60 protein-coding genes (1 of these 60 only partly in view) are annotated in these 54,216 nt (G+C 68.1%); 43 read left to right on the forward strand and 17 right to left on the reverse strand.

Annotated features, from left to right (window positions below; translation table 11 throughout):
- Positions 1-343, forward strand: a 343-nt coding sequence (locus tag ACN0WF_RS18860) for a hypothetical protein (protein ID WP_417774313.1), incomplete at its 5' end; no start/stop codon positions are given.
- A gap of 36 nt (positions 344-379) precedes the next feature.
- Here ACN0WF_RS18860 and ACN0WF_RS18865 read toward each other — a convergent pair.
- Genes ACN0WF_RS18865 through ACN0WF_RS18875 form a run of 3 tightly spaced genes read right to left on the reverse strand, consistent with a single transcriptional unit; the run spans position 380 to position 3,905 of the window.
- Entirely contained in the window at positions 380-1,009 is a 630-nt protein-coding gene (locus ACN0WF_RS18865) for a hypothetical protein (RefSeq protein ID WP_417774314.1), read from the reverse strand.
- Complete coding sequence (locus ACN0WF_RS18870; protein WP_417774315.1) at positions 1,006-1,668, reverse strand: DUF1214 domain-containing protein; 663 nt, start codon at positions 1,666-1,668, stop codon at positions 1,006-1,008. Before ACN0WF_RS18870 ends, ACN0WF_RS18865 begins: the two co-directional genes overlap by 4 nt.
- Positions 1,665-3,905 carry a transglycosylase domain-containing protein gene (locus ACN0WF_RS18875; RefSeq protein WP_417774316.1) on the reverse strand — a complete coding sequence of 747 codons (2,241 nt, stop codon included), beginning with the start codon at positions 3,903-3,905 and terminating at the stop codon, positions 1,665-1,667. Before ACN0WF_RS18875 ends, ACN0WF_RS18870 begins: the two co-directional genes overlap by 4 nt.
- 226 nt (positions 3,906-4,131) lie before the next feature.
- On the opposite strand from ACN0WF_RS18875, the gene ACN0WF_RS18880 reads away from it, so the two are divergent.
- Positions 4,132-4,683 (forward strand): YcgN family cysteine cluster protein, encoded by a 552-nt coding sequence (locus tag ACN0WF_RS18880; protein WP_417774317.1) that lies wholly within the window; start codon positions 4,132-4,134, stop codon positions 4,681-4,683.
- Here the strand turns inward: ACN0WF_RS18880 and ACN0WF_RS18885 are convergent.
- Positions 4,667-6,163 carry a transglycosylase SLT domain-containing protein gene (locus tag ACN0WF_RS18885; RefSeq protein WP_417774318.1) on the reverse strand — a complete coding sequence of 499 codons (1,497 nt, stop codon included), beginning with the start codon at positions 6,161-6,163 and terminating at the stop codon, positions 4,667-4,669. The two genes, ACN0WF_RS18880 and ACN0WF_RS18885, sit on opposite strands and share 17 nt — an antisense overlap.
- A 433-nt stretch (positions 6,164-6,596) precedes the next feature.
- Here ACN0WF_RS18885 and ACN0WF_RS18890 point away from each other — a divergent pair, with 433 nt between their 5' ends.
- The 14 genes from ACN0WF_RS18890 to ACN0WF_RS18955 all read left to right on the forward strand — a co-directional run bounded on the left by ACN0WF_RS18890 (position 6,597) and on the right by ACN0WF_RS18955 (position 15,126).
- On the forward strand, positions 6,597-7,199 hold the full coding sequence (locus ACN0WF_RS18890) for a hypothetical protein (RefSeq protein WP_417774319.1): 603 nt from the start codon (positions 6,597-6,599) through the stop codon (positions 7,197-7,199).
- Positions 7,126-8,418: a DNA-packaging protein gene (locus tag ACN0WF_RS18895; RefSeq protein WP_417774320.1), complete on the forward strand. Its 1,293-nt coding sequence runs from the start codon at positions 7,126-7,128 to the stop codon at positions 8,416-8,418. The genes ACN0WF_RS18890 and ACN0WF_RS18895 overlap by 74 nt, the downstream gene beginning before the upstream one ends.
- Positions 8,419-8,548: 130 nt before the next feature.
- A complete protein-coding gene (locus tag ACN0WF_RS18900; protein WP_417774321.1) occupies positions 8,549-9,775 on the forward strand; it encodes a phage portal protein in 1,227 nt (408 codons plus the stop codon).
- Positions 9,772-9,981 carry a hypothetical protein gene (locus ACN0WF_RS18905; protein WP_417774322.1) on the forward strand — a complete coding sequence of 70 codons (210 nt, stop codon included), beginning with the start codon at positions 9,772-9,774 and terminating at the stop codon, positions 9,979-9,981. Before ACN0WF_RS18900 ends, ACN0WF_RS18905 begins: the two co-directional genes overlap by 4 nt.
- A 46-nt stretch (positions 9,982-10,027) precedes the next feature.
- The gene (locus ACN0WF_RS18910; RefSeq protein ID WP_417774323.1) at positions 10,028-10,186 is read left to right on the forward strand and encodes a hypothetical protein; all 159 of its coding nucleotides are present in this window, start codon (positions 10,028-10,030) and stop codon (positions 10,184-10,186) included.
- The gene (locus ACN0WF_RS18915) at positions 10,183-10,656 is read left to right on the forward strand and encodes an HK97 family phage prohead protease (protein ID WP_417774324.1); all 474 of its coding nucleotides are present in this window, start codon (positions 10,183-10,185) and stop codon (positions 10,654-10,656) included. The genes ACN0WF_RS18910 and ACN0WF_RS18915 overlap by 4 nt, the downstream gene beginning before the upstream one ends.
- Before the next feature lie 22 nt (positions 10,657-10,678).
- Positions 10,679-12,055: a phage major capsid protein gene (locus tag ACN0WF_RS18920; RefSeq protein WP_417774325.1), complete on the forward strand. Its 1,377-nt coding sequence runs from the start codon at positions 10,679-10,681 to the stop codon at positions 12,053-12,055.
- A gap of 116 nt (positions 12,056-12,171) precedes the next feature.
- Positions 12,172-12,750, forward strand: coding sequence for a head-tail connector protein (locus tag ACN0WF_RS18925; RefSeq protein ID WP_417774326.1), 579 nt, complete (start codon positions 12,172-12,174; stop codon positions 12,748-12,750).
- Positions 12,747-13,070 (forward strand): phage head closure protein, encoded by a 324-nt coding sequence (locus ACN0WF_RS18930; RefSeq protein ID WP_417774327.1) that lies wholly within the window; start codon positions 12,747-12,749, stop codon positions 13,068-13,070. The genes ACN0WF_RS18925 and ACN0WF_RS18930 overlap by 4 nt, the downstream gene beginning before the upstream one ends.
- Entirely contained in the window at positions 13,067-13,477 is a 411-nt protein-coding gene (locus tag ACN0WF_RS18935; protein ID WP_417774328.1) for a DUF3168 domain-containing protein, read from the forward strand. Before ACN0WF_RS18930 ends, ACN0WF_RS18935 begins: the two co-directional genes overlap by 4 nt.
- A 29-nt stretch (positions 13,478-13,506) precedes the next feature.
- Complete coding sequence (locus ACN0WF_RS18940; protein WP_417774329.1) at positions 13,507-13,920, forward strand: phage major tail protein, TP901-1 family; 414 nt, start codon at positions 13,507-13,509, stop codon at positions 13,918-13,920.
- Positions 13,921-13,922: 2 nt separating this feature from the next.
- Positions 13,923-14,339: a gene transfer agent family protein gene (locus ACN0WF_RS18945; RefSeq protein WP_417774330.1), complete on the forward strand. Its 417-nt coding sequence runs from the start codon at positions 13,923-13,925 to the stop codon at positions 14,337-14,339.
- Positions 14,336-14,515 carry a rcc01693 family protein gene (locus ACN0WF_RS18950; RefSeq protein WP_417774331.1) on the forward strand — a complete coding sequence of 60 codons (180 nt, stop codon included), beginning with the start codon at positions 14,336-14,338 and terminating at the stop codon, positions 14,513-14,515. The genes ACN0WF_RS18945 and ACN0WF_RS18950 overlap by 4 nt, the downstream gene beginning before the upstream one ends.
- Complete coding sequence (locus tag ACN0WF_RS18955) at positions 14,512-15,126, forward strand: phage tail tape measure protein (protein WP_417774332.1); 615 nt, start codon at positions 14,512-14,514, stop codon at positions 15,124-15,126. Before ACN0WF_RS18950 ends, ACN0WF_RS18955 begins: the two co-directional genes overlap by 4 nt.
- Positions 15,127-15,164: 38 nt before the next feature.
- On the opposite strand, the gene ACN0WF_RS18960 is transcribed toward ACN0WF_RS18955, so the two are convergent.
- Positions 15,165-15,404 carry a YdcH family protein gene (locus tag ACN0WF_RS18960; protein WP_417774333.1) on the reverse strand — a complete coding sequence of 80 codons (240 nt, stop codon included), beginning with the start codon at positions 15,402-15,404 and terminating at the stop codon, positions 15,165-15,167.
- 127 nt (positions 15,405-15,531) lie between these two features.
- Between ACN0WF_RS18960 and ACN0WF_RS18965 the strand changes: the two genes are divergently transcribed.
- The 11 genes from ACN0WF_RS18965 to ACN0WF_RS19015 all read left to right on the forward strand — a co-directional run bounded on the left by ACN0WF_RS18965 (position 15,532) and on the right by ACN0WF_RS19015 (position 26,171).
- On the forward strand, positions 15,532-16,167 hold the full coding sequence (locus ACN0WF_RS18965; protein WP_417774334.1) for a TIGR02217 family protein: 636 nt from the start codon (positions 15,532-15,534) through the stop codon (positions 16,165-16,167).
- Positions 16,168-16,180: 13 nt separating this feature from the next.
- Positions 16,181-17,074 (forward strand): DUF2163 domain-containing protein, encoded by an 894-nt coding sequence (locus ACN0WF_RS18970; protein ID WP_417774335.1) that lies wholly within the window; start codon positions 16,181-16,183, stop codon positions 17,072-17,074.
- A gap of 35 nt (positions 17,075-17,109) precedes the next feature.
- On the forward strand, positions 17,110-17,553 hold the full coding sequence (locus ACN0WF_RS18975) for an NlpC/P60 family protein (protein WP_417774336.1): 444 nt from the start codon (positions 17,110-17,112) through the stop codon (positions 17,551-17,553).
- Positions 17,541-21,458, forward strand: a complete 3,918-nt coding sequence (locus ACN0WF_RS18980) for a baseplate multidomain protein megatron (RefSeq protein ID WP_417774337.1) — start codon at positions 17,541-17,543, stop codon at positions 21,456-21,458. Before ACN0WF_RS18975 ends, ACN0WF_RS18980 begins: the two co-directional genes overlap by 13 nt.
- A 54-nt stretch (positions 21,459-21,512) precedes the next feature.
- Positions 21,513-22,271, forward strand: coding sequence for a lysozyme (locus tag ACN0WF_RS18985; RefSeq protein ID WP_417774338.1), 759 nt, complete (start codon positions 21,513-21,515; stop codon positions 22,269-22,271).
- Positions 22,272-22,283: 12 nt separating this feature from the next.
- Positions 22,284-22,493, forward strand: coding sequence for a hypothetical protein (locus ACN0WF_RS18990; RefSeq protein WP_417774339.1), 210 nt, complete (start codon positions 22,284-22,286; stop codon positions 22,491-22,493).
- Positions 22,490-22,894: a hypothetical protein gene (locus ACN0WF_RS18995; protein WP_417774340.1), complete on the forward strand. Its 405-nt coding sequence runs from the start codon at positions 22,490-22,492 to the stop codon at positions 22,892-22,894. The genes ACN0WF_RS18990 and ACN0WF_RS18995 overlap by 4 nt, the downstream gene beginning before the upstream one ends.
- 70 nt (positions 22,895-22,964) lie before the next feature.
- The gene (locus tag ACN0WF_RS19000; protein WP_417774341.1) at positions 22,965-23,270 is read left to right on the forward strand and encodes a PepSY domain-containing protein; all 306 of its coding nucleotides are present in this window, start codon (positions 22,965-22,967) and stop codon (positions 23,268-23,270) included.
- Between the two features lie 56 nt (positions 23,271-23,326).
- Positions 23,327-23,992 (forward strand): response regulator transcription factor, encoded by a 666-nt coding sequence (locus ACN0WF_RS19005; RefSeq protein ID WP_417774342.1) that lies wholly within the window; start codon positions 23,327-23,329, stop codon positions 23,990-23,992.
- Positions 23,989-25,401 carry an ATP-binding protein gene (locus ACN0WF_RS19010; RefSeq protein WP_417774343.1) on the forward strand — a complete coding sequence of 471 codons (1,413 nt, stop codon included), beginning with the start codon at positions 23,989-23,991 and terminating at the stop codon, positions 25,399-25,401. The genes ACN0WF_RS19005 and ACN0WF_RS19010 overlap by 4 nt, the downstream gene beginning before the upstream one ends.
- A gap of 311 nt (positions 25,402-25,712) precedes the next feature.
- On the forward strand, positions 25,713-26,171 hold the full coding sequence (locus ACN0WF_RS19015; protein WP_417774344.1) for an RT0821/Lpp0805 family surface protein: 459 nt from the start codon (positions 25,713-25,715) through the stop codon (positions 26,169-26,171).
- Positions 26,172-26,180: 9 nt separating this feature from the next.
- Here the strand turns inward: ACN0WF_RS19015 and ACN0WF_RS19020 are convergent, their stop codons facing one another.
- Positions 26,181-26,534, reverse strand: coding sequence for a carboxymuconolactone decarboxylase family protein (locus ACN0WF_RS19020; RefSeq protein WP_417774345.1), 354 nt, complete (start codon positions 26,532-26,534; stop codon positions 26,181-26,183).
- Between the two features lie 184 nt (positions 26,535-26,718).
- On the opposite strand from ACN0WF_RS19020, the gene ACN0WF_RS19025 reads away from it, so the two are divergent.
- From ACN0WF_RS19025 to ACN0WF_RS19050, 6 genes are all read left to right on the forward strand, one after another.
- Positions 26,719-28,131, forward strand: coding sequence for a hypothetical protein (locus tag ACN0WF_RS19025; RefSeq protein ID WP_417774346.1), 1,413 nt, complete (start codon positions 26,719-26,721; stop codon positions 28,129-28,131).
- Between the two features lie 147 nt (positions 28,132-28,278).
- Positions 28,279-29,451: a c-type cytochrome biogenesis protein CcmI gene (gene ccmI, locus ACN0WF_RS19030; protein ID WP_417774347.1), complete on the forward strand. Its 1,173-nt coding sequence runs from the start codon at positions 28,279-28,281 to the stop codon at positions 29,449-29,451.
- Between the two features lie 46 nt (positions 29,452-29,497).
- Positions 29,498-29,935 carry a cytochrome c maturation protein CcmE gene (ccmE, locus tag ACN0WF_RS19035; RefSeq protein ID WP_417774348.1) on the forward strand — a complete coding sequence of 146 codons (438 nt, stop codon included), beginning with the start codon at positions 29,498-29,500 and terminating at the stop codon, positions 29,933-29,935.
- Positions 29,936-30,041: 106 nt separating this feature from the next.
- Entirely contained in the window at positions 30,042-32,018 is a 1,977-nt protein-coding gene (locus tag ACN0WF_RS19040) for a heme lyase CcmF/NrfE family subunit (protein ID WP_417774349.1), read from the forward strand.
- A gap of 23 nt (positions 32,019-32,041) precedes the next feature.
- A complete protein-coding gene (locus ACN0WF_RS19045) occupies positions 32,042-32,557 on the forward strand; it encodes a cytochrome c-type biogenesis protein (protein WP_417774350.1) in 516 nt (171 codons plus the stop codon).
- Positions 32,558-32,633: 76 nt separating this feature from the next.
- A complete protein-coding gene (locus tag ACN0WF_RS19050) occupies positions 32,634-33,875 on the forward strand; it encodes an alpha/beta fold hydrolase (protein ID WP_417774351.1) in 1,242 nt (413 codons plus the stop codon).
- Positions 33,876-33,908: 33 nt separating this feature from the next.
- Here ACN0WF_RS19050 and ACN0WF_RS19055 read toward each other — a convergent pair whose 3' ends face one another.
- From ACN0WF_RS19055 to paaN, 6 genes are all read right to left on the reverse strand, one after another.
- Positions 33,909-34,631, reverse strand: coding sequence for an ABC transporter ATP-binding protein (locus ACN0WF_RS19055; protein ID WP_417774352.1), 723 nt, complete (start codon positions 34,629-34,631; stop codon positions 33,909-33,911).
- Entirely contained in the window at positions 34,618-35,427 is an 810-nt protein-coding gene (locus ACN0WF_RS19060) for an ABC transporter ATP-binding protein (RefSeq protein ID WP_417774353.1), read from the reverse strand. Before ACN0WF_RS19060 ends, ACN0WF_RS19055 begins: the two co-directional genes overlap by 14 nt.
- On the reverse strand, positions 35,424-36,371 hold the full coding sequence (locus ACN0WF_RS19065) for a branched-chain amino acid ABC transporter permease (protein ID WP_417774354.1): 948 nt from the start codon (positions 36,369-36,371) through the stop codon (positions 35,424-35,426). The genes ACN0WF_RS19060 and ACN0WF_RS19065 overlap by 4 nt, the downstream gene beginning before the upstream one ends.
- The gene (locus tag ACN0WF_RS19070; RefSeq protein ID WP_417774355.1) at positions 36,371-37,243 is read right to left on the reverse strand and encodes a branched-chain amino acid ABC transporter permease; all 873 of its coding nucleotides are present in this window, start codon (positions 37,241-37,243) and stop codon (positions 36,371-36,373) included. Before ACN0WF_RS19070 ends, ACN0WF_RS19065 begins: the two co-directional genes overlap by 1 nt.
- 154 nt (positions 37,244-37,397) lie before the next feature.
- Positions 37,398-38,552 carry an ABC transporter substrate-binding protein gene (locus ACN0WF_RS19075; protein ID WP_417774356.1) on the reverse strand — a complete coding sequence of 385 codons (1,155 nt, stop codon included), beginning with the start codon at positions 38,550-38,552 and terminating at the stop codon, positions 37,398-37,400.
- A gap of 72 nt (positions 38,553-38,624) precedes the next feature.
- Positions 38,625-40,286, reverse strand: coding sequence for a phenylacetic acid degradation protein PaaN (gene paaN / locus ACN0WF_RS19080; protein WP_417774357.1), 1,662 nt, complete (start codon positions 40,284-40,286; stop codon positions 38,625-38,627).
- Positions 40,287-40,557: 271 nt separating this feature from the next.
- Here paaN and paaG point away from each other — a divergent pair, with 271 nt between their 5' ends.
- The 5 genes from paaG to ACN0WF_RS19105 all read left to right on the forward strand — a co-directional run bounded on the left by paaG (position 40,558) and on the right by ACN0WF_RS19105 (position 45,012).
- Positions 40,558-41,388, forward strand: coding sequence for a 2-(1,2-epoxy-1,2-dihydrophenyl)acetyl-CoA isomerase PaaG (paaG, locus tag ACN0WF_RS19085; protein ID WP_417774358.1), 831 nt, complete (start codon positions 40,558-40,560; stop codon positions 41,386-41,388).
- A complete protein-coding gene (paaI, locus tag ACN0WF_RS19090) occupies positions 41,385-41,870 on the forward strand; it encodes a hydroxyphenylacetyl-CoA thioesterase PaaI (RefSeq protein ID WP_417774359.1) in 486 nt (161 codons plus the stop codon). The genes paaG and paaI overlap by 4 nt, the downstream gene beginning before the upstream one ends.
- A 53-nt stretch (positions 41,871-41,923) precedes the next feature.
- Positions 41,924-43,237, forward strand: a complete 1,314-nt coding sequence (gene paaK, locus ACN0WF_RS19095; protein WP_417774360.1) for a phenylacetate--CoA ligase PaaK — start codon at positions 41,924-41,926, stop codon at positions 43,235-43,237.
- 66 nt (positions 43,238-43,303) lie between these two features.
- Positions 43,304-43,903: a TetR/AcrR family transcriptional regulator gene (locus ACN0WF_RS19100; RefSeq protein WP_417774361.1), complete on the forward strand. Its 600-nt coding sequence runs from the start codon at positions 43,304-43,306 to the stop codon at positions 43,901-43,903.
- 113 nt (positions 43,904-44,016) lie between these two features.
- Entirely contained in the window at positions 44,017-45,012 is a 996-nt protein-coding gene (locus tag ACN0WF_RS19105; RefSeq protein WP_417774362.1) for an ornithine cyclodeaminase family protein, read from the forward strand.
- 84 nt (positions 45,013-45,096) lie between these two features.
- On the opposite strand, the gene ACN0WF_RS19110 is transcribed toward ACN0WF_RS19105, so the two are convergent.
- The 3 genes from ACN0WF_RS19110 to ACN0WF_RS19120 are packed head-to-tail and all read right to left on the reverse strand — an operon-like array spanning position 45,097 to position 47,377.
- Positions 45,097-46,203: an NADH:flavin oxidoreductase/NADH oxidase gene (locus ACN0WF_RS19110; protein WP_417774363.1), complete on the reverse strand. Its 1,107-nt coding sequence runs from the start codon at positions 46,201-46,203 to the stop codon at positions 45,097-45,099.
- An 8-nt stretch (positions 46,204-46,211) separates the two neighbouring features.
- The gene (locus tag ACN0WF_RS19115; RefSeq protein ID WP_417774364.1) at positions 46,212-46,673 is read right to left on the reverse strand and encodes a VOC family protein; all 462 of its coding nucleotides are present in this window, start codon (positions 46,671-46,673) and stop codon (positions 46,212-46,214) included.
- Positions 46,670-47,377 carry a type 1 glutamine amidotransferase domain-containing protein gene (locus tag ACN0WF_RS19120; RefSeq protein WP_417774365.1) on the reverse strand — a complete coding sequence of 236 codons (708 nt, stop codon included), beginning with the start codon at positions 47,375-47,377 and terminating at the stop codon, positions 46,670-46,672. The genes ACN0WF_RS19115 and ACN0WF_RS19120 overlap by 4 nt, the downstream gene beginning before the upstream one ends.
- A 99-nt stretch (positions 47,378-47,476) precedes the next feature.
- Here ACN0WF_RS19120 and ACN0WF_RS19125 point away from each other — a divergent pair, with 99 nt between their 5' ends.
- Positions 47,477-48,370 carry a LysR family transcriptional regulator gene (locus tag ACN0WF_RS19125; protein WP_417774366.1) on the forward strand — a complete coding sequence of 298 codons (894 nt, stop codon included), beginning with the start codon at positions 47,477-47,479 and terminating at the stop codon, positions 48,368-48,370.
- Positions 48,371-48,385: 15 nt separating this feature from the next.
- Here the strand turns inward: ACN0WF_RS19125 and ACN0WF_RS19130 are convergent, their stop codons facing one another.
- Entirely contained in the window at positions 48,386-49,327 is a 942-nt protein-coding gene (locus ACN0WF_RS19130) for a LysR substrate-binding domain-containing protein (protein ID WP_417774367.1), read from the reverse strand.
- Positions 49,328-49,453: 126 nt separating this feature from the next.
- Between ACN0WF_RS19130 and ACN0WF_RS19135 the strand changes: the two genes are divergently transcribed.
- The 4 genes from ACN0WF_RS19135 to ACN0WF_RS19150 are packed head-to-tail and all read left to right on the forward strand — an operon-like array spanning position 49,454 to position 53,365.
- Positions 49,454-50,440: a TRAP transporter substrate-binding protein gene (locus ACN0WF_RS19135; protein ID WP_417774368.1), complete on the forward strand. Its 987-nt coding sequence runs from the start codon at positions 49,454-49,456 to the stop codon at positions 50,438-50,440.
- Between the two features lie 54 nt (positions 50,441-50,494).
- Entirely contained in the window at positions 50,495-50,995 is a 501-nt protein-coding gene (locus ACN0WF_RS19140) for a TRAP transporter small permease (RefSeq protein ID WP_417774369.1), read from the forward strand.
- Positions 50,992-52,293 (forward strand): TRAP transporter large permease, encoded by a 1,302-nt coding sequence (locus ACN0WF_RS19145; RefSeq protein ID WP_417774370.1) that lies wholly within the window; start codon positions 50,992-50,994, stop codon positions 52,291-52,293. The genes ACN0WF_RS19140 and ACN0WF_RS19145 overlap by 4 nt, the downstream gene beginning before the upstream one ends.
- A gap of 28 nt (positions 52,294-52,321) precedes the next feature.
- Positions 52,322-53,365, forward strand: a complete 1,044-nt coding sequence (locus ACN0WF_RS19150; RefSeq protein WP_417774371.1) for an NAD/NADP octopine/nopaline dehydrogenase family protein — start codon at positions 52,322-52,324, stop codon at positions 53,363-53,365.
- Between the two features lie 470 nt (positions 53,366-53,835).
- Here ACN0WF_RS19150 and ACN0WF_RS19155 read toward each other — a convergent pair whose 3' ends face one another.
- A protein-coding gene (locus tag ACN0WF_RS19155) for a DEAD/DEAH box helicase (protein WP_417774372.1) crosses the window boundary here: on the reverse strand, positions 53,836-54,216 show its final stretch. It continues 1,422 nt past the right edge of the window; the window shows 381 of its 1,803 coding nt (coding positions 1,423-1,803); its start codon lies beyond the right edge, outside the window — the gene reads right to left on this strand; the stop codon is at positions 53,836-53,838.

Raw genomic sequence — 54,216 nt, forward strand, 5'->3', positions numbered from 1 at the left:
GCGCCCCGCGCACCGGCGTTGCCCGTGCGCCCGGAGCCCGTCCGCCCTGCGTCTCGACCGGCTGCGCCTGTTGCTGGCGCTGCACGACCGCATGACGCCGCGCGCCGCCTTCCACCTGATGCGCGGGCTCGCCGCCGGCGTCGCCGCCGCGCTCGAGGCGGAGGCGCGCGAGGTGGCCGCGGCCGCGCGCGAACAGTTTCGCGAGGCCGCCGGAGAGCGGTCGGGAGAGCGGGCCGGCGCCCGCCATGTGTCGCTGTTCGAGGGGCAGCCGCGCAGCGAGGGCCGCGAGGCCGCGCGCACCGCTCCCCTGCAACCGGCGCGACGCGACCGCGACGCCGGCTAGCGGCGCGCGGCTAGCCGGGTGTGGCGCTTGCGCGTCTCACTCCACCGGCAGGGTCTTGCAACGCGCCTCTTCCATCGCCGTTCTCAGCAAGGTCTCGCGCGCCGGGTCGCCGTTGAACGCGCGCAGAAGCGCATAGCCGTAGCGCTCCTCCGTCTGGATCACGATCATGTCCTCGAGGCCCACGGGCGGGTTCTCGCGCAGCATCGCAAGCTGCTCGGACGTGATGATCAGCACATCGAGGTGGCCGCCGTTGCCGGAGGTCCGGTCGTTGAGCGAGTAGATCGCCTCGCCCTTGGCGTTGAACAGGGCGAAGGACCAGAACGGCGGGGGCAGGGCGGCGGCGATCTCCACCGCGCCCTCGGCCAGGTCGAAGCGACAGGCTGCGTGCATCATCGCCGGATCGAGCATGGGCAGCGGCTCGGCGCCGGGCACGACCTTGGGCAGGAGATTGAAGCGCCCGTCAGGCCCGAAGGCGGCGATGCGCGCGTAGGCCGTCTGCGGCACCTGTGCCGGGATGCCCATGATCGCCGCCACATGAACAATGACGCCGAGCAGCAGCCCGGCGAGCAGGACGAGGCCGATGCGGGCCAGCGTCAGCCCGTCGGTGCGGTGGCGCCATGTGCTCCGGTGCGGCCGGGCGGACGTGTCGAGGCCGTTGGCGCTCACCGGCAGTCCCTCCGCTCGATCCGAGGCATCGGCACGTTGGCAAGGCCGGTGCCCGTCGTCAGCGGCGTGTCGTAGAGGCGCAGCGCCAGCACCAGACCGTCGGCGTCGCGCGCCGTCGGCAGCCAGTTGCCCGGCCGCGCGCGCGCCGCGGCGGTGACGGCGAAGGTGCCGTCCGGGCGGCGCAGGATCTGGCGGCTGTTGAGCCCGTGGCGCGGATGGCCCGAGCGCGGCAGGGCGAGACCGGCATCGAGCGCGGTCAGCGTCCACAGCCGCGCGGGAGCCGCCTGGCCGGAGACCTCGTAGTCACAACCCGGATTGAGCGTTGCCCCGGTGCTGTCGTCGCGCGCCAGGAACAGCAGGCCTTCGCCGCTGGCCAGCGGCACGCGGCCGGTGCGCGCGTGGGTCGCCGCCGAATAGGGGTCGGCCTCCTCGGTGCCCTGGGTCGGCCGCGCCTCCCAGGCGCCGAGCTGCAGCCGGTCGAAGCCCGGCCCCCGCTCGACCGCGAGATAGGCGGTGAGGAACCCGCTCGAGACGCCGATGGCGAGGACGGCGAGAAGCGTGGCGAGGAAGCTCCGCCGCCGGGGCGACAGGATCGCGGGCAGGCGGTCCGGCGTCAGCCCATCGGTCTCCGGATCGCGGTGAAGGGGCAGGGACGTCACCGGGCGAGGCTCGCCGGCTGGCCGGGGGCGGACGCCTCGGGCAGGGACGCGCGCTTGCCGATGGCGTCGAGCTGCGCGCCGATCTCCTGCAGCACCGCGATCGACGGTTCGCGCAGCAGGCGTGGGCGGTCACCGCCGCCGGCTCCCGCGCCGGCGACCAGCGCCGGATCGGCTGCGGCGGGCGCCGCGTCGACACCGGGCATTGGCCTCAACTCGATGCCGTTGTGGGCATATTCCATGATCGACTGCCAGGTCATTGCCGGCAGGCTGCCGCCGGTCATCCGTCCGGTGGAGGTGAAGTCGTCGTTGCCGAACCACACCGCCGCCGCGTAGTTGCCGGTATAGCCGACGAACCAGCCGTCGCGATAGGCCTGCGTCGTGCCGGTCTTGCCGGCCGCGGTGACGCCGGCCACCCGTGCCCGCCGGCCGGTGCCGTTCTCCACCACATTGACCAGCACCTGGTTCATCTGCTCGGCGTTTTCCTGCGGAATGACGCGCTCCGGCGCCGTGCGGTCGCGGGCGAAGTCATAGATCACCTTGCCTTCGGAATCGCGGACCTCGAGGATCGCCGCCGGCGTCACCTTGTAGCCGCCGGTGGCGAAACTGGCGTAGGCGGTGGCCATGTCCAGCACCCGCACCTCGGCGACGCCGAGCGGCAGGGCGCGCGTGATCGGCAGCTCCGAGGTGATGCCCATGCGGTGGGCGTTCTCGACGATCTTGTCGCGCCCCAGCGACTGGGCAAGGCGCACCGGCACCGTGTTGATCGACTTGGTAAGCGCCGTGCGCAGCGTCACCGCCCCCGAGTAGCCGCGCGAGTAGTTGCGCGGGCTCCAGCCGCCGATGTTGATCGGCGCGTCCGGCACCACCGAGGCGGGCGTGTAGCCGTTCATGAAGGCGGTGATGTAGACGAAGGGCTTGAAGGACGAGCCGGGCTGCCGCAGAGCGTCGACGGCGCGGTTGAACTGGCTGGCGCCATAATCCTTGCCGCCGACCATGGCGCGCACGGCCCCGGTTTGCGGAACGACGACGGCGACCGCGCCTTCCTCCACCCTGTAGCGTGCGCCGTGCTGGCGCAGACTGTCGAGCAGCGCGCGCTCCGTCTGGCGCTGCAGGCCCGGATCGAGCGTCGTGCGCACGGTGACGATGCGATCGGTGGCGAGACGCGGATGGGTACGGGCGAGTTGCTTGAGCTGGTCGAAGGCATAGTCGAGGAAATGGTCTGGCGAGCGTTCCTTGCTGCGGTCGACGGCGACCGCCGGGTTGCGCCTGGCGCCGATCACCTGCCCCTCGGTCATGAAGCCCGCCTGCACCATGTTGGTGAGCACGTCGTTGGCGCGTGCGCGCGCCGCCGGCAGGTTGATGTGGGGGGCGTATTTCGTCGGTGCCTTGAACAGGCCGGCGAGCATCGCCGCCTCGGCGAGGCTGAGCTCACGCACGTTCTTGCCGAAATAGAACTCCGAGGCCGCCGCCACGCCGAAGGTGCCGCCGCCCATGTAGGCACGGTCGAGATACAGCTTCAGGATCTCGCGCTTGGAGAGGTTCATCTCCAGCCACAGCGCCAGGAAGGCTTCGTTGATCTTGCGCTCGAGCGTGCGCTCGTTGGACAGGAACAGGTTCTTGGCGAGCTGCTGGGTGAGGGATGAGCCGCCCTGCACGACGGTGCGCGCGCGCACGTTCTCGACCATGGCGCGGAACGTACCCATCACGTCGATGCCGAAATGCGAGAAGAAGCGCCGGTCCTCGGTGGCGAGCGTCGCCTTGATCAGATAGTCGGGGAGCTCCTCCAGCGGCACCGTGTCGTTGAGCAGGATGCCACGGTGGCCGATCTCGTTGCCGAACCGGTCGAGGAAGGTGACGGAAAAATCCTCCGTCGTGCGCCAGTCGGCCCGCTCCGTCTGCTCGAAGGCGGGCTGGGCGAGCGTCAGCATGAGGATCAGGCCGAGCAACCCGAAGGTGGCGCCATCGGAGGCGAGTTCGGCGGCGACCCGGCGCGCGCCGCGCACCCGGAACCGCCGCAGCCAGGCCGAATAGCCCTCGCAGGCGATGCGAAGCGTGGTGAAGCCGCGCCACAGGATCGTGTCGAGCCAGGCGTCGAGCGACAGCAGCCGGGCACGAAGCCTCCCCCGCCGTCGCCCCTGAGGAACGGTCGGGCCGGCATGGTCATCGCCGGACGCTCCTGCCGGCGCGGTCGTCTGCCGGGCCTGATCGTCGTGCGGGCCGCCGGATCGCTGGTTCACCTTGTCCGTCCGTTCTGCTATGGCGTGTCGTCCCGGCCTGCGTCGCGCGGCCGCGAAACATGCGACGATGCCAGCGCGCCCGCACCGGTCGGGGCGCGGCGACACCGATCCTGCCTCTTTTACTCCCGATCCGCCGGGTGTTTCAAGGAAAGCCGGACCGCGAGACGGATGGATGCCGACGATCCGGGACGGGCACGCCCGGGGCATCGAGGGAGACAGGAAAGACATGGGCGAACAGATTGACGAGAGCGGATCGCCGGCGGCGGACGAGCGTCCCTTCTGGCTGCGCAAGGGCCTCGACGAGCTGGACCCGGGCGAGTGGGAATCCCTGTGCGACGGCTGCGGCCGCTGCTGCCTCAACAAGCTTGAGGACTGGGACACCGGCGAGATCGTCTGGACCTCGCTCGCCTGCACGCTGTTCGACGATGGCAGCTGCCGCTGCCGGGACTACCCCAACCGGTTGGAGGTGGTGCCGGACTGCCTGCCGCTGACGCCGGAAACCGTGCCGGGACTGACCTGGCTGCCGCCCACCTGCGGCTACCGCCTCGTTGCCGAGGGGCGCGACCTCTACTGGTGGCACCCGCTCGTCTCCGGCGACCCGGACAGCGTCCACGCCGCTGGCATCTCCGTGCGCGGCCGCAGCTTCCCCGAGGACGGCATCGCGCTCGAGGAATACGAGCATTTCGTCGTCGACTGGCCGGCGGAAAATCCGATGGAGGACGGCGCACCGGAAGCGAAGACGCAGGCCGGCTTCATAGACTTCACGGCGAAGGGCTAGGCACGGCTTTCGCCTCCGAAGCCTTGTCCGCCGTCGCGGCGCGTTCCGACCGCCGGGCGTCTTCGGCGAAGACCACGTAATACTTGTAGATGTTGCCGACGTAGCGCACCGGCTCGCGGCTGACCCGCGCCCGCACGATCCATTCCACGTTGCCGAACCACTTGTCCGGATCGTAGCCCTTGTCGGCCGCCTCCTTGCGGAACCGCTCGAAGCGGCTCGGACCGGCGTTGTAGGCGGCGAGCGCGAAGAACGCCTGGTTGGGCGGATCGCCGGCGAGATCGGCGAAATAGGTGTCGGCGAGGAAGCGCAGGTACTTGGTGCCCGCCTCCACATTGCGGTCGGGGTCCTCGGCGACGCCGGTGATGGCGATGTTCGGATCGGCCGCGGTGGAGGGCTTGATCTGCATCAGTCCGACGGCGCCTGCCTTGCTGCGCAGGGACTGGTCCCAACGGCTTTCCTGGAAGGACTGGGCCGAAACCAGCAGCCAGTCGAGCAGATGCGCCTTGCCGTGCTTGACGAAGAGCGCGCGCGTGCTGTCGAAGCGGCGGGCGCGATCAGGGTCGTCGAGCCGTGCCAGATAGGTGGCGTCCTTGAGGTATTTCTTCAGGATCATGTTGCCGATGAGCGTGCCCTTCCGGGCCGTGGCGACGAAGGCGTCGACCTCGGCCTTGAGCTTCGGTGTTCCCTTGCGCAAGGCGATCGAGATCGTGCCGCCCTCGCGCAGCGCTGCCTGGTCGTGCAGCGCCAGCCCACCGAGGACGCTGGCCCAGAAGGCGGCCTTGTGCGCGTCCATGACAATGAGGTCGATGCCGCCGGACAGCACCAGCTCGGCGAGGTCCTCATCCTCCAGCGCGTCGTCGACCTCGACGATCTCGACCGGCGCGCGTCCCGACTTCGCAAGCCGCGTGTTGAGTGTCGTGAGACTGTCGAAATAGCTCGAGGAGCGGCGCACATGCACGCGCAGTCCGGACAGCGCCTCTGCCGAGGCGAGCGCGGGCATCTCCGCCCGGCTCACCGGGATCTCGCGCACGTCCTCATAGAGGGGATCGGAGAAGTCGACCAGTTCCCGCCGCGCCGGCGTTGCCGTCAGGTTGCCAAGGGCGATGTCGCCACGCCCCTCGGCCAGATCGGAGAACAGCCGCTCGCGCGGGGTCGGCAGAAAGACGATCTGATCGTTCGTCACCGCCTTGCCGTGGCGCTTGACGAGGAACTTGCCGAACTCGGCCATCATGTCGACGGTCGTGCCGCGCTGGGTGCCCTGGTCGATGAAATAGAAGGTCCGCGAGAAGGGGACGAGCACGCGCAGGAAATTCCGCTCGGCGATTGCGTCGAAGTCGCCGGTGAAGGGCGCGCGCAGCGTCTGGGAGAGCGTGTCGGCAAGTGCTGGCTCCATCGCCCGCGCCGGGACGACGGCAAGCGCAAGCAGGGCTGCAAGGGCGAGAAGGATGCGCGACAGGCGGGCGGGCAGGATCGGGAGCATGGCGACGGACCGTTCGTGGCGGCTGGACGAAAAGTGCGCGAGTTTGCGCGTGACTCGCGCCTCCCGGCAAGAGGGAGCCGGCCCTTGCCGGCTCGGAAAGACAGGTCCGTGCGTCAGTCAAAAGAAAATAGGAAAATATTCTTGACAGCGTGACGCTGATCGACTAGGGTTGCTTCATGGTCGCAGAGGTGCGGCCGACGGGCGGTCGTTGACGTTGCCCGTGCGGCGGACGTTTTCGGAAAGGCTCTTCTCCCCTTGTGGAGGGACTTTCCGGACCGCTGATACGGAGTTTGAAGACCGCCGGCACAGCGTTTGCCGATGCAGACACAGAGTTCGAGAAAAGGCCTGGATCGCCCCTGCGGGGAGCTTGATCCGGGCCTTTTTTGTTTCGGGCGACGCCGGCCGGCATGTCGCGGAAACGAGGGGAGGGGGCATGTCGGGCACCACGCATGACGGGTCGGACGCCGTCGCCGCCGGGCGCACGTCGCCGGACGCGCCCCTGCGCAAGCGGGGGCGGCGAAAGCAGCCGGTGCATCTGTCGGCGCCGGCGTGGAAGGCGGCACGGCTTCTCTATGAGGATGGGGCGGCCGACTTCGACGCCATCGCGGAAAAGGTCGGGGTGACGCGGGCAACCGTGATCCGCCGGGCGAAGACCGAGGGCTGGGTGCGCCAGGGCGATCTTCGCGATCTGATCGACAGCGGCGACGCGCGCGGGCTGACCCGGATGGTGGCGCGGCTGACGGCGGCCTTCGAGGCGCAGATCCGCGCCGTCGAACTTCAGTTCAGGAAGGTCCGCGAGGGTGCGGAGAACATGACTGAAATCGCCGATGCGGCAAGCGTCGAACGCAATGCCCGCACGCTCGGCAGCCTGGCCAAGACGCTCGACATCCTGATCGAGCTGAGAAGCGGGCTCTCGGGGCTCGAACCGCAGGAAAGGGACGAGGATGCACTCAGGCGAGAGCTTGCGCAGCGCCTTGATCGACTGCGCCGGAGCGGGCCGGCTGCCGGAGTTCCTGGCGGGACTCGGCCCGGCTGAACTGGGGTTTCTCCGCCACGACTGGGACCTGTGGGCGCATGCCCACCAGCGTCCGCCACCGGGCGACTGGCGGCTGTGGTTGCTGATGGGCGGGCGCGGCGCCGGCAAGACGCGGGCCGGCGCCGAATGGCTGCGGGCCTGCGTCAAGGCGGGCGCCGGACGCATCGCGCTCGTCGGCGAGACACTGCTCGACGCGCGCGAGGTGATGATCGAGGGCGTCTCGGGCATGCTTGCCGTTCATCGCGAGCAGGAGCGGCCGCAATGGCTGCCCTCGCGCCGCAGGCTGGAGTGGCGCAACGGCGCGGTGGCGCAGGTGTTCTCCTCCGAGGACCCGGACGCCCTGCGCGGACCCCAGTTCGAGCTGGCCTGGTGCGATGAGCTGGCGAAATGGCGTCACCCGCAGGAAACCTGGGACATGCTGCAATTCGGCCTGCGGCTGGGCGCGCATCCGCGCCAGTTGGTGACGACGACGCCGCGGCCGATCCCGCTGCTGAAGCGGCTGGCGGGTGATCCGGCGACGCGTGTCGCGCGGGCGGCGACGGAGGCGAATGCCGCGCATCTGGCCAAGGGCTTCGTCGCCGCCGTGCGCGGCCGCTACGCCGGAACGCGGCTGGCGCGGCAGGAACTCGACGGCGAGATCGTCGACGAGCGCTCCGGCGCCATGTGGAGCCGCGACCGGCTGGAGGCGGCGCGCGCCGATGCGGCGCCGGGGCTGGTGCGGATCGTCGTCGCCGTCGACCCGCCGGCAAGTTCGGGGCGCAAGTCCGACGCCTGCGGCATCGTCGCCGCCGGGATCGATGCGGGTGGCATCGTCCATGTGCTGGCCGATGCCAGCGTTGCCGCCGCGACGCCGGCGCGCTGGGCCCGCGCCGCCGTCGCCCTGTGGCGGGAGCTGGAGGCGGACTGCCTGGTCGCCGAGGTCAACCAGGGCGGCGAGATGGTGGGCGCGGTGATCGCCGGCGTCGACGCCGGCGTGCCGGTGAAGCCGGTGCGGGCGCGGCGCGGCAAGTGGCTGCGGGCCGAGCCGGTCGCCATGCTCTACGACAAGGGACGCGTGCGCCATGTCGGGGCCTTCTGCGAACTCGAGGACGAGATGACGGACTTCACCAGCGAGGGGCTGTCGAACGGCCGCTCGCCCGACCGGCTCGACGCGCTGGTCTACGCCGTCCACGAACTGGCGCTGGGCACGCGCGGCGAGCCGCGCCTGCGCCACGTCTGAGCGGCGGAAGCTCAGGCTGAACTTCAGCAACTTGAATCGGTTTCGCAAGCGCCCGGGCATCGCGTCGGGCGGCGGAATCATTTTCTCGTCTTTTCAGGAAAAAGGATTCCCGATCATGGGCTTGCGATCCATGTTTGACTCGATCCTGCAGCGTCCGCGCGAGGCCAAGGCGTCACGCGCGGCGCCGCTGCTGGCGCTGCAGGGGACCGGCCGGCCGGTGTGGACGCCGCGCGACTACGCAGCGCTTGCCCGCGAGGGCTATGCGCGCAACCCGGTGGTCAACCGCTCGGTCAGGATGATCGCGGAAGCCGCCGCGAGCGTGACCTACACGCTCCACGAAGGCGAGCGGGAGCTGGACCGGCACCCGCTGCTGTCGCTGCTTGCCGCGCCCAATCCGGCGGCCTCCGGCGCGGCCTTCCTGGAGGAGGTCTACGGCCACCTGCTTGTCGCCGGCAATGCCTATGTCGAGGCCGTCTCCATCGACGGCACCCCGCGCGAGCTTCATGCGCTCCGGCCCGACCGGGTGCGCGTCGTGCCGGGGCGCGACGGCTGGCCGGAGGCTTTCGACTATACCGTCGCGGGGCGCACGGTGCGCTTCGCCGCCGTCGAGCCGGGTGGCCGGCCGCCGGTGCTGCATCTCAAGGTCTTCCATCCGCTCGACGACCACTACGGCTTCGCCCCCATCGAGGCGGCGCAGGTGAGCCTCGACCTGCACAACGCGGCCGGCGCCTGGAACAAGGCGCTGCTCGACAACGCCGCCCGCCCCTCCGGCGCGCTGGTCTATGGCGGCGGCGACGGAGCGAACCTCTCCGACGAGCAGTTCGAGCGGTTGAAGAAGGAACTGGAGGAGGGCTACCAGGGACCGCGCAACGCCGGCCGGCCGCTGCTGCTGGAGGGCGGGCTCGACTGGAAGCCGATGGGGCTGACGCCGCGCGACATGGACTTCATCGCCGCCAAGAACCAGGCGGCGCGCGAGATCGCGCTCGCCTTCGGCGTGCCGCCGATGCTGCTGGCGATCCCGGGCGACAACACCTACTCGAACTTCCAGGAGGCCAACCGCGCCTTCTGGCGCCAGACGGTGCTGCCGCTGGCCGCCCGCGTCGGCGAGGCCCTGGCCCGCTTCCTGACGCCGGCGGGCGAGGCGGGGCGGCACATGCCGCTGGTGCTGCGCCCGGATCTCGACCGGGTGGAGGCGCTGGCGGCGGAGCGCTCGGCGCTGTGGGAAAGGGTCGGCCGCGCCGCCTCCCACCCCACGGCCGAAAGGCGGCTCGCCCTCGGCTACGGCCCCGCGCCTTCCGCCGACGACCCGCAGACCCTGCCCGCCGATGGCGGGGGGGAAGCGGAGGCCCGGGCATGATCGAGCCCCTCGGCCTTGCGCCCGCCGCCCGGCTGCTGGCCGGCGGTGGCGATCTCGCCCATCTGGTGCTGCTGCTGTGGGCGAGTTCCGCCTCCAGCCTGCTCGTCTGGGCGCTGCGCGAAATGGCCCGCGCCAACCGTCGGTTCGACGATTTCGTCGAGGCCATCGCGCGGCTCAACCGCATCTTCGCCGAGTTCGACGACTGACGGACGCGGCCTTTCCCTTCTGTCCACCGACAATCCGGAGACTGTCATGACGCGACCCGAAAGGGCCGGCGCGGCCGATCCCGCGCGCCCCAACCGTCCCGCTGAAATGCCGCCGGCGCCCCCTCGGCACCGGGCGGTCTTCGCCTGTTTCACGCACCGCCTCGGGGCGCTGATGCGACGTCTCGACCTGGATGCGACCGCATGAGCGCGGCATCCGCGCATGCGGGCGAGGGCACGCGCATTTCCGGCTATGCGAGCCTCTTCGGCGTGCCCGACGATGCCAGCGACGTGGTGGTGCGCGGTGCCTTTCGCCGCAGCCTCAACGAACGCGGCATCCAGGGCATCCGCATGCTCTGGCAGCATGATCCCGGCCGGCCCATCGGCATCTGGGACGAGGCGCGCGAGGACCGGCTGGGCCTGCGCATCACCGGGCGATTGCTCGCGGGAACGGCGGCCGGGCGGGAGGCGGCGGTGCTTGTCGCCGCCGGCGCGCTCGACGGCCTGTCCATCGGCTTTCGCACCCGCTCCGCCCGCCGCGACCCGGCGACCGGCCTGCGCCGGATCTTCGACATCGACCTCTGGGAGGTGTCGCTCGTCACCTTCCCCTTGCACCCGGGCGCGCGCATCGACGTGCCCGGCCCTCGCCGGCCGGCCCCGACCGGCGTCCTTTCCTGAGCCCGCACACGGAGTGAACGACATGACCCGACACAGTGCATCCGCCGCGACCGGCGCCGGCGCCCGCATGGCGCCCGCCACCAAGGCAACCGACCCGCGCGACGACGGCGCCGACAGCCGCCCGCCGCGTGCGCCGGAAGCCAAGTCCGCGCCCGGGCGGGAGACAAAGGCGGCCACCGCGCAGGAACCGTCGCGTCGCGAGATCGACGACATCCGCGCCACCTTCGCCGCCTTTCGCGAGGTCAACGACGAGCGGCTGTCGGAAATCGAGGCGCGCGGCGTATCCGATCCGCTGATGGGCGAGAAGCTCGCCCGCATCGATGCGGAGCTTGATCGCCAGCAGGCCCGGCTCGACCAGATGGCGCTGAAGGCCGCCCGCCCGGCGCGCGGCGGCCGCGAACACGGCGACGCCGGCTCGCCGGCGGCCACGGGCGAGCACCGCGCGGCTTTCGCCGCCTACATGCGCAAGGGCCAGGAGGAAGGCCTGCGCACGCTGGAGGCCAAGGCGCTTTCCGTCGGCTCCGACCCGGACGGCGGCTATCTGGTGCCCGACGAGACCGAGACGGCGATCCTGACGCGCATGGCCTCCGTCTCGCCGATCCGCGCCATCGCCGGCACCCGACAGGTGTCGGCGAGCGTCTTCAAGAAGCCCTTTTCGGTGGCCGGGCCGCAGGCGGGCTGGGCGGCGGAGGTGGCGGCGCGTCCGCAGACCGGCACGCCGACGCTTGCCGAACTCTCCTTCCCGACGATGGAGCTCTACGCCATGCCGGCCGCGACGCCCTCGCTGCTGGAGGATACGGCCGTCGACGTCGAGGCCTGGATCGCCGGCGAGGTGGAGCTGGCCTTCGCCGAACAGGAGGGCACGGCCTTCATCAACGGCGACGGGGTCAACCGTCCGCGCGGCTTTCTTGACTACCCCAAGGCGGCGGAGGCGGCCTGGAGCTGGGGCAAGCTCGGTACGGTGGAGACCGGTGTCAGCGCCGCCTTTCCGGCGAGCGATCCGGCCGACGTGCTTATCGATCTCGTCTACGCGCTGAAGAGCGGCTATCGCCAGAACGCCCGCTTCGTCATGAACCGCCGCACCCAGGCGGTGGTGCGCAAGATGAAGGACGCCGACGGCAATTACCTCTGGCAGCCGCCGGCAAGCCTCGGTGCTCCGGCGACGCTGATGAGCTTCCCGCTCACCGAGGCGGAGGACATGCCGGACATCGCCGGCGACGCGACGCCCATCGCCTTCGGCGATTTCCGGCGCGGCTATCTGGTCGTCGACCGCACCGGCTTGCGCATCCTGCGCGATCCCTATTCGGCCAAGCCCTATGTGCTCTTCTACACCACCAAGCGCGTCGGTGGCGGGGTGCAGGACTTCGACGCGATCAAGCTGCTGTCCTTCTCCGCCTGAGGCGGGAGCGGGGAGCGCTCCTGCAGCCCGCGGCCATGCTTCGGCTGGCCGCGGGCATGCCGGTCCCGCCCTTGCCCGACCTTCATCTTGCCAACCCAATCAAGGGAAACAATCGCATGACAGCACTTGTCACGAGGCCGCCGGCGGTGGAGCCGGTGACGCTGGCAGAAGCGCGCGCGCAGATGCGGGTGAGCGACGCGGGCGAGGATGCACTGATCGAGCGGCTGATCGCGGCGGCGCGCGCTCACGTCGAGCAGCTGACGCGGCGGGCGCTGATCTCGCAGGGCTGGCGGCTCTACCTCGACGACTGGCCGGCCGGGCGCATCGTGCATCTGCCCGTCGCGCCGGTCGTCTCCGTCGAGACGGTCATCGTCTACGACGACGACGGGCTGCCGGTGGTGCTCGATGACGGCGACGTCACGCTCGAGCGGGCCGGTGAGCCGCCGCGCCTGAAACTCGCTGCCGGCGCGCCAGCCGGTCTTCGCGGCTTCAACGGCATCGAGATCGATTTCACCGCGGGCTACGGCGTGGCGGCGGGCGATGTGCCGGAGCCGCTGCGCCATGCGGTGCTCCTGCTCGCGGCCCACTGGTTCGACAACCGCGAGGCTTTTGCCGGTCTCGGGGGCGGGGAGGCCGCCGGCGCGCCGGCCGGGTTCACCGGCCTGCTTGCCGCCTATCGGCGGGTGCGGCTGTGATCGCCGCCGGCGCGCTGGACCGGCCGATGCGTCTCGAGCGCCCCGACAGGATCGAGGTCGGGGACGGCGAGGTGGCGATCCATTATGAGGACCTGGGGCCGGTCCACGTCCTGCTGGAGCCGGCGCGGCTTGCCGAACGTGAGCTTGCCGGAAGGCTTGACGGCACAGCGACCCATGCGGCGCGCCTGCGCCACCGCGCCGACATTCGCGGCGGCTGGCGGCTTGTCGACGACACGCGCGTCTTTCGCATTCTCGCAGTGGACGACGGCGCCAGGCGCAAGGGGCTTCTTACCTGCATGCTCGAGGAGGAGGGACGATGAGCGCCGCCGCGCTTCGCTCCGCCCTGGTCGCGACACTGGCCGCCGATCCCGGGATCCTGGCGCTTGCCGGCCCCTCCCGCGTTCACGATGGCGTGCCGCGCGGCGCGGCGCTGCCCTATCTGGCGGTCGGAGCGATCGAGACCCGTCTTCTCGTCGCCGATGCGGGCGAGGGCGAGGTTCACCGGGTCGAGATCCTTGCCTTCTCGCGCCGGCCGGCGCGCGGCGAGGTCGCCGGGCTGATCGTCGCCGCGCGCGATGCGCTTGCCGCCGGGACAGGGCTTGCCGCCCGTCTCGCCGGCCACCGTCTCGTCAATCTCGCGGGAAGCGAAATGACGAGCGAGCGGCAGGCGGACGGGCGGACCTGGCGCGCGCGGCTCCGGCTGCGCGTCGTTACCGAACCGGTTTGAAGACACAGACAAAGGACGGAGGACGTGTCATGGCCGCACAGGCGGGCAAGGACCTTTTGCTGAAATGCGATGCCGACGGGACCGGAAGCTTCGTCACCATGGCCGGCCTTCGCGCCCGCCGGATCGCGCTCAACCAGGCAAGTGTCGACGTCACCGATGCCGACAGCGCCGGGCGTTGGCGCGAGCTTCTGGCCGGTGGCGGAACCCGCTCGGCCAGCGTCTCCGGCGGCGGCATCTTCCGCGACGCGGCGGCGGACGAGACCGTGCGCGGGCTGTTCTTCGACGGCCTGATGCGAAACTGGCAGGTGGTGATCCCCGATTTCGGCACGATCACCGGGCCCTTCCAGATCGCAAGCCTCGACTACGCCGGCACCCATGATGGCGAAGTGACCTATGAGATCGCGCTGGAATCGGCCGGCGCGCTCGGCTTTTCGGGAGCATGACCATGGCCAACCGGCATCGCGGCGAGGTGGCGGCCGTTCTCGACGGTCGCCCGCGCACGCTGGTCCTCACCCTTGGCGCTCTCGCCGAGCTGGAGGACGCTTTCGGCGCTGAGGATCTCGCGGCGCTGGGTACGCGCTTCGAGACCGGGCGGCTCTCGGCGCGCGACCTGACGCGGATCCTGGGAGCGGGCCTGCGCGGCGCAGGCGAGGAGCTTGGCGACAGTGAGGTGTCGGCCATGCGGATCGACGGCGGCCTGCCGGCGATGGCGCGGCTGGCAGCGGAGCTTCTGCAGGCCACCTTCGGCGCTCCGCAGGAGGAAGGTGCGGTGCCGCCAAACCCTTGCGAGCCGCGGGCGGGGCACCGCTCGCGGGCGAACGAAGCGAAGCCGGCCGGCGCGCCTTCCCCTGGGGCGCGGTGATCCATCATTGCCTCGGCGTTCTGCGCTGGGCGCCTGAAACACTGTGGCGGGCGACGCCGCGCGAGGTCGCGCTGGCGGTCTCGCCAGTCGCTGGTGCCGGGCCTCTCGACAGGCACGCGCTTGCTGGGCTGATGCGCCGCTTTCCCGACCAGAACCACGGGACGACAACGATATGAGTGACACGGATGCGGACGGCGGACGCGGGTTTTTCGATGGGCTCGAGCAGGGGCGCGAGAGCGCGGCCGAGCTGGAGCGCGCCATGCAGCAGGTCGGCGCAAGCGCGCGGGGGATCTCCACGGCGCTGTCCAGCGGGCTGAAACAGGCGGTGGTCGACGGGCGCAAGCTCGACACCGTGTTCCGCTCGATTGCGCTGTCGCTGTCGCGGCGGGCGCTGACGGCGGCCCTTGCGCCGCTGGAAAAGGGCATCGCCAGCGGCATCGGCAACCTGACCGATGGACTTCTTTCGGGCGCATTCGGTGGCGGAGGATCGGGCGGGGTGATGCCCTTTGCCAAGGGCGGCGTGGTGGCGAGCCCCGGCTACTTCCCGGTTGGCGCGTCCGGAACGCTTGGACTGATGGGCGAGGCGGGGGCGGAGGCGATCCTGCCGCTTGCCCGCGACGCGAGCGGGCGGCTCGGCGTTTCGGCGGGGTCAGGCGGGGGAGGCGGCACCGGGCCGGCCATCGTCTTCAACATCGAGGCCCGCGACGCGGAGAGCTTCGCGCGCTCGCAGGCGCAGATCGAAACGATGGTAGCCCGCGCCGTCGGACGGGGACGGCGCGGGCTATAACGTCGGGCCTGAAGAGGAGGGGCTCAGGCGCCGGCGTATCAGGCTGCGGCGAGAAGCGCCGCGATCTGATCCTTGAGCGCGAGGCGCTTCTTCTTCATCTCCTCCAGCGCCTCGTCGGAGACGGGGGAGACGTCGGTCTCGGCGCGGTGAACCTCGCGATTCACCTCGTGGTATTCGTCGGCGAGCCGGGCGAAATGGGCATTGCCGAGCTTGAGCGAATGGAGTGCCTCGGTCTGATCCGGGAACTCTTCGTGCAACTCGTGCGGGACGTGGCTCATGTAGGTGTTTCCTCCGTTGTGAGACGACATTGCCGCGTCGCCGGGTGGTGCGCCTTGAGGCAAATCAAACGATCGGAAAAACGTCCGGATCCGCGTACCCGGACCGGACTGCAGCAGGGAGGTGGCGATGGCGTCCTTCATCGAGGAACGCTTTCCGCTGGGCGTCGCCTTTGGCGCCAGCGGCGGGCCGGAATGGCGCACGGAGGTGGTGGCGCTCGCCTCGGGCGCCGAGCGGCGCAACGGGCGCTGGGCCCGCTCGCGGCGGCGCTATGACGCGGGCACGGGCGTGCGCTCGCTCGCGGACCTGCAGGCCGTCGCCGCCTTCTTCGAGCGTGCCAGGGGACGGCTGCACGGCTTTCGCTTTCGCGACCCCTTCGACAATTGCTCGCTGCCCGGCGGCGAGCCGACGGCCTTCGACTGCCGGATCGGCACTGGTGACGGCACGGCGACGGCTTTTCCCCTGATCCGGCCGGCGGGAGCGGACGCGCCGGCGCGGGCCATCGCGAAACCCGTCGGGGGAACGGTGCGTGTCGCGCTCGACGGGGTGGAGCTTGCCGAAGGAGCGGAATTCGCCTGCGATCCGGCAAGCGGTCTGGTCACGCTTCTCGGCGCTGCGCCGGGGGCGGACGTTGCGGTGACGGCGGGCTTTCGCTTCGACGTCCCGGTGCGCTTCGACACCGACCGGCTCGACATGAGCCTGACCCATTTCGAGGCGGGCCGGGTGCCGACGATCCCGCTCGTCGAGATCGATCCGGACGGCTGAGGGAGGAGGGAACATGAAAGACATTGATCCGCAGGTGCTCGCGCGCCTCGATGCTCCGGTCGCCACCCGCGTCACCTGCTGGCGGCTGACGCGGCGCGACGGGGCCGTGTTCGGCTTCACCGATCATGATCGCGAGATCGCCTTCGGCGGCACAGTCTATCGTCCGGAACTCGGCTTCGAGGCGGGGGCGACAACGCTGGAGCCCGATTTCGCCGCCGGCAGCGCCGAGGTGGCGGGCATCCTCTCGTCCAACGCGATCGGTGAAGCCGACCTCGCCGCCGGGCTGTGGGATGGCGGGCGCGTGGAGATCCACGCGGTCGACTGGCGCGCGCCCGACAACCGGGTGCTTCTGCGCCGGGCGACGATCGGCGAGGTCAGTCGGGCCGGAGGCGCCTTTCGCGCCGAGCTGCGCGGCCTCGCACATCTTTTCGATGCGCCGCAGGGGCGCGTCTTCTCGCATCTGTGCGACGCCGATCTGGGCGATGGGCGCTGCCGCGCCGAGCTGTCCGGTGCCGGCATGGTCGCTACCGCGACGCTTTTGGAAGGCGGCGCCGCCGACCGGCCGGAGGTCGCGGGTGTTGCGAGCGTCGAGGCCGACTGGTTCGCCGGCGGCAGGCTGGAGATCCTCGAGGGCGGGCTCGCCGGCGTGTCGGCGGAAATCGTCTCCGACCGCGAGGTGGGGGAGGTGCGTCGTCTGGCGCTGATGAGCCCGCTTGCCGGCCTGCCGCCGGCGGGAACCGCCGTGCGGCTCACCGCCGGCTGCGACAAGCGCTTTGCCACCTGCCGCGCGAAATTCTCCAATCATCTGAATTTCCAGGGTTTCCCGCACATGCCCGGCTCCGACCGGGCGCTGGCTTATCCAAGCCGCGGGGCGGCGGAAAACGACGGCGGCGTGCTGGTGCGCTGACGCGGTGGGGCGAGGGCGCCCCGGGGAGACCTCTCATGATCACACGCGACGACATCCTGCGCGAGGCGCGGGACTGGATCGGCACGCCCTATCGCCACCAGGCGAGCTGCAAGGGAGCAGGGGCGGATTGCCTTGGCCTGGTGCGCGGCGTCTGGCGGGCGTGCCTTGGAGAGGAGCCCGAGCCTCTGCCGCCCTACAGCCGTGACTGGGCGGAAGCGGGCGGCGCGGAGACGTTGCTGCTCGCCGCCCGGCGCCACATGCGCGAGGTGCCGGTGAAAGCCGCTGGCCCCGGTGACGTGCTGCTCTTCCGCTGGCGCGCCGGCGCGCCGGTCAAGCACGCCGGCATCCTCTGCACCGCGGACAGCTTCATTCATGCCTACGAGGGGCTTGCGGTTTCGCAAAGCCCGCTGGCGGGCGCATGGCGCAGACGCATCGTCGGCTGCTTTCTCTTTCCCGGAACAGACCCATGGCAACCCTGATCCTCGCCGCCGCCGGCAAATTCGCCGGCGCGGCTCTTTTCGGCGGCGCCGGCGCGATCCTCGGCCAGGCCGCGGGCGCCATCGCCGGCTCGCTGATCGATCAGCGGCTGTTTTCGACGAGCCGGACGGTGGAGGGCAACCGGCTCGGTGACCTCTCGGTCCAGTCATCGACGGAAGGGGCGGCACTGCCGAAGGTCTATGGCCGGGTGAGGCTCGCCGGGCAGATCATCTGGGCAACCCGCTTCGAGGAGGTGGTGCGCGAGGAAAGCGCCGGCGGCAAGGGTGGCGGTGGTGGCGGCACCACCACGGTGCGCAGCTACGACTACTACGCAAGCTTCGCTGTGGCGCTGTGCGAGGGACCGGTCTCGCGCGTCGGAGCGGTGTGGGCGGACGGCAAGCCGATGGACCTCGACGGCGTGACCTGGCGCGTCCACGAAGGCGCGGCCGATCAGCTTCCCGATCCGCTGATCGCCGCGCTCCAGGGCGAGGCGCCGGCCTATCGCAACACCGCCTACGTGGTCTTCGAGCGTCTGCCGCTGGCCATTTACGGCGACCGCCTGCCGCAGCTTTCCTTCGAGGTCATCCGCGCCGTCGAGCCGCTTGAGGAGATGGTGCGCGCCGTCACCGTCATTCCCGGCGCCGGAGAGTTCGTCTACCAGACGACGCCGGTCACCTGGACCGTGCGGCCGGGGGTTTCGGAAACGGCCAACCGCCACGTCACCCATGCGCCCTCCAACTGGGCCGCCTCGATGGATGAGCTGCAGGCGCTGTGTCCCAATCTCGAACGGGTGGCGCTGGTCGTTTCCTGGTTCGGCGAGAGCCTTGCCTGTCCCGATTGCACGATTCGTCCGAAGGTCGAGACGCACGGCCGGGTGACCTCCGGAGCGACATGGTCGGTTTCGGGCCTGTCCGGGGAAACGGCACAGGAGGTTTCGCGCCATGACGGGCGGCCCGCCTATGGCGGCACGCCGTCGGATGCGAGCGTCATCGCCGCAATCTCCGATCTGCGGGCGCGCGGTCTCCAGGTCGCGCTCTATCCCTTCCTGATGATGGATGTGCCCGCCGCAAACGGTCTCGTCGATCCCTATGGCGACGGCCACGGCCAGCAGCCCTACCCCTGGCGCGGCCGGATTACCGCGTCGAAGGCACCCGGCCAGCCGGGATCACCGGAAGCCACGGCGGCGATGGGAGCGGAGATCGCAGGGTTTGCAGGTTCCGCCGCACCGGCGCATTTTTCCTCCTCGGGCGGCGGTGTCACCTATGCCGGGCCGGCGGAATGGAGCTACCGCCGCTTCATCCTTCATAACGCGGCGCTCGCCCGGGCGGCGGGCGGGGTCGATGCCTTCCTGATCGGCTCGGAGATGCGCGGGCTGACGCGGCTGCGCGACGACACCGGCGGCGCGCCCTTCGTCGGCGCGCTGAAACAGCTTGCCGGCGACGTCAGGGCCATGCTGCCGGAGACGGCGCTGACCTATGCCGCCGACTGGAGCGAATACGGCGCGCATCAGCCAGAGGAGGGCGAGCTGCGCTTCCCCCTCGACCCGCTTTGGGCCGACCCGGCAATCGACGCGGTGGGGATCGATGCCTATTTCCCGCTCGCCGACCAGCGCGAGGGGGGCGACCCGGAGGGCAACCGCAACCCCTATGACCTGGCGTGCCTGGCCGCCCATGTCGCCGGCGGAGAGGACTTTGACTGGTACTATCTCAACGAGGCGGACCGGCGGGCGGGCATGCGCACGCCGATCTCGGATGGCGCCTACGGCAAGCCCTGGGTCTACCGCGCCAAGGATCTGGCGGGCTGGTGGGGCAACCCGCACCATGAGCGCGTCGGTGGGGTGGAACGCGTCGAGCCGACCGCCTGGGTGCCGGGGTCGAAACCGGTCTGGCTCACCGAACTGGGCGTGCCCGCGATCAGCCGGGGCGCCAACGAGCCGAATGTCTTCTTCGACGCCAAGTCCTCGGAAGCCGCATGGCCGCGGTTTTCCGACGGTGGACGCGACGACCTGATCCAGCGCCGGGCGCTGGAGGCGGTGATCGGCCGCTGGTCGGGCTGGCACCCGCAGGTGCAGGCCGGTGACAATCCGGTTTCGCCTGTCTATGGCGGGCCGATGGTCGATCCGGCGCACATCTTCCTGTGGAGCTGGGATGCACGACCGTACCCCGTCTTCCCCGGACAGACGGACCTTTGGGCCGACGGAGACAACTGGCGCGCCGGCCACTGGCTCAACGGCCGGTTCGGGGGCGTCTCGCTGAAGGGGCTGGTGCGCGCGCTCGCCGACGACTTTGCCATCCCGCAGGAGGCGCTCGCGGTCGGCGACATCGCGGGAACGCTGGACGGACTTGCCGTGGCCGGCCCTGTCGCCGCCCGCTCGGTGCTGGCGCCGCTTCTCCAGGCTCACGGCCTCGTCGCCGTTGATCTCGGCACGGCCATCGGGCTGCGTCCGGCCTGGTCGGAGCCGGTCGACAGTCTTGACGCGGATACGGTCGTCGCCGGCTCGCGGGAGACGCCGGCGATTTCGACGGTGCGGGCGCAGGATGCCGACCTGCCGGCGGAGATCCGTCTTGCCGCCCGCGATCCGGCCCGCGACCACCGGCGTTACGTGGTCGCCTCGCGACGGCGCGAGGGGCTTGCAAGCCGTGTGGAGGAACTCGACCTTGGCGCGAGCCTCGACCCGGCGCTCGCGGCGACGCTCGCCGACCGGATGCTGATCCGCCAGTGGAGCGAGAGGGAGGAAGTAAGCCTCGCCCTGCCGCCCGGGAGGCTCGATCTCGAACCTGGAGACGTGCTGACGCTGGCCGCCGACCCTCGTCTCGATGGCGCTGCGACACGGCAGATTCGCATCGTCTCGCTCGAGGACGGCGAAAGCCGGCGGGTGAACGGGCGCAGCGTGCGCGAACCCGTGCCTGTACGTGCAAGGATCCTGGGCGGTGAGGCGCGGCCGAGGACAGTCACGGCGACGACCGGCGCGCCCCAGGTGCTGGCTCTCGACCTGCCGCCGCTCCCCGGCGACAGCCAGCCGGAAGCGCCCCGCGTCGCCGCCTTCGCCAGTCCCTGGCCGGGTGCTTTTCAGATCTACCGGGCGCGGGCCGGCGTGCCGCTCGCCCCGCATGTGCTGGTCGAGACGCCGGCGCTGCTCGGCACGCTCGCGACCCCGCTTGCCGCGGGGCCGCTTGCCCGCTGGGATCGGGGCGGGACTGTCGAGGTCGAGATCTCGGGCGGCCTGCTTTCCTCCGTCAGCCCGGCAGAGGTTCTGGCCGGGGCGAACGCGCTGGCGGTGATCTCCCCGGACGGAGGTCTGGAGGTGCTGCAGTTCGCCGTTGCGGAGCTGGTCGCGCCGCGTCGATACCGGCTTTCCATGCTGCTGCGCGGGCTGCTTGGCACCGAAGCGGCCGCCGTTCGGGAGACGCCGGCGGGCGCCCGCATGGTGCTTCTCGACCAGAGCCTCGCGCCGCTCTCCCTGAGGCCCGACGAGATCGGCGTGCCCTTCGAGCTGGCACTGGTCCCGGCGGGCCGTCCGCTCGACGCGCCGGCCCGTGTCGACCTGCAGATCACCGCAGGCGCGCGCGGCCTGATGCCTTTCGCACCGGTGCATCTGAGCGCGCGGCGAGAGACGGGCGGCACGGTTCGCTTCGCCTGGATCCGCAGGACCCGGATCGGCGGCGACAGCTGGCGCGAGGGCGAGGTGCCGCTCGGCGAGGACCGGGAAGCCTATGTGGCCGAACTGCTCGCGCCGGGTGGTGAGGCGCTCGTCTCGCGCACGGTTGAAACGGCGGAGCTGGCGCTGCTTCCCGAGGAGGAAATCTCCCTCTTCGGTACGCCGCAGAGCGCGTTCGAACTTCGTGTGCGGCAGGTCTCGGCTCTCGTCGGCCCGGGGGTTGCCGCGCGCGCGACCCTGTCCGTCTGAGCAGACGACTTTCGCGACAAGACGAGAAGATCACCAACAGCAGGGAGGAACGACATGCGCCTCAGCGACAGGGGAGCGGGGTTCATTGCCCGCCACGAGGGGTTCGTCGGCCATGCCTACCGCGATCCGGTCGGTGTGCTCACCATCGGCTACGGCTTCACCATGGCTTCGCGGGTTTTCGCGGAGCATTGGCAAAGACGGCACGGCCGGGCGCTCGCGGCGGGCGACCGGATCGACAAGACGGAGGCGCAAGGGCTGCTCGGGCGGATGGTCGAGGAGGAGTATGGCGCGGCGGTGCGCGCGGCCTTCCCCGATCTGCCGCAACACCGCCATGACGCCTGCTGCTCGGTTGTCTACAACCTCGGCCCCCGCGCATTGGGCTGGCGCTGGGCCCGGGCGCTGAAGGCGGGCGAGGTGGCGCAGGCGGCAGGGATCCTTGCGACGAACTACGCGACGGCGGGCGGCAAACGGCTGCCCGGTCTCGTCCGTCGTCGCCGGGAGGAAGCCCGTCTGCTCGAGCATGGAGACTATGGCGCGGGAGGGGAGCTGTCGGTCGGTACGCGAAAGGCACCCTTGCCGCCGTCAAAGCCGCAGGAGCGGGCGGTGCGGCGGTCCGGCGGCGTGGCCGGGGCGTTGCTTGCAGCCGTTGCCGCCGCCGCCACCGTCCTTCACGACCGGCTGCAGGGGCTGCTCCTTCCCGGCCTTCTCCTTCTCTCGGTCCTCGCTGCGGGGCTTTTCGCCGTGCGCTTCCGGCAGGCGGCGAGGCAGGCGGTTGTGCGTCTCTTCCGCCGCCTCTTCCCCCGACGCCCTTGAAAGGAGCCTGACATGCCTGGCTGGAAGACGTTTTTGCTGAATGCGCTTGCCGCGCTTGCGGTGGTCCTTCTCGAGGTCTTGAGAATGCTCGCCGGCATCGACTGGCAGGCGCATCTGCCCGGCGAGACGGCGGTCTGGGTGATCGTCGCCGTCAATGTGGCGAACATTCTGCTGCGCCACCTGACGCAGGGGCCGGCCGGCTGGCGGGGACGGCGGCAATGAGCGGCCTGCTGGGGTTGCTCGCGGGGCCGCTGCTGGCGGCCATGGTCTCGCTGCTGGAAAAGCGGATCGATGCGCACACACGCGACAGGGATGTCTCGGCGGAACTGGCGGCGGAGGCGATCCGGGGAGAGATGGCGGCGCGCGCCGAGGCTCGCGCCGTGCTGATCGCGGAACAGGGACACCTCTTTTCCGCTGCCCGGATCGGGCGGCTTCTGTTCGTGCTGCCGCTCGGCCTGTGGTGGACGGCGGTTATCCTCGATTCGGTCTTCCGCTTCTCCTGGAACGTGGCGGCGCTGCCGCCGCCGCTCGACGACTGGGCGGGCGCGATCCTGCTGTCGCTGTTTCTGGTCGACGGGGTGAAGGGCGCGGTGAGGGCGGTCCGCCCGCCGGGAAAGCGGTGAGATGACGCCCCGATGCCGGACGTGCGGGTCATTCATGTGCTATTCAGGCTGGAAACGCTAGGAATCGCGCATGGTCGAAACCCGTCGCTCCCTTCTTCGCCGCCTGGTCGCCGTGCTCCTTGCCGGCACGCTGGGCAGTGTGCTTGTCGTCGCCGAGGCGCAGGCCGCGTGTCTCAGCCAGGGCGAGGCGCGCGCCGCCGTGCAAAACGGCGAGGCGCAGCCGCTTGGGCGTGTCGCCGGTGCCGTGGGCGGCGAGATCGTGCGCGCCGACCTGTGCCGCGAGGGCGGGCGGCTTGTCTATGTGCTGTCGGTGCTTTCTGGCGGCAGGGTGGCGAACCGCGTCGTCGACGCGCGCAGCGGCCAGGTGCTGAAGTGACGGGCAGGGGCAGGCAACGGGGCAGGCAACGGGGCAAATGGAAACGATGAAGGCTCATGCGACTGCTTGTTGTTGAAGACGACCAGGATCTGAACCGCCAGCTCAAGGACGCTCTCGGCGAGGCCGGCTATGTGGTCGACACCGCGTTCGATGGCGAGGAGGGGCATTTCCTCGGCGATACCGAACCCTATGACGCGGTCGTGCTCGATCTCGGCCTGCCGGTGCTCGACGGGCTCAGCGTGCTTGAGCGCTGGCGCCGCGATGGACGCACCATGCCGGTGCTGATCCTGACCGCGCGTGACCGCTGGTCCGACAAGGTGGCGGGCATCGACGCTGGCGCTGACGACTATGTCGCCAAACCCTTTCACATGGAGGAGGTGGTCGCTCGCCTGCGCGCGCTGCTGCGCCGCGCCGCCGGACACGCCAGCAACGAGATCTCCGCCGGGACGCTGCGGCTCGATATTCGCGCCGGCAAGGTGACCCAGGACGGAGCGATGGTGAAACTCACCTCGCACGAGTTCCGCCTGCTCTCCTATCTGATGCACCACAAGGGCCGCGTGGTGTCCCGCACGGAGCTGATCGAGCATCTGTACGATCAGGACTTCGACCGGGATTCCAACACCATCGAGGTCTTCGTCGGACGCCTGCGCAAGAAGCTCGACGCCGACATGATCGAAACGGTGCGCGGCCTCGGCTACCGGCTGGGCGAGCCGGAGGCGTGAGCGCGAACACCGATCCGGCGGCACACGAAGACGCGCCGCCGGCGTCCGCCGTTCGTCGCGCGCCGAAATATGCGCTGTCCACCCGCCTCATTGCCGTCGCCGCCATCTGGTCGGTGATCGCGCTGCTTGTTGCCGGCTTCGTGCTCGTGGCGCTCTACCGCGAGGCGAGCGAGCGCGAGTTCGACGCCCGCCTCGACGTCTATCTCAAGGCGATTGTCGGCGAGATGGCGGGCGGCACGCCGGAAAAGCCGGCAAGCCCCGGGAACCTTGGCGAACCGCGGTTCGATCTGCCGGCCTCGGGCTGGTACTGGACGGTAATCGACGAGAAGACCGGCGAGGTGCGTTTCGCCTCGCAGTCGCTGTTCGGCGACAGGCTCGAGTTGCCGCCGCCTGACGCGGGCAACGTGACGCGGGCGACCATCGCCGGCCCGCGCGGCGCTGAATTGCGTGTGCTTCAGCGCACCATCATCTTCGGTGACAACGCGGCCTACCGGATCGCGGTTGCCGGCGCGGCCGAGGAACTGCGCGCCCGGGAGGCCGATTTCGCCGGCCAGACGGCATTGACGCTGCTGGTGCTTGGCCTCGGCCTGATCGGCGCGATCTTCCTGCAGGTGCGTGTCGGTCTGAGGCCGCTCGCCACGCTCGGCGCCTCGCTTGCCGCCGTGCGCCGGGGCGACGCGGAGAGGGTGGACGAGAACCTGCCGCCCGACATCAAGCCGCTGGCGCTCGAACTCAACGCGCTGGTGCGGTCCAATCGGGAGGTGGTGGAGCGCGCCCGCACGCACGTTGGCAATCTCGCGCATGCGCTGAAGACCCCGCTCAGCGTCATCCTCAACGAGGTGCGTGGCGAGCGCGCGCCCTTCGCCGCGAAGATCGGTGAGCAGGCGGAGGTGATGCGCACCCAGGTTTCGCATCATCTGGAGCGCGCCCGCATGGCCGCGCAACGCCGTGTGATCGGCGTTTCCACCGATGTCGAGCCTGTGCTTTCGCGCCTGGTTCGGGCGCTTCAGCGCATCCATAGGGGGCGCGACATCGAGATTTCCCTGGAGATCGATGGTGCCATCCGCTTTCGCGGCGAGGCGCAGGACCTGGAGGAGATGACCGGCAATCTCATCGACAATGCCTGCAAGTGGGCGGTATCGAAGGTGGCCGTCACCGCCGTCCTGGCGGACGCGGGCGAGGGCGCGCGCAAGCTCACGGTGACGGTCTCCGACGACGGGCCGGGGCTTGGTCCCGACGAGATTGCCGATGCGCTGAAGCGCGGCAGGCGGCTCGACGAGACGGTGCCCGGTACCGGCCTCGGCCTCGCCATCGTCGTCGACCTCGCAGCACTCTACGGTGGTGATCTGGTGCTTGCGCGAGGCGAGCGCGGCGGCCTCCGCGCCAGGCTGACGCTTCCCGCGCTTTAGGCGGAAAAGGCCATGGGATGTGGCGGTTCCGGACGCAGTTCGGCCACAAATTCATGGCCTTGATGACCAGGGCAGGCTGCACCTCCTGTCCGGTTCAACCCGCGCTCCCGCCGGAATTTTCGGTGGTCCCAGCGGCGTGGGAAAGGTGCGCGCGGGCGTTTTGTCTGCGATAGTTCGAAGGGGTGCCCACATTCGGGGCCAGCTTGCCGGGGGCACGGCAGCGGGAACCGAACGGGGCAACATGCGTTCTGACTTGAGTGCGGTCGCGAGGCAGGATCGCCGCAACGGACGAGACGACGAGGTCACAACGGATGATGGGCAAGGGACGCGGCGCGGTGATCGCGCTCACGATCCTTCTCGGGGGATGCAGCACCGGCGGTACGATCGACACGGGCCCCGTGGTGGTTGGCGGCAGCCTGTTCGGCAGCGCCTTCAGCGCCGCGCCGGTTCCGCAATCGGAAGCGGATCTGGTGCTTGCGGATCTTCTGCGGTCCGACGCCGGCAGGGGGCTTTCCTCCGAGGACCGGCGCGCGGCGGCAACCGCATTGCGCGACGCGCTCGCCGCGAACCGCACCGGTGCGCGCATCGCATGGGAAAACCGCTCGAACGGCACCCATGGCCATGTGGTCACGGGTCCCAATTATCAGGTCAACAACATCGTCTGCCGCGATTACACCCATGTGATCCAGCAGGGCGAAAGCGAGAGCGAGCGCTCGATGCGCGGCTCCGCCTGCCGCGGCCGCGACGGAGCCTGGCAACCGATCACCTGAACCGCGTCGTCAGCCGGTGGAGGTGTCGGTGTCTGCCTTTTCAGGCGCGCCGTCATAGGCGGCAAGCGCCGGCGGCAGGCTCTGGATCACCGCGTTTCCGGCCGCCGGAAGACCGGCAAGAACGGCGCTGATCACATCCTCCCGAGAGGCGCCGAGCGCCTTGGCGCGCGCCGCGTGAAAGCCGATCCCGCTCTCCAGGCGCAGCGCCGCGAGGATGCCGAGATAGACAAGCTCGCCAGTGCGTGCGTCGAGCGACGATGCGCCTCCGAGTTTCTCGACCGCCTCCAGCCACGCTGCGGCATGGCCCTCGGCCTCGCGCGTGAAGGTCTGGAATGCGGTGCTGGGCAGGGTAGATTTGTCCATTGTCTTTCCTTCGGAAGGCCTGGGTGCCAAGTGCCAGTAAGCCCGGCCGCGCCGTGTCCGCACGGCGGCAAATCCCGATGTTTCGTCAAACGATTGCGGCTAATGGGATTGCCAATATTCGATTAAATCTTTTCTGGCAAAGTGGCGCCATGGAAAATCGACCTTCGAAGTTGAGCGATACGACATGCCGGACAGGCGCCACCTGACCGCAAAGATTCGCAGCTATCTCGACGAGCTGTCGCCCAGGGCCGTGCAAACGCTCCTGCGCAGCCTCGAGACGGCGCGCGACCGGGGATCGGAAGATCCAAACCTCGACCTAATCCTCGAGGCCTGCATGCGTGCGGCCCGCCATTCCGACTCGCTCATCTCCGAAATCGAGCCTCGCGACAATTGGTTGCAGCGCCTCTTCTTTTCGCCGGTCGAGGACCTGCTGGTGGACGCCGCGCTGTGCGGTCCCGAGCGTGGCCGCATCAAGCGCACGAGCCTTTCGCTGATCTGGGCCTGGCTGCAACGCGACGTGGCTCCGGACAAGGTCAGGGAGGCGCTGGACATTGCCCAGCGGTTGGAAACCGATCCCGAGGATATCGCAGCACTGGCCGAGGCCCTGCGCGAACATGTCGCCCCGACGGTACAGCAGCTCATCGACGGCGCCCACGCGACGGAGAAGGGCCGGCAGAAGCTCGCGATGCTCGTCGGCGGCGCGCGTGCCATGCGCGACCTTGAGGACGTCTTCGCCGCGTTCGCGTCACGGCCGTGGCTCGACGCCCTGCGCGAGAGCCTGCCGGAACGGCTGACCGAATGGGACTTCAAGGCGGACAGCCCGTCTTTGAAGCGCATCAAGTCGGTCACCGACCGCAATTCACGTTTCGCCTTCCTGGTCGCCGCCGTCGTTCTGCGCCGGGTTGAGGCTCCGGAATCGATGATGTCGCTCGCCGCCGGACTTGCTGGATCTGTTTCCGTCAAGCGCATCGCCACCTCGGGCTATGCCGTCTTCGCCGAGGCCGCGCTCTCAGAGGTTGAGCGCTTCGCATTGATCGCCACCGGCGAATGCTCGAACACGGCGCTCGGCGAGGCGCTTAACGCCTATTGCCGGCTGGTCAGGGTCTTCGACCGGCAGTTCGAGTTCGAGGAAAAGCCGGAATGGCAAAAGCGTATCGCCGAGACGCGACGTGCGATGTCGGCGCTTGTCACACGCGAACTCGATGCGATGCTGGGCAATGTCCGCCGGCTGCTTTCCGTACCTGCGGTCGGCGAGAACGGTGAACCCATCCTCGATGCGGGTCTGATGGACGAGGCGTTGCGCGGCGTGATGCTGCTCAACAAGATGCGCGATTTCGCCGAGAGCCTCGCCGTCAACGAGATCACCGCGCGCAGCCGCCAGTCTCTCGAGCAGTCGCTCGAGTTCAAGACGCGTGCGCTTCTTTCGGGCCTCGCCGGTGCACAGGGACGCGCGCGCCGGGCGCATCAGGCGGCCGTCGATGCGGCGATAGAGCTGTGCGAAGCCTATTTTGGCAAGGACTACGCCGACCAGTTGCGCCGCAGCCGCCAGGCCGCTTTGGCGGTGAAGGCGAAGCCGGCACAAAAGGCCGCATCCTGAGGCGTTGATCCGGCCTCACATTCCGGGCACTGCCTGCCTTGAACGCGCGCGCGCTGGCGCGACCCCCTGTCACACCCCCCGGAATCCCTCGGTTTTCGTGACCGGTTTTGCTTGCGAATGCGCGCAAGTCACGGTCTATATGCGGCCATGGTGATTTGGATCGTATTCTCCGTCCTGACGGCACTTTCGGCGCTTGCGGTGCTTGTCCCGGTGACGCGGGCACGCAAGCAGGCGGCCAGCGCGGCTGCCCATGACGCCGAGGTCTACAAGGCGCAGCTTGCGGAAGTCGACCGCGATCTGGACCGCGGGCTGGTTTCGCAGCAGGCCGCCGATGCCGCTCGGACCGAGATCGCGCGCCGGCTGATCGCCGCCAACCGCGAGGTCACGGCCGAAGGAGACAGCGCGAGCGTCGGCGATACGGCGCCGGCCACGTCCGCGCGTTTCAGGCTGCGGTTCGCTCAGGTCATCGCCATTCTGATCATTCCCGTCGCCGCGCTGTTGTTCTACCTGGAGGTCGGCTCGCCCGATCTGCCCGATCTGCCGTTGCAGGCGCGGCTCGAGGCCCCCGCAACCGGCCGTTCGCTGCCGGAACTTGTCGCGCGCGTTGAGCGCGAATTGGCGAAGAACCCTTCCGATGGTCGTGGCTGGGACGTGCTGGCGCCGGTCTACATGCGGCTCGGTCGTGCCGAGGACGCCGCCGCTGCCTATGCCTCCGCGATCCGTCTGCTTGGCTCCGACGTGCGCCGCGAAACCGATATGGGCGAGGCGATGGTGATCGCCAACAGCGGCATTGTCGGCGCTGATGCGCGCGCTGCCTTCGAGCGGGCCGTGAAGCTCGATCCGACGGCGGTCAAGCCACGCTTCTTCCTGGCGCTGGCGCTCACCCAGGAAAACCGCTCGGACGACGCCATTTCCGCCTGGAAGGCGCTGTTGGCCGACGCCAGGGGCGGCGAGGCATGGGCCGAGGCGGTGCGTATCGAGCTATCCAAGTTGGGGGTCGAGGTGGAGACGCCGGGTGCTCCCGCAGTTGCCGGCGCGCCGGGTCCCGACAGGGAACAGGTCGCCGCCGCCGCCGCGATGAGCAACGAGGACCGCACGGCGATGATCCGTGGCATGGTCGATCAGCTCGACACCCGGTTGACGGATGAGGGCGGAACGCCGGAGGAATGGCTACGGCTGATCCGCGCGCTGTCCGTCCTCGGTGATGCCGAACGGCTTGGCGACACGGTGGCGCGGGCGCGTGTGGCGCTGAAGGACGACCCCGAGGCTGTGGCCGAGGTCGAGCGCGCGGCGCAGGAACTGGGCATCGGCGCGAATTGACCGGCGCGCCCCGGAAGCGGAGGCGCGACAACGACGCGAGGCGGGAATGACCCGAAAGCAAATGCGCATGACGATGATCGCGGCCGCAGGCGGCGTGCTTGCCGTTGCGGTCGGCCTGATCCTCTTTGCGCTCAACGATCAGATTGTCTTCTTCCAGAGCCCCAGCGACATCGTCGCGAAGTCGGTGCCGGAGGGGCAACGCATCCGCCTGGGCGGTCTTGTCGAGGAAGGCAGTGTCGAGCGCAGCAAGAACGCCGAGGTGCGGTTTGCCGTGACAGACACGGTTGAACGCGTCAACGTCGTCTATGTCGGCCTGCTGCCTGACCTCTTCCGCGAGGGACAGGGCGTGGTGGCCGAGGGGCGGATGGAGCCGGACGGCGTCTTCCACGCCGACAACGTGCTGGCCAAGCACGACGAGACCTATATGCCCAAGGAAGTTGCCGACGCGCTCAAGGACAAGGGCGTCTGGCAGGGCAAGGAATAGGCGGCAGGAACGGACCGGGCGCGCCGCGTGCGTGCCGGCCCCTGCACAGCCGGTGTCGTCGTCCACGACGGGACCGCGGGAATGCCGAGAGAGGGAGACGCCAGGCATGATCGTCGAGATCGGACATTTTGCACTCATCCTGGCCTTCGTGCTGTCGATGGTGCAGTCCGTCGTGCCCGTGTGGGGCGCGATGACGCGCGACACGCGGCTGATGTCGGTGGCCCAGCCGGTCGCCGTCATGATGTTTCTGCTGGTCGGCATCTCCTTCGTGGCGCTGACCCATGCCTATCTGACATCCGATTTCTCGGTGTTGAACGTCATCGAGAACTCGCATTCGGCGAAGCCCCTGCTCTTCAAGCTCACGGGCGTCTGGGGCAACCACGAGGGATCGGTGCTTCTGTGGGTGCTGATCCTGGTGCTTTTCGGCGCACTCGTCGCCGCCTTCGGCAGCAATATTCCCGCAGAGCTTCGTTCCGCCACGCTCGGCGTTCAAGGCTGGGTGACGGCCGCCTTCCTGCTGTTCGTGCTGGCGACGTCGAACCCGTTCACGCGGGTCTCGCCCGCTCCGATGGAGGGACAGGACCTTAACCCGATCCTGCAGGACGTGGGGCTGGCGATCCATCCGCCGCTCCTCTACATCGGCTATGTCGGCTTCTCCATCGTCTTCTCCTTCGCCATCGCCGCGTTGCTGCTTGGCCGGGTCGATGCCGCCTGGGCGCGCTGGGTGCGGCCGTGGACGCTGCTCGCCTGGATGTTCCTGACCCTCGGCATCGCCATGGGCTCCTACTGGGCCTACTACGAGCTCGGCTGGGGCGGATACTGGTTCTGGGATCCGGTCGAGAACGCCTCGTTCATGCCCTGGCTGACCGGCACCGCCCTGCTGCATTCGGCCATCGTCATGGAGAAGCGCGGGGCGCTGAAAGTCTGGACGGTGCTGCTTGCCATCCTCACCTTCTCGCTGTCGCTGCTCGGTACATTCCTTGTCCGCTCCGGCGTGCTGACGAGCGTGCATGCCTTCGCCACGGACCCGCTGCGCGGCAGTTTCATCCTCGGCATCCTCATTGTCTTCATCGGCGGTTCGCTATCGCTCTATGCCTGGCGCGCGCCGCTGCTCAGGCAGGGCGGGCTGTTTGCGCCGGTGAGCCGCGAGGGGGCGCTGGTGTTCAACAACCTGCTGCTGACGGTCGCCGCCGCAGCGGTTTTCGTCGGCACGCTCTATCCGCTGGCGCTCGAGGCGTTGACGGGCGGCAAGATCTCCGTTGGCCCGCCGTTCTTCAACCTGACCTTCGGCCCGCTGATGGTGCCGCTGCTGATCGCCATTCCGTTCGGACCGCTGCTCGCCTGGAAGCGCGGCGATCTCGCCGGCGTGCTGGAGCGGCTGTACTGGGTGCTGGGCCTCGCCATCGCCACGACGCTTGTCATGGGCTGGCTGCAGGGTATCGATCACATGCTGGCCGCGCTCGGCTTCGGCCTTTCCGTCTGGGTGATCATGGGGGCGATCACCGAAATTCTGTCGCGGGCGCGTTTCCGCCAGGTGGGCCTGTCGGTCGGCCTGTCCCGGCTCATCGGACTGCCGAGCTCGGCCTGGGGTACGACGCTCGGGCATGTCGGCATGGGGGTGACGCTGCTCGGCATTGTCGCCGTCTCCGCGCTGCAGCAGGAACGCGTCCTGACCGTTCATCCGGGCGAAAGCGTTGAAATCGGCGACTATGAGCTGACCTTCGGCGGGCTCGCCCGGCGCACCGGGCCGAACTACATCGACGACGTTGGTCATTTCGACATTGCACGCGGTGGCGTGAAGGTCGCCGAGGCCGATCCGGCCAAGCGCCTCTACACCGCGCGGCGCATGCCGACGACGGAGGCCGGCATCGTCACCTTCGGCTTGTCGCAGGTCTATATCTCCATCGGCGAAGTGCACGGCGACGGTTCGGCGGACGTGCGTGTCTTCTACAAGCCGCTGGTGACGCTGATCTGGATCGGCTGTCTGGTCATGGCTTTCGGAGCCGTGCTTTCGCTCGCCGACCGGCGCTTGCGCATCGGTGCGCCGAAGCCCGCCCGCCAGAAGCTGGTGGCGGCGGAATGAGCCCACGTCCGAAGGAGAGGCCGATGTTGTCGCGTTTCGCGCCGCTGGTTGCCGTGTTCGTGCTCCTGCTGGCGACGGCGGGCCCGGCTTTCGCGGTCACCCCCGACGAGGTGCTCGACGATCCGAAGCTCGAGACCCGGGCCCGCGAGCTTTCCGCCGGCCTTCGCTGCATGGTCTGCCAGAACCAGTCGATCGACGACAGCGACGCGCCGCTCGCCAAGGATCTGCGTATCCTGGTGCGCGAGCGCATCGTTGCCGGCGACACAAACGAGGAAGTCGTCGACTTCCTCGTCGACCGCTATGGCGAGTTCGTGCTGCTGAAGCCGAGGATCGGCTGGAACACGATCCTGCTGTGGGCGTTGGCCCCGGCGACCCTGGTGATCGGCGCCATCGTGCTGCTGTTCGGCGCGCGCCGGCGGACTCGCCAGATCGCCACCGCAGGCACGCCGCGCCTGTCGGAGGCGGAGCAGCTCGAGCTCGAGAAGATCCTCGAAGCGCAGGCGGGCGGGCGCGAGGGCAAGACCGGCACCGCGCGCTGAGATCGACACGACAGAGCTGCGACCGGGGGCGTCGCGCGCCCTTCGCGGCGGAAGAGAAACGCGAAGGGAGAGCAAGATGGCAAGTCCGGTCCGGCTGACGTTCAAGGGGCACGACGGGTCGGACCTGTCGGCGCGGCTCGACCTGCCGGCGGGACCGGTGCGCGCCTATGCTCTCTTTGCCCATTGTTTCACCTGTTCCAAGGACCTGACGGCGGCACGGCGTCTGGCCGAGGCATTGACCGGCGCGGGCATCGCTGTTCTGCGCTTCGACTTCACCGGGCTTGGCGGCTCGGGTGGCGATTTCGCCTCGACCAACTTCTCCTCCAATGTCGCCGACCTGCTGAAGGCTGCCGACCATCTGCGCGAACGTCACGAGGCACCGAAGCTGCTGATCGGCCATTCGCTGGGCGGGGCGGCGGTTCTGGCGGCGGCGCACGGCATTCCCGAGGCGGTCGCGGTCGCCACCATCGGCGCGCCGGCTGACGCGGAGCACGTTACCCGCAGCTTTCACGCGGATCTCGGCAGGATCCGGGAGGAGGGCAAGGCGACCGTTACGCTCGAAGGACGCGCATTCACCATCGAACGGCAGTTCCTGGAGGATGTCTCGGCGCAGAACCTGACCGACCGGATCGTGCATCTGCGCAAGGCGCTTCTCGTCCTGCATGCGCCGCGCGACGCGGTGGTGGGGATCGACAATGCCACCGACATCTTCGTCGCCGCCCGTCATCCGAAAAGCTTCGTCTCGCTGGACAATGCCGACCATCTGCTTTCCGATCCGCGCGATGCAGCCTATGCGGCCGGCGTGATCGCCGCCTGGGCGGAGCGCTATCTGCAGAGCGAGCCCGCTCCGGCCGGCGAGGAGCCCGATCCGCAAGGCGTGCTGGTGTCGGAGACCGGACTTGGACGCTATCAGGCGACGGCGAAGAGCGGTTCGCATCGCCTGATCGCCGACGAGCCGGAAGCGGTCGGCGGCCTCGACAGCGGCCCCTCGCCTTATGACTACCTGTCGGTTGCGCTCGGGGCCTGCACGGTGATGACGCTGCGCATGTACGCCGAGCACAAGGGGATCGCGGTCGGCCGGCTCTCGGCAAGGGTGATCCACGGCAAGGTGCATGCCAAGGATTGCACCGATTGCTCGCAGGAGCAGAAGGCGCGCGGCGGCAAGGTCGATCGCTTCGAGCGTCGGATCCGGATCGAGGGCGAGGTGGACGACGCGACACGGGCGCGGCTGATCGAGATCGCCGACAAATGTCCGGTTCACCGCACGCTGGAGGCCGGCGCTGCCATCGTCACCCGCGAGGAAAGCGGAACGGATTGAGACGGAAGGCGGCTGGCCGCCTTCCGCTTTCCTTCAGACGCCGAGATAGGCTTCGCGCACCCGCTCGTCCGTGAGAAGCGCCTTTCCGGCGCCCTCCATGACGATCTCTCCGGTCTCGATGACATAGCCGCGGTTGGCGATGGAGAGCGCCGCGAAGGCGTTCTGCTCCACCAGGAAGACGGTGACGCCGTCCTCGTCGCGCAGCCGCGTCACGATCTCGAACACCTGGTCGACAAGCACCGGCGCCAGCCCCATGGACGGCTCGTCGAGAAGCAGCAGCTTCGGCTTGCTCATCAACGCGCGGCCGATGGCCAGCATCTGCTGCTGGCCGCCGGAGAGCCCGCCCGCTGCGTTGCGCCGGCGTTCCTTGAGAACGGGGAAGAGGTCGTAGACATGGGCAAGGTCGTCGGCGATTTCCGCATCCTTGCGCAGATAGGCCCCGAGGCGAAGATTGTCCTCGATTGCGAGCGGCGCGAATATCTGCCGCCCTTCGGGAACCTGGGCGATGCCTGTGGCGACGCGGGCATGCGGCGAGAGGCGGGAGATGTCCTTGCCCTCGAAGCGGATCTCGCCGCCTGTTCTTGGCTGGACGCCGGAGAGCGTGCGCAGCAGCGTCGTCTTGCCCGCGCCGTTGCCGCCGACGAGCGCCACGATTTCGCCGGCGCGAACCTCGAGCGAGACGCCATGCAGCGCCTCGATGCGGCCGTAGGCCGAGCGCAGGCCGTTGACCGAGAGAAGCGGATCAGTCGAGCGCAAGGTTGGCCTCCCGCGTGCCGTGGGTTCCAAGATAGGCCTCGATGACCTTCGGGTTGCGGCGGATCTCCTCGCCGGTACCTTCCGCGAGCTGGCGGCCCTGGTCGAGGACGAGGATCCGGTCGGAAATTCGCATGACGAGCTTCATGTCATGCTCGACGAGCACGACAGCGACGCCCTCGTCGGCGATCCGGCGCACCAGCTTCTCGATTTCCTCGGTCTCCACCGGATTGCAGCCGGCCGCCGGCTCGTCAAGGAGCAGGACCTGAGGCTCGGCCGCAAGCGCGCGGGCGATCTCCAGGCGCTTCAGGGCGCCATAGGGCATGTTCGAGGCAAGCGTGTCGGCATAGTCCGTCAGTCCGACGCGGGCGAGCAGCCCGTCGGCGATAGCGGCGCTCTCCCGGTTCTGGCGTCCGGTCGAGGGCAGGGCGAAAAGATGGGCGAGCAGCCCGCGCTTCTCCTTCAGGTGGCGGCCGACCATGACGTTCTCCCGCGCGGTCATGCGGAAGAAGACCTGAAGATTCTGGAACGTGCGCGACATGCCGCGCTCGGCAAGCCGGTTGGGCGCAAGCGCGGTCACCTGCGCACCCGAGAGCGTGACCCGCCCCGTCTTCGGCTGGTAGACGCCCGAGACGAGGTTGAAGAGCGTGGTCTTGCCCGCGCCGTTTGGTCCTATGATCGACAGCACCTGGCCATCGTGGGCTGTGAAGGACACCCCGTCGACGGCCTTGACGCCACCGAAGGAGATGCCGATGCCGTCGACGGAAAGCCGTTCGGTCGCGACATTTGCGTTCGTCATGTCCGCCTCCGCGAGATGAGGGCGGCAAGGCCGGGAACGATGCCGCTGCGCAACACGATCATGATCACCATCATCAGCAAGCCGAGCATGATGTGCTCGTAGTCGTGGAGGCCGGTCAGGAGCTGCGGCAGCACCACGAGGATGGCCGCGCCGGCAACCGAGCCGAGCACCGATCCCATGCCGCCAAGTACCACCATCGTGACCAGTTCGATCGAATGCATGAAGTTGGCGCTGTCCGGCGTCACGAACCCGTTGACGAGGGCCAGCGCCGCACCGGCGACGGCCGCGTAGACAGCGGAGACGATGAAGACGATGAGCTTGGCCCGGGCGACATCGATGCCGGCCACGCGCGCGGCGACTTCGGAATCATGCAGCGCCCGCAAGGCCCGGCCCGTCGGACTTGCCACCAGGTTCACCGCGATCCAGGCCCCGATGACGAGCAGCCCGCCGGTTATCCAGTACCAGGTGTCCGCCCCGCGCACCCGCCAGCCGAACAGCGTCAGCCGGGTGACGGGCATGCCATCGGGACCGCCGGTAAGCCAGGCTTCGTTGGAAATCGCCATGGCGACGAGCATGCCGAAGCCGAGGGTCGCCACGGCGAGGTAGTGCCCCTTGAGGCGGAGGATCGGGCGCCCGACGAAGAAGGCGGTGGCGCCCGCGATAACCGCTCCGGCAAGGGCGGCGAGCAGCGGATGGAGGCCGAATTGCGCCGGCAGTACCGCCACGGCATAGGCGCCGATGCCGAAGAAGCCGGCGTGGCCGAGACTGACCTGTCCGGCGTAGCCCATCAGCAGGTTGAGCCCGATCACCGTCAGCGCCGAGATCCACACCAGCGCGGCGACCCGGAGATAGAAGTTGGAGGGAAGCGCGAAGGACAGCGCCACGACGACAAGCGCGATGAAGACCGGTACCGCGAGCCGGTTGGAAAGGATCTTGTCCAGCATCACACGCGCTCCACGCTGGCCCGGCCGAAGAGGCCTCCGGGCATGACGAAGAGAACCGCGAGGATGACGATGAAGGCGATCGCATCCTTGTAGGTCGACGAAAGGTAGCCTGCGCCGAGCGCCTCGAGAAGGCCCACGGTTAGCCCGCCGACGACCGCGCCAAGCGGATTGCCCATGCCGCCGAGCATGGCGGCGGCGAAGCCCTTGAGCGCCAGCAGCGTGCCGATGTCGTAGCTTGTCAGCGTGATCGGCGTGACCAGGATGCCGGCGACAGCGCCGATGCCGGCGGACACGACAAAGGAGAAGCCGACGACGAAGGAGGTGTTGATGCCGACGAGGCGGGCGGCGAGCCGGTTGGCGGCGGTGGCCAGCACTGCCTTGCCGAGCAGCGTGTGGTTGAAGAACGCCCACAGCGCCACGACGATCACGGCCGCGCCCCCGAGCACCCAGAAGCTCTGGTGCAGGATGGAGGCGCCGGCGAAGCGGATCGGCGCGTCGCCGGAAAAGGCGGGCAGGGAATGAAACTGCTTGTCGAACACCACCTGCGCGACGCCGCGCAAGAATATCGAGGCACCGATGGTGATGATGATCAGCGTCACCGGTGATGCGCCGCGCGCCGGCTCGATGGCGAGCCTGTGCAACAGCAGGCCGACGACCATGGCGACGATGACCGCGATCAGGCCCGCAACGGGCAGCGGTACGCCGGTGGCGGCGACGAAGACCGTTGTCATGCCGCCGAGCATCACGAATTCGCCCTGCGCGAAGTTCACGACCTCGGAAGCGTTGTAGATGATGGTGAAGCCGAGGGCGACCAGCGCGTAGACCGCGCCGACCGTCAGGCCGGAAATGCAGAATTGCAGGAACTCGGGCATGGGGCTCGGGCCTTGGGCGTCGTTATTGTCGGCGTGGCGTCATCGCCTTGCCGGTGGTCGTGCGGGTGTGATGCGTCGGCGCGGACGGGTTTCCCGGCATCCGCCCGCCGCCGCTGTGTGTCGCGGCGGCGGGCGGGGCGCTCGGGGGCGTCTCTTACTCGGCGAGGGCCCAGTCGCCGTCCTTGATCTCGAGCATGCGGAACGCCGTCAGGTCGAGACCGAGGTGGTCCTCCGCCGACATGTTGACGACGCCGGCCGTGCCCATGAAGCCCGAGGTCTTCTCGATCTCGTCACGGATCGCCTTGGGATCCTCGGAGCCGGCACGCTTCATCGCCTCGACCAGAATCATCAGGCCGTCATAGGCGTGGCCGCCGAAGGTCGAGACCGGCTGGCCGGTGGAGGCCTCGTAGGTCGCCTTGTACTCGGTGACGACCGGCTTCTGGGCGTCGTCGTCCGGCAGCTTGTCGGCGACGAGAAGGGCAGAAGCGGGAAGCCGCACGCCGTTGGCCGCGTCACCGGCGAGGTCGATGAAGGACTTCGAGGCGACGCCGTGGCTCTGGTAAAGTGGCACTTCGATGCCGAGCTGGCGATAGTTGCGGGTCACGATCGCCGGCCCCTGGCCGAAGCCCGGGTTGACGACGGCCTGGAGGCCTTCGGCGTTCTTGATGTTGGTGAGCTGCGGCGTCATGTCGGAATCCTTGGGACCATAGGATTCGTCGGCCACGACCTCGATGCCGTAATCGCCGACCACCGCCATGCACTGCTCGCGCATCGACTTGCCGAAGCCGCCGGTGCCGGAGATCATGCCGATCTTGGTCATGCCGTGCGCCTTCAGGTCGTCGAAGATCTTTTCGCAGGCCATCTTGTCGGTGTGCGGGGTCTTGAAGGTGAACTCCTTCACCGGGTCGATGACCACGACCGCGCCGGCAAGCGAGATGAAGGGGATGCCGGCATCCTCGAACACCGGGATCATCGCCATTGTCGCGCCGGTGGTCGAACCGCCGACCACGGCGACCACGCCGTCGTCCTCGACAAGGCGGGTGGCGAAGGTGCGCGCCTTGTTGGCATCGCCGCCGTCGTCATAGACGACCAGCTCGAGGTCCTTGCCGTTGACGCCGCCGGCTTCGTTGATCTTCTTGACGTAGATCTCGAGCGTCTTGGCTTCCGGGTCGCCCAGGAAGGACGCCGGACCGGTCACGGACAGCGAGGCGCCGATCTTGATGTTCTCGGCCGCCGCCGGCGAGCCGGCGAAGATCGCAGCACCGGCCAGAAGCGCGGCGCCGCCAAGGATTTTTCCGTAAGTGCGCATGTGATTCCTCCCATTACAGTTCAAGGCAAGTGACCGGCCCCACCTCCATGGGACCGGCGAACGCCAACCGGTCTATGCAGCGACCGGCCGACGCATGGCCGCCACGCGGAACCGGTTCGCGACGAACGCACTGTCGCACAGACAGGCGTTGCCGGCCGGGTTCGCTCCGGTGACATGGTAGTCGGAGTAGGCGGCGGACTGGTTGACGAAGATGCCGCCGGTAAGATTGACGGAAAGGGCGACGCCGGCATCGGCGAAGGCATCGGCTGCCTTGTCGATCACGGCTTCGTCGGTGGCGTAGAGCGCCGCCGTGATCGCGCCATGCGTCCTGGCCGAGCCGGCCGCGCGGGCGATGGCATCGTCGACGCCGTCCGTCGCGATGATGAAGCTGATCGGACCGAAGCGCTCTTCCAGATAGGCGCTCTCGTCCCTGGCGTCGACGGCGAGAATGAGCGGCGTCGCCGAGCGCGCACCGTCCATGCCCTCGACCGGGGCGCTTTCGCGCAGCACCTTGCCGAGGCCGTGCGCGGCCGCGACACGCGCAAGGGTCGCTTCGCTTTGCACCGCGCCAAGCACGCCGGCGGCCCGTTGCGGATCGCCGAGGAGCTTGTCGACGGCGGTGGCGATGGCCTGCGCCACCTCGTCGAAAGTCTTGTGGCCGTCGTCGGTCTCGATGCCGTCGCGCGGAACGTAGATGTTTTGCGGCGCGGTGCACATCTGCCCCGAGTAGAGGGACAGCGAAAAGCCGATATTGCCGGTCATGCCGCGCAGGGTGTCGGTGCCGGTGACGACGATGGAATTGACGCCGGCCTCCTCGGTGTACACGAGCTTGCCCTTGGCATTCTCCCGCACCCAGGCGCCGAAGGCCGGGGAGCCGGTGAAGTCGATGATCGCCACGTCGGGATGGGTGACGAACTCCTTGGTGAGCGGCTTTTCGGCCGTATCGGCGGCAAGCTGCAGCACGTTCGGATCGAAGCCCGCCTCGACGAGGACCTCGCGGCCGATGCGCACCGTGAGCGCCAGCGGCAGGATCGCGGCCGGATGCGGCTTGACGATCACCGGGTTGCCGGTGGCAAGGCTCGCGAAGAGACCCGGATAGCTGTTCCAAGTCGGGAAGGTGGCGCAGCCGATGACCAGCGCCGGGCCGCGCGGAACGATGCGGAACACCTTGTCGAGCACGAGTGGCTCCTTCGGCCCTTGCGGCTTTTCCCAGCGCACGCTGCCCGGAATGCGGCTCATCTCGTCGTAGGCATAGGCAATCGCCTCGAGGCCGCGATCCTGGGCGTGGGGGCCGCCGGCCTGGAAGGCCATCATGAATGCCTGCCCGGAGGTGTGCATCACGGCGTTGGCGAAGAGGAAGCTCAGGGCATTGATCCGCGCAAGCATCTCCAGCAGAACGCCAGCGCGCGCCTCGGCCGAGGCCGAGCCCCAGCCCTTCATCGCCGTGCTGGCGGCCGCGACCGCCAGATCCGGCGTCGTCTCCGGGTAGCTCACGCCAAGATCGAGGCCATAGGGACTGATCTCATGGCCGACACGCTCGCCGGTCGATGGCTGGTCGATCTCGAACGGCTTGCCGAGAAGCGCCTTGAACGCCTCTTCCTGATCGCCCTTGGCGGTCTCGCCATAAATCTTGCCGGAGGGCATTTCCGGGTAGGCGGACCAGTAGCCACGGCTGCGGATCGTCTCCACCGCCTTGTCGAGCGTTACCTTGTGCTTGTCGAAGAATGCCGCCATTCCGGTCTCCCTGTCGCCCCGCCAAGGTTTGTCCGATCAAGCTTCGCCGGGCAGGCCTTCGCCCGCCGCCAGCGCGCCCGTCGCGGGGTCGTCTCTGGTCGTTGTCGCGTTTCCGGACGCGATTGACAGCGCCCATCTGACGATCATAATAATTTACCGACCGGTTGGTCAGTCAAGTTAAAAATCCACGTTTCGCCATTCGGTCCCTGGGCGGGTGAGGGCCTGGCCGGTGACGGCGAAACAATACGGATGGAACGAAAAGGGAGGTCTCATGGACCAGGCAGACACTGCCGCGCCGGTTCTCTCGACGCGGGACGGCGGCGTGCTCGTCGTCACGCTGAACCGGCCGGACAAGCTCAATTCCTTCAACGAGGCGATGCATGCCGCCCTGCGCGAGGCGCTTGACGTCGCCGAGGCCGACGCGGGCGTGCGCTGTGTGCTGCTGACGGGCGCCGGACGCGGCTTTTGCGCTGGACAGGACCTGTCCGATCGCGTCGTCGCGAACGACGGTCCGGCTCCCGACCTGACCAAGACCATCGAGGCCAACTACAATCCGCTGGTGCGTCGTCTGAAGGCGCTGCCGAAGCCGGTGATTTGCGCTGTGAACGGCGTTGCCGCAGGAGCCGGGGCCAACATCGCCCTTGCCTGCGACATCGTGCTGGCGGCCGAAAGCGCCAAGTTCATCCAGGCTTTCTCGAAAATCGGCCTGGTGCCGGACAGCGGTGGCACCTGGTCGCTGCCGCAGCTCGTCGGCCTTGCCCGCGCCAAGGCGCTCGCCATGCTCGCCACGCCCGTCCCGGCGAAACAGGCCGAGGATTGGGGCATGATCTGGCAGGCCGTTCCCGATGCCGAGCTCATGGAGCGGGCCATGGAACTCGCCACGGGGCTCGCCACCGCGCCGACCTATGGGCTCGGCCTGATCAAGCAGGCGATGGAGGCGGCAACCGTCAACGACCTGGACACGCAGCTTGACCTGGAGCGCGATCTCCAGGGGCGCGCCGGCCGCTCGCCCGACTACCGCGAGGGCGTGTCCGCCTTCATGGCGAAGCGGGCTCCGGCCTTTACTGGCCGCGCGCCGGACGACGGGGAGACGGGACGATGAGCGGTGGAACGATGGATGCGCGCGGCCTCGACCGCGACGCGCTGGCGCGTGCCTGCGCCGACGCCATGTGGGAAAACGACCGGGCGAGCCAGGGCCTTGGCATGGAAATCATCGAGGTCGGGCCGGGCCGGGCGGTTCTCGCCATGACCGTTGGTGAGACGATGGTCAACGGCCACGGCATCTGCCACGGCGGCTTCGTCTTCACGCTCGCGGATTCGGCCTTCGCCTTCGCCTGCAACAGTCACAACCAGAATACGGTCGCCAGCCATTGCTCGGTCAGCTTCCTGCGCCCCGGCCGGCTCGGCGAGCGGCTGGTGGCAACGGCTGTTGAGCGCTGGCGCGAGGGCCGCTCCGGCATCACCGATGTCACCGTGGTCAATGAAGCGGGGGAGACCGTGGCGGAGTTCCGCGGCAACTCACGCACGATTCGCGGCACGCTCCTGCCCGAGGGAGAGGCCGCAGCGGGAGGGCCGGCCGCCTGATCCGGCCGATATTTCACGAACAGAATATCCTTGCACGTTCCGGGAGGAAAACCATGCTTGACCTGTCGCCCAAGGCCGGCGATCTCGAACCCATCGAGACCGCTTCGCGCGACGAGATTTGCGCACTTCAGCTCGACCGGCTGAAGTGGTCTCTGCGCCACGCCTATGAAAACGTTGCCCACTACCGCAAGAGCTTCGATGACGCCGGAGTGCATCCGGACGATCTCAAGACGCTCACGGATCTGGCGAAGTTCCCCTTCACGCAGAAACAGACCCTGCGCGACAACTATCCCTTCGGCCTGTTTGCCGTGCCGCGCGAGGAAGTCTCGCGCGTCCATGCCTCCTCCGGCACGACCGGCAAGCCGACGGTGGTCGGCTACACGCGCAACGACATCCGCACCTGGTCGCAGGTGGTCGCCCGTTCGCTGCGGGCCGCCGGCGCCCGTCCGGGCATGATCTGTCATGTCGCCTACGGCTACGGCCTGTTCACCGGCGGCCTCGGGATCCACTACGGCGCCGAGGAACTCGGCATGACCGTCGTGCCGATCTCCGGCGGCATGACCGAGCGTCAGGTGACGCTGATCGAGGACTTCAAGCCCGACGTGATCATGGTGACACCGTCCTACATGCTGGCGATTCTCGATGAGTACAAGGCACGTGGCATCGATCCGCGCTCCTCGTCTCTCAAGATCGGCATCTTCGGCGCCGAGCCCTGGACCAACGCCATGCGCCAGGAAATCGAGCAGGCTTTCGACATGCATGCCGTCGATATCTACGGCCTGTCCGAGGTGATGGGGCCGGGTGTCGCCAACGAGTGCGTCGAAACCAAGGACGGACTCCACATCTGGGAGGATCACTTCTATCCGGAGGTGATCGACCCGGTGACGGGCGCGGTGCTGCCCGATGGGGAGGTGGGCGAGCTGGTCTTCACGTCGCTTACCAAGGAAGCGATGCCGGTCGTGCGCTACCGCACCCGCGACCTGACCCGCCTTATGCCGGGAACGGCCCGCTCAATGCGCCGCATGGAAAAGATCACCGGCCGGTCCGATGACATGATGATCGTGCGCGGTGTCAACGTCTTCCCGACACAGATCGAGGAGCAGCTGCTGCGCGTGGATGGCCTGTCGCCCCACTATCAGGTGGAATTGACACGCACCGGTCGCATGGACGAAATGACCGTCCATGTCGAGGCGCTCGCCTCGCACGCGGATGACGCGCATCGCGCCTCCGCCGCGGCGGAACTGCGCGCGCATCTGAAGAACGTCATTGGTGTCAGCGCCCGTATCCATGTCTCCGACCCGGAGACGATGGAGCGTTCGATGGGCAAGGCCCGGCGCGTCATCGACAATCGGCCCAAGGAAAGCTAGGGCAGCAACGAAACCGGCGCGATGGCGGGCGGAAGGCCCGTCGTCGCGCGAGAAACGGAGACGGCCATGGCTCGGCCGCGCGCTGACGACTACGACGAGAAGCGCAAGGCGATCCTGAAGACCTCGGCGGGACTCTTCGCCGAACATGGCTTCGATCGCGCGTCGATGAACCAGATTGCGCTTGCCTGCGGGGTTTCGAAGGCGCTGGTCTACCACTACTACGCCAACAAGGATGCTCTGCTTTTCGACATCATCCGCGACCACCTCGACGACCTGATCGGCGCGGTCGAGGATGCCGCGCCGAAGGATGGCGATGGCGAGGCGCGCCTGCGTGCCTATGTGAGCGCTCTGCTCGATGCCTATCGTGACGCCAACGCCGAGCACAAGATCCAGATCAACGAGATGAAACGCCTGCCGGCTGAGCAGCAGGAGGAACTGAAGGAGCGCGAGCGCGCATTGGTGAAGCAGTTCGCCGGAGCGCTCGTTGCCGCTGTGCCGTCACTGGGCAATGGTTCGACCTTGCTGATGCCGGTGACCATGAGCCTCTTCGGCATGATAAACTGGCACTATCTCTGGTTTCGCGAGGGAGGGCCGGTCAGTCGCGACGACTACGCGGGCATCGCCACACGGCTCATCCTCGATGGTGCGCGCAGCATCGCCGGGTAGCTCCCTTGCGTGCTGGCACGGCTTCTCCTTGAGCCGGGGCGAGGTTGACGCCATGATCGGCCGGCCGGCACGCCGGTCCGATCATCCCGCCACGACTTCCGAAAGGATGCCTTATGCTGCAACTCGACGAAACCGCGACTCGCGAGGCTCTCGACTGGTCAGCCCTGATCGAGGCCCTGCGCGCGATGTTTCGCGACGGATGCGAGATGCCCGTCCGTCATCACCATGACTTCAAGGTGCCAGGAGAGGCTGACGGGACACTGCTGCTGATGCCGGCCTGGGTGCCGGGTCGCTACCTCGGGGTGAAGCTTGCGACGGTCATCCCCGGCAATGGCGCACGCGGGCTTCCTGCCGTGATGGCAAGCTACATGCTGTCCGATGCGACCACCGGGGAGATGCTGGCGCTCGTCGATGGTGGGGAACTGACCGCGCGGCGCACTGCCGCCGCCTCCGCGCTTGCAGCCGATTATCTCGCCCGACCGGGAGCGCGCCATCTGGTCATCGTCGGAACAGGCCGGCTTTCGACCAATCTCGCCGCCGCCCATGCCGCCGTTCGGCCGCTGTCGCGCATTTCCGTATGGGGGCGCGACCCCGAGAAGGCCGCCGCCGTCGCTGAGAAGATTTCCGAGGAACTCGATATCCTGACCAGGCCGGTGGAGGACCTGAAGAGCGCGGTTGCAACCGCCGACATCGTAAGCTGTGCAACCCTTTCGGAAGCTCCGGTCGTGCTCGGCGAGTGGCTGCCCAAGGGATGCCATCTCGATCTCGTCGGCGCATTCAAGCCATCGATGCGCGAGAGCGATGACGAGGCTATCTCGCGGGCTCGCGTCTTCGTCGACACCCTTGCAGGGGCGACCAAGGAAGGCGGTGATATCGTCCAGGCGCTGGAATCGGGGGTGTTGTCGGAAGAGAAGATCGAGGGCGACTTGTTCGATCTCACCGGCGGACGGCTCGCTGTCCTGCGCGATGATGACGACATTACGCTCTTCAAGTCGGTTGGCGCGGCGCTCGAGGATCTCGCCGGAGCCATTCTCGCCTATGAGACCGCTGCGGGACACGGCGTTGGAAACGCCGAGGCGCCCGAAGCCCGACTGCCGCCGATCCCCTGATCGATCGACGACGGCATTTCGCAAGAAGAAGGGCAGGGCGGCATCGGCCGTCCTGCCCTTATCCAGTTTTTGGTGTTTGTGCGGTTAGCGGGGCGCGAACAGATCCTTGTGAAGACGGGGCTGCGCGCGCAGGTACTGCGGGGAGACACGAACCTGCGCGCCGAGGCGCGCCGCTGCATGCCACGGCCAGCGCGGGTCGTAGAGGATGCCGCGCGCGATACCGATCATGTCGGCGTCGCCGTTGCCCAGGATCGCTTCCGCATGCTCGGGTTCGGTGATCAGCCCGACGGCGATGACGGGCATGTCCACCGCCTGCCGGACAGCGCGGGCGAGCGGCACCTGATAGCCCGGGCCGACGGGGATCTTCTGCGCCGGATCGAGCCCGCCACTGGACACATGGATCGCAGCACAGCCGCGCGCCTCCAGCGCCTTCGCAAAGGCGATGGTCTGCTCCGCGTTCCAGCCGCCGTCCGCCCAGTCACTGCCCGAGACGCGCACCGTCACCGGCCGGTCGGCGGGGAATGCCGCGCGCACCGCGTCGAACACTTCCAGCGGGAACCGCATCCGGTTTTCCAGGCTGCCACCGTAGTCATCCTCGCGTCGGTTGGAGAGCGGCGAGAGGAATTGGTGCAGCAGGTAGCCGTGGGCTGCGTGGATCTGGACAGCATCGATCCCGAGGCGCGCGGCGCGCCGTGCGCTGTCGGCAAAAGCCTCGCGCACTCGCTTCAGTCCCTCCGCGTCGAGCGGTGTGGACGCGGCAGTCCCCGGCAGGCGCGGTTCAGGGGAGGGGGCCTCCACCTGCCAGCCATTGGCATGATCGGGCGCGAGCTGCCCCTCGCCACGCCAGGGGAGGTCGGTCGATGCCTTGCGTCCGGCATGGCCGAGCTGGATCGCCACAGGCATGTCCGACCAGCGGCGAACCGCTGAGAGAACCCGGCCCATGGCGGCTTCCGTTGCGTCGTTCCAAAGGCCGACGTCGGCAAAGCTGATACGGCCTTGCGGACAGACCGCGGTCGCCTCGATTGTCAGGATCCCGGCGCCCGACTGGGCAAGCTGGGACAGGTGGGCCAGGTGCCAGTCGTTCATCTCGCCGTTTTCGGCGCTGTACTGGCACATGGGAGCGATCACGATGCGGTTGGCGAGCGTGAGCCCGCCAACCGAGATCGGCTCGAAAAGCCTTGGCGTTGCCATGAGGTGCGTTACCAGCTCCCGGTGTTCGGCATGGTTTCCCAGGGCGCTGCCGGAGCCTTGGCTTCGCCGGCCTGGAGCAGCTCGACCGAGATGCCGTCCGGTGTCTTGACGAAGGCCATGTGGCCATCGCGCGGCGGGCGGTTGATCGTGACGCCAGCGTCCATCAGCGTCTGGCAGGTCGCGTAGATATCGTCCACCAGATAGGCGAGATGACCGAAGTTGCGGCCGCCCGAGTAGGTCTCCGCGGCGCTGCCGTCTTCCGCGGGCCAGTTGTAGGTGAGCTCGACTTCCGCCTTGGCCCGCTTGCCCTTCTCGGAAATATCTTCCGGCGTAGCCAGGAAGATCAGGGTGAAGCGGCCCTTTTCGCTCTCCATGCGCCGGGTCTCCTCGAGACCGAGCATGTTGAAGAAACGGATCGTCGCATCAGGGTCGGTGACGCGGATCATCGTGTGCAGGTACTGGGTGGTCATGCAGTTTTCCCTTCCTTCAGTGTCGTCATCAAGAGATCCGCGGTTATGCCGGCGGAGGCCGGGTTCTGGCCGGTGACCAGATTGCCGTCGCGGATCGCGAAAGGCTGGAAGTCGGGCGCCGATTCATGCCGGGCGCCGAGTTCCCTCAACCGACTTTCAAGCAGGAATGGCACCGCCTTGTCGAGGCCGACGGCTCGCTCCTCGCTGTCGGTGAAGGCCGCGACACGGCGGTCCGCAACGAACGGTGTGCCGTCTGCTTTGCGCGCACCGACCAGGCCGGCCGGACCGTGGCAGACCGCCGCGATGAACTTGCCGGCACGGTCCATCGTCTCGACGATACCGGCCAGCGCGGCGTTTTGCGGATAGTCGAACATCGTTCCGTGCCCGCCGGGCAGGAAAACAGCGTCAAAGTCGTTCGGGTCGAGTGCGTCGAATGCCGGTGTCTGCGAGACCTTGGCACGAAAGTCGTCGTCGGCCAGGTAGCGCTCGACGGAGGCATCGTTCTCGCCGGCAGGCTTCACGCTGCGCGGGTCGATTGGAACGGGGCCGCCTGCGATCGAGGCCAGCAGGACGTGGGCGCCACCGTCCTGGAAGGCATAATAGGGCGTCGTCAGTTCCTCCAGCCAGATGCCGGTCGGCTCGTCGGACGAGCCCATGGTCGATGCGGAGGTGGCGATCATGAGAATTCGAGGTGAGTGTCGCATTCGATCTCTCCTTTTGCTGCATCGGCATATGGTGGTGAAACCGCATGGAGCCACAGAAGGCAAATCGACAGCAGCCATAAAATATTTTATGTACTGCTCATGTCGATCCAGCATTTGAGAACCTTCGTCGAGGTCTACCGTCAGCGCTCCATCAGCGAGGCGGCGCGCGTTCTCGGCATGACCCAGCCCGCCGTCTCGCAGCATGTGGCCGCGCTGGAGGCCCAGCTCGCCCGCCCGCTGTTCGAGCGCCATGCCCGCGGTGTTCGCCCGACGATCATCGCCGAGGATCTCGCGGCGAACCTGGGCGATACGCTCAATGTCGCCGAGGCGGCGCTTGCCGGGGTCAAGGCGCGCTCGGCGCGGCTGTCGGGGACCGTCCACATCGCGGCCCCCTCCGATTACCTTGCGGAGAATATCGCGCCGTGTCTGGAAGCGCTGGTGACGGCAGGGCTCGACCTGCGCCTGCACATCGGCGGTCGCGAGGCGCTCTATGCGATGCTGTTGGAGGACCGTGTGCATCTGGCGCTGACAGCCTCGCGGCTGGAGGATCCGCGTCTCGCCTTCGAGCCGATCGGCGTGGAGAGGCTGCTCGCCGTGGCGGCTCCGGCGGTGGCCGCGCGCATCGCGGCTTGCGCCGATCTGGCGACCGCGCTTGGCGACACTGCCCATGTCGCCTACGACCTCGACCGGCCGCTTCTGCGCGACTGGCTTTCGGTCAACGGCCTGTCGCTGCCCGGACGCGCGCCGGCGGTGACCGTTGCCGATCTGCGCGTCTTGCGAGCAATGCTTCTCAACAGGGTCGGCTGGACGGTGCTTCCCGACTATCTGACGCTCCAGGAGCGCCGGGCAGGGCGTTTGGTCGTGATCCCCGCGCCGATCCGTTCTCCTGAAAACACCTTCCATCTTGTCTGGGAGAAGAGCGCCCTGCGCCACCCGCGCGTCGCCTTTGCCCGCGATGTGCTGCTGCGTGCGCTGTCGGTCAGGCGGGGATGAACGGCACCCCCAGCGCTAGGTGAACGCCCACCGCGCCAGAGTTGGCTCGATCTCGTCACGAAGCACGTCTTGCATCCAGTTGATCGGTGCGGACAGCTTCGAATGAAGCGGGGTGATCGCGGAAAACATCAGGCGAACGCGCGGCTTGAACGGCTTGATCACCGTTGCCTCCGACACGGTCGCCCGGGCCGAGAAGGGGTCCATGAGCGCGAGGCCTATGCCTTGCCGGACGAGGCTGCCGGCAGTTGCGGCGAAAAGGATCTCCGCGATGATGTTGGGAGCTATCTTGGCCCCGGAGAAGACATTGTTGATCTGTGGGCGAATGCCGCCGCTCTGGCCGAGCACGATCAGTGACTCATTCTTCAGATGTCGTGCCTGAACGACGTCATGGGCGGCAAGCGGGTGGTCCGCCGGCATCATGCAGACCGCGTCGACGCCGGTTTCGTGAATGATGCGCACGTCGGACGTGCCGCTGGGCAAGGTGCAGAAGCCGAGGTCGTGCTGGCCACGTCCGACCTGATCGGCGATCGCGATGGATGTGTCGGTGTGTATGCTGAAGGTCAGCTCGGGAAAACGGTGTTTTAGCGCCTTTACCACCACGGCAACGAAGCCTAGCGAAAGGAAGGGCGGAGCGGCGATGCGGATCAGCGCTTGCGGAAAACGGCGGATCTTCCGTGCCGCCTGCTCGACCTGGTGCAGGCCGAGGAAGACCCGTTCGACCTCCTCCATCAGGCGCAGAGCATCGTTGGTGGGGCGCAGCTTCGGTCCGTTGCGCTCGAACAGCTTCAAGGAGAGCGAAAATTCGAGGTCGGCGATCAGCCGGCTGACCGCCGGTTGCGTGATCGACATCATCTGGGCGGCGGAAGTCATGCCGTTCGTTTGCATGACAGCGCGAAAAGCCTCGATTTGGCGGATGGTTATATGCGGTAGCTGATCGGTCGGGCCGGTTTCTTTCATAATTTCCACGCATGATTAAATGCCAAGGTGCAATTTGACATTATGATGATACGGCCCGACCCTCTGTCAACCACGGGGCTTTTGTCCCATGGCAAAATCACCAAGGGGACACTGAAGGAAAAGACGATGAGCACCATCGGCCGCCTGACCGCTATTTCTGCCCTCGCGATTGCGATGGCCTTGCCCGCGAGCGCTGAGACGCTGCGCCTTTCCACCCAGGCCAATGCGCCTCATCCGTGGCTCGACGCAGCAGAAGTGCTGCGAGAGGACATGCTCAAGGCGACGGACGGGCGCGTCGATATCCAGATCTTCAGCGGCGGCGCGCTTGGCAAGGACGCCACGGCGCTCGACGAGATGCGCATGGGCACCATCGACCTGCTGATCGGCGGAACGCAGGAGGCGACGCCCTTCTTCCCCGAGTACCAGCTCTTCAGCCTGAGCTACCTGTTCGCCAACGAGGAGGTGCTGCGCAAGGCGGTGGCTCCCGAGAGTGCCATCTCGGACTATTTCCAGAAGGTCTACGAGAAAGGCGGAACCGGCCTCAAGCTGCTCGCCCTGACGGGCGGCGGCGTGCGGAACCTCTCCAACAACACCCGTGCTGTCACCTCTATCAAGGACATTGCCGGAATGCGCATGCGTGTGCCCGGCTCGCGCATGGATGCGCTGATGTGGGAGACCTCGGGTGCGCTGCCGACCTCTCTTCCCTTCACCGAGCTCTATACCGGCATGCAGACCGGTGTGGTCGATGCATTCGAGAGCACCATCAGCGCCTATGTCGCCAACAAGCTCTATGAGGTCGCGCCCTATCACGCGCGCACCGAGCACCAGTTCATGGTGAGCCACATCACCATGAGCGAGGCGGCCTTCAACCGGCTGAGCGAGGACGACCAGGCGGCGCTGATGCGTGCGGCCGCGCATGCCTCGCAGGTCGCTATCGACGCCGGCATCAAATACGACCAGTCCCTGCTCGAGCCCTATGTCGCCGCGGGCCAGATCACGGTGACGGAGGTCGACAAGGCCCCGTTCATCGAGATCGTCAGGCCGCTTCACGATGAGGTCGCTGCCGACCTCGGCGTCACCGATCTGCTGGAACTGATCCGCAACATCGACTGATGGGCACGGCGAGGCGGCTGTAACTGGCCGCCTCGCCGCAAGGGGAGAAACAGTGTGCTTTCCAGGGTCAACTCAACAATCGAGAAAATTCTGACGACGGTCGGCGGGCTTCTGTTCGCGACCTTCATTGTCGTCATCCTGTTCCAGGTTTTCGCCCGGAACTTCATCGCCATGTCCTTCGTCTGGACGGATGAACTGGCGATGTTCTGCTTTATCTGGACGGTGTTCCTGGGGGCTGCGGTCGGCTACCGGCGCGGGCTCCACTACGTGGTGGAGATCTTTCCCGAGCATTTCGTCAGAACCAACGGCGTGCTGAAGCTGCTGGCCCTGGTGCTTGGCTTTCCGCTGATCTGGGTGCTGGCGACCAGCGGCTGGGATTACGCCCAGCTCGGCTGGCGGCGCTATTCCTTCTCCATCGGCTATCCGCTCTTCTACCAGAACATCTGCGTGGCGCTGAGCGGCGCGGTCATGATCCTCTTCACGGTCGAGATAGCGATCCGCGATCTGAAGGCCCTGCGGGCCGGCACCGTCATTCGCAGCGAGGTCGTGGAATGACCCCCATCATCGTCCTTCTCGGCAGCTTCCTCGCGTTGATTTCCCTGCGCGTGCCCATCGCCTTCGCCATTGGCGTCGCCTCGCTGCTGACCGTCCTGCTGCTCGGCCTGCCGCCGACGTCGGTGGTCAACCAGATGGTCTCCAACATCAACTCCTTCGCCCTGCTTGCCGTTCCGTTCTTTCTGCTGCTCGGCCGGCTGATGAACGACAGCGGCATCACCGACCGGCTGATGACCTTCGCACAGACGATGGTGGGTCATATCCGCGGCGGGCTCGGCCACATCAATGTGCTGGTCAGCATGATGTTCGCCAGCATGTCGGGCTCGGCCGCCGCCGACACGGCGAGCGTCGGCGCGATCATGATCCCGGCAATGACAAAGGCTGGCTACCCCGCACCCTTTGCGGTGGCTCTGACGGCGACTTCCTCGACGCTCGGCGTTATCATCCCGCCCTCGATCCTCTTCGTGATCTACGGTGCCTTCGGCAACATCTCGATCGCGGCGCTTTTCCTCGCCGGCTTGCTGCCGGGTGTCCTGATCGGCCTGACGCAGATGGGCTACACCTACTACGTCGCGACCCGCTACAACGTGGCCAACGCGGAGAAGGTGGACCTTTCCGGGAAGCTCAAGGCAGGTCGCCGCGCCGCGCCGGCCCTGCTCATCCCGATCATCATCCTGGGCGGCATCACCAGCGGCTTCTTTACCGCCACGGAGGCGGCCTCGGTCGCCGCCCTTGTCGGTCTGATACTGGCGGTGGTGCTCTACCGGACCGTCAAGGTCGGCCAGCTCTTCGAGCTTTTGTCTTCCACGGTCGTTGCCTATTCGCTGCCGATGTTCGCGGTTGCTGCCGCCGGCATCATGGGCTGGCTGATCGCCTACATGGGCATTGCCCGCGATGTCGCCGACTTCATCCTCTCGGTCTCCGACCAGCCGATCGCGGTTCTTGTGATGGTGATGATCTTCTGCCTGATCATCGGAACGGTGCTGAGCCCGATGACCGCGGTGATCATCTTCCTGCCGATCATCCAGGAACTGACGTCGATCGCCCATATCTCCGATATCCACATGGGACTGGTGGTCTGCCTGTCGCTTGCCATGGGGCTCACCACGCCGCCCTACGGCATCTGCTTGCTGATCGCCGCCCAGATCGGAAATGTGCCCATGCCGCGCGCCTTCATGGCGGTGCTGCCGATCATCGGCCTGACGATCCTCGTCATCCTCGGCGTCGTCTTCCTGCCCGAGGTCTTCCTGTTCCTTCCCAAGACCTTCTTCCCGCAATCCTTCGCCCTCGCCGGCTGAGGATATCTGCCAGAATCGCGAGACAGAAATGAAAGTCGCCATCTTTGGTGGCGGGGCCATCGGCCTCGCCTACGCCGCCCTTTTGCTCAACGCCGGGCACGAGGTCCGGATCGCCACCCGCTCGTGCGGGACTGTTGGAGAAGCCGCGCTTCGCGTAGAAGGCGCCGTCGCCTTCAGTGGCAGCGTGCACCACGCGCACAGCATCGGCGAGGCGGCGGACTGGGCCGACGTGCTGATCTGCACGCGCCGGGCACCGGGGGTGCAGGACCTGGTAGAGGCGTTGTTGCCGCACGTGCGTCCCTCCCAGACGCTGATTTTCAGCGCCGAGCTGTCCTTCAGTGCCTTTTACGCCCACCAGCGGTTCGCAGCCGCGGGCAGGGGGCTTCCCGTCGTGGCCTGGTCGACGACCGTGGCCACCGCGCAAAGGCGTCCCGACGGCCGCATCGTCTCCAGCACGCTGCGTGACCGGATCGACTACGCAACGGTCGGCGCGCGCACGCCCGACGACAGTGGCGAGATCTGCGAGGCCCTTTTCGGCAAGCGCTTTCATCGCCTGTCCGGGGCGCTCGCCGTTGCGCTCAGCAATCTCAACCCGCCGATCCATCTGGCAAACGGGCTCGCCAACCTGACCCGCATCGAAACGGGTGAGGACTGGGACAATTACGCCAATATCACGCCGGCGGTGGGACGGGTCATCGAGCGGCTCGATACGGAGCGGCTGGCGCTGGCCGAGCGCTTCGGGCTGAATGTGCGCAGCGTTTTCGAACACTATCTGCGCACCTTCCCCGGGATCTCGGCCGGCTCCGTCTCCGAGATGGCCTCACAGGTCAGCGCGAAGGGACCGCGTACGCCCGGGCCGACATCGATCGACACCCGCTACCTCACCGAAGACATCCCCTTCGGACTGGTGCCGCTGGTCGAACTGGCCCGGCTCGCCGGTGTCCCGATGCCCCTGCACGAGGCTGGGATCGCCCTGGCGGGCGCTTATACGGGACGCGATTTCACGACGGAAAACACGATGCTGGCGAGCATTCGTGAAAGCTGGTCCGTCGAGCGGATGTCTGCTCTCTGACGCCTCGGTACAACACAGCCGGCACGCAATCCAACGGGCGCATCGCAAGTCGGTGCGCCCGTTTTGCATTCGACATCAAGACATATCCACGAGAGGCGGTGTCCCCCAGCGTGAGGCAGCACTGCCTGTGTCGCGAACACCGGCGCGGCGCAGGATCTGCACCGCGAGGCCGTGCCTGAGGAAATGCTTGGCGGGCCTGACGCTCGAAAACCGTCTGTTCAACAAAGCAAGATCGCAAATGGGGGCGACGAAGAACGGGGCATCCTTCATCCGAGAAGCTGTAAATCGTCGGGGTTGTCGAGCACTGGAACCACCAGCGTTGCCAGGAGAGCCAGAACAACGTGACACCCGCCGATGCCTGCTTCAGCGGGCTGTGACTGCTATTGTCAAACAGCGCTCCGGCGCGTCCGCCTCCTCACGCGCGCCGCGATCATGCTCAGGCGGTGCGGCGGCGAGCCAAGCCGCCCCGATCAGTCAGGGCGCTTGGGCTTGCGGCTCTTGTGTTTCGACGGTTTGCCGCGATCGGCCGCAGGGGCTTTGTGTTTGTTGGCCGGAGCGCCGTCCTTCTTGAATTTCGGCTTCGCCTGCCACGGCTTCCCGCGCATCTCACCGGCCGGGGCGATCATGATGCCTTTTTCAAGGCTGCCAGGCTGTTCGATCTGCTTCGCGTATCTGGCGGCCTTGTCGGCGGAAATCTCGAAACGGGTTTCGGTATCGTCGATCTTGATCGCGCCGACATCACGTTTTGTCACGCCGCCAGCGTTACAGATCATCGGCAGCAAGAATTTCGGATCGGCGCGCTGCCGGCGCCCAAGCGAGATGGTGAACCAGACGCCACCCTCCATGCTAGG

Source organism: Stappia sp. (assembly GCF_048268045.1).
In the GTDB taxonomy this organism is placed as follows: Bacteria; Pseudomonadota; Alphaproteobacteria; order Rhizobiales; family Stappiaceae; genus Stappia.

Bases quoted from the DNA above. Each gene is read 5' to 3' on its own strand.
- ACN0WF_RS18880 (WP_417774317.1), top strand. From the start codon at position 4,132: ATGGGCGAACAGATTGACGAGAGCGGATCGCCGGCGGCGGACGAGCGT.
- ACN0WF_RS18885 (WP_417774318.1), bottom strand. From the start codon at position 6,163: ATGCTCCCGATCCTGCCCGCCCGCCTGTCGCGCATCCTTCTCGCCCTT.
- ACN0WF_RS18890 (WP_417774319.1), top strand. From the start codon at position 6,597: ATGTCGGGCACCACGCATGACGGGTCGGACGCCGTCGCCGCCGGGCGC.
- ACN0WF_RS18900 (WP_417774321.1), top strand. From the start codon at position 8,549: ATGTTTGACTCGATCCTGCAGCGTCCGCGCGAGGCCAAGGCGTCACGC.
- ACN0WF_RS18905 (WP_417774322.1), top strand. From the start codon at position 9,772: ATGATCGAGCCCCTCGGCCTTGCGCCCGCCGCCCGGCTGCTGGCCGGC.
- ACN0WF_RS18910 (WP_417774323.1), top strand. From the start codon at position 10,028: ATGACGCGACCCGAAAGGGCCGGCGCGGCCGATCCCGCGCGCCCCAAC.
- ACN0WF_RS18915 (WP_417774324.1), top strand. From the start codon at position 10,183: ATGAGCGCGGCATCCGCGCATGCGGGCGAGGGCACGCGCATTTCCGGC.
- ACN0WF_RS18920 (WP_417774325.1), top strand. From the start codon at position 10,679: ATGACCCGACACAGTGCATCCGCCGCGACCGGCGCCGGCGCCCGCATG.
- ACN0WF_RS18925 (WP_417774326.1), top strand. From the start codon at position 12,172: ATGACAGCACTTGTCACGAGGCCGCCGGCGGTGGAGCCGGTGACGCTG.
- ACN0WF_RS18935 (WP_417774328.1), top strand. From the start codon at position 13,067: ATGAGCGCCGCCGCGCTTCGCTCCGCCCTGGTCGCGACACTGGCCGCC.
- ACN0WF_RS18940 (WP_417774329.1), top strand. From the start codon at position 13,507: ATGGCCGCACAGGCGGGCAAGGACCTTTTGCTGAAATGCGATGCCGAC.
- ACN0WF_RS18945 (WP_417774330.1), top strand. From the start codon at position 13,923: ATGGCCAACCGGCATCGCGGCGAGGTGGCGGCCGTTCTCGACGGTCGC.
- ACN0WF_RS18955 (WP_417774332.1), top strand. From the start codon at position 14,512: ATGAGTGACACGGATGCGGACGGCGGACGCGGGTTTTTCGATGGGCTC.
- ACN0WF_RS18960 (WP_417774333.1), bottom strand. From the start codon at position 15,404: ATGAGCCACGTCCCGCACGAGTTGCACGAAGAGTTCCCGGATCAGACC.
- ACN0WF_RS18965 (WP_417774334.1), top strand. From the start codon at position 15,532: ATGGCGTCCTTCATCGAGGAACGCTTTCCGCTGGGCGTCGCCTTTGGC.
- ACN0WF_RS18970 (WP_417774335.1), top strand. From the start codon at position 16,181: ATGAAAGACATTGATCCGCAGGTGCTCGCGCGCCTCGATGCTCCGGTC.
- ACN0WF_RS18975 (WP_417774336.1), top strand. From the start codon at position 17,110: ATGATCACACGCGACGACATCCTGCGCGAGGCGCGGGACTGGATCGGC.
- ACN0WF_RS18980 (WP_417774337.1), top strand. From the start codon at position 17,541: ATGGCAACCCTGATCCTCGCCGCCGCCGGCAAATTCGCCGGCGCGGCT.
- ACN0WF_RS18985 (WP_417774338.1), top strand. From the start codon at position 21,513: ATGCGCCTCAGCGACAGGGGAGCGGGGTTCATTGCCCGCCACGAGGGG.
- ACN0WF_RS18990 (WP_417774339.1), top strand. From the start codon at position 22,284: ATGCCTGGCTGGAAGACGTTTTTGCTGAATGCGCTTGCCGCGCTTGCG.
- ACN0WF_RS18995 (WP_417774340.1), top strand. From the start codon at position 22,490: ATGAGCGGCCTGCTGGGGTTGCTCGCGGGGCCGCTGCTGGCGGCCATG.
- ACN0WF_RS19000 (WP_417774341.1), top strand. From the start codon at position 22,965: ATGGTCGAAACCCGTCGCTCCCTTCTTCGCCGCCTGGTCGCCGTGCTC.
- ACN0WF_RS19005 (WP_417774342.1), top strand. From the start codon at position 23,327: ATGCGACTGCTTGTTGTTGAAGACGACCAGGATCTGAACCGCCAGCTC.
- ACN0WF_RS19015 (WP_417774344.1), top strand. From the start codon at position 25,713: ATGATGGGCAAGGGACGCGGCGCGGTGATCGCGCTCACGATCCTTCTC.
- ACN0WF_RS19020 (WP_417774345.1), bottom strand. From the start codon at position 26,534: ATGGACAAATCTACCCTGCCCAGCACCGCATTCCAGACCTTCACGCGC.
- ACN0WF_RS19025 (WP_417774346.1), top strand. From the start codon at position 26,719: ATGCCGGACAGGCGCCACCTGACCGCAAAGATTCGCAGCTATCTCGAC.
- ccmI (WP_417774347.1), top strand. From the start codon at position 28,279: ATGGTGATTTGGATCGTATTCTCCGTCCTGACGGCACTTTCGGCGCTT.
- ccmE (WP_417774348.1), top strand. From the start codon at position 29,498: ATGACCCGAAAGCAAATGCGCATGACGATGATCGCGGCCGCAGGCGGC.
- ACN0WF_RS19040 (WP_417774349.1), top strand. From the start codon at position 30,042: ATGATCGTCGAGATCGGACATTTTGCACTCATCCTGGCCTTCGTGCTG.
- ACN0WF_RS19045 (WP_417774350.1), top strand. From the start codon at position 32,042: ATGTTGTCGCGTTTCGCGCCGCTGGTTGCCGTGTTCGTGCTCCTGCTG.
- ACN0WF_RS19050 (WP_417774351.1), top strand. From the start codon at position 32,634: ATGGCAAGTCCGGTCCGGCTGACGTTCAAGGGGCACGACGGGTCGGAC.
- ACN0WF_RS19060 (WP_417774353.1), bottom strand. From the start codon at position 35,427: ATGACGAACGCAAATGTCGCGACCGAACGGCTTTCCGTCGACGGCATC.
- ACN0WF_RS19065 (WP_417774354.1), bottom strand. From the start codon at position 36,371: ATGCTGGACAAGATCCTTTCCAACCGGCTCGCGGTACCGGTCTTCATC.
- ACN0WF_RS19070 (WP_417774355.1), bottom strand. From the start codon at position 37,243: ATGCCCGAGTTCCTGCAATTCTGCATTTCCGGCCTGACGGTCGGCGCG.
- ACN0WF_RS19075 (WP_417774356.1), bottom strand. From the start codon at position 38,552: ATGCGCACTTACGGAAAAATCCTTGGCGGCGCCGCGCTTCTGGCCGGT.
- paaN (WP_417774357.1), bottom strand. From the start codon at position 40,286: ATGGCGGCATTCTTCGACAAGCACAAGGTAACGCTCGACAAGGCGGTG.
- paaG (WP_417774358.1), top strand. From the start codon at position 40,558: ATGGACCAGGCAGACACTGCCGCGCCGGTTCTCTCGACGCGGGACGGC.
- paaI (WP_417774359.1), top strand. From the start codon at position 41,385: ATGAGCGGTGGAACGATGGATGCGCGCGGCCTCGACCGCGACGCGCTG.
- paaK (WP_417774360.1), top strand. From the start codon at position 41,924: ATGCTTGACCTGTCGCCCAAGGCCGGCGATCTCGAACCCATCGAGACC.
- ACN0WF_RS19100 (WP_417774361.1), top strand. From the start codon at position 43,304: ATGGCTCGGCCGCGCGCTGACGACTACGACGAGAAGCGCAAGGCGATC.
- ACN0WF_RS19105 (WP_417774362.1), top strand. From the start codon at position 44,017: ATGCTGCAACTCGACGAAACCGCGACTCGCGAGGCTCTCGACTGGTCA.
- ACN0WF_RS19110 (WP_417774363.1), bottom strand. From the start codon at position 46,203: ATGGCAACGCCAAGGCTTTTCGAGCCGATCTCGGTTGGCGGGCTCACG.
- ACN0WF_RS19115 (WP_417774364.1), bottom strand. From the start codon at position 46,673: ATGACCACCCAGTACCTGCACACGATGATCCGCGTCACCGACCCTGAT.
- ACN0WF_RS19120 (WP_417774365.1), bottom strand. From the start codon at position 47,377: ATGCGACACTCACCTCGAATTCTCATGATCGCCACCTCCGCATCGACC.
- ACN0WF_RS19125 (WP_417774366.1), top strand. From the start codon at position 47,477: ATGTCGATCCAGCATTTGAGAACCTTCGTCGAGGTCTACCGTCAGCGC.
- ACN0WF_RS19130 (WP_417774367.1), bottom strand. From the start codon at position 49,327: ATGAAAGAAACCGGCCCGACCGATCAGCTACCGCATATAACCATCCGC.
- ACN0WF_RS19135 (WP_417774368.1), top strand. From the start codon at position 49,454: ATGAGCACCATCGGCCGCCTGACCGCTATTTCTGCCCTCGCGATTGCG.
- ACN0WF_RS19145 (WP_417774370.1), top strand. From the start codon at position 50,992: ATGACCCCCATCATCGTCCTTCTCGGCAGCTTCCTCGCGTTGATTTCC.
- ACN0WF_RS19150 (WP_417774371.1), top strand. From the start codon at position 52,322: ATGAAAGTCGCCATCTTTGGTGGCGGGGCCATCGGCCTCGCCTACGCC.